The organism is Pleionea mediterranea (assembly GCF_003148745.1).
Classification (GTDB): Bacteria; Pseudomonadota; Gammaproteobacteria; order Enterobacterales; family Kangiellaceae; genus Pleionea; species Pleionea mediterranea.
Genome location: NZ_QGGU01000005.1, coordinates 1 through 57,671, shown reverse-complemented (window position 1 = coordinate 57,671; position 57,671 = coordinate 1). Strand labels below are relative to the sequence as shown.

Genomic DNA, 57,671 nt, shown 5'->3' with positions numbered 1-57,671 from the left:
TCATCAATGACCGCTTTATCAAACTTACCAAGTTCAGCTCGTCGATTATTTATGGCGGAGCCGAGCCAATCCTAACAAAGCGAACAGCAACCAAAGCGCTCCTCCGGACGAGTCAGCTAAATCATTAACTGAATCGCACACATCACCAATACCATCATTATCAGCGTCCGACTGATCCGGATTACTGTTGTTTTTGCAGTTGTCGCTAATGTCGGCAATGCCATCGTTATCGGAATCGAGAGTTTCGTTGAACACCGTTAACTTAGGTAAGATAACATCGTCAAAGCCATTTAATGACTGGTCTTCGACAACGGGGGCACGCCAAACTTCCAATGAGTCGCCGGGCTGCCAGGTTAATTGCAGCAATGCGATATTGTTGGGTAAGAAGGATGCAATATCAGTTAGTAAGCCGCCCACTTTTAGTTGCAACAAGGTTTCTTGAATTGCTGAGTTAACCACTACTGTTGAGTCGTTGATAAATCGATTATTTTTCAGGGTGAAAGTTGGCATAAACTCGACATGCTGTTCGGGTTGTTCGAATTCAAAATAACTGCCGGCAGGGATCGAAATTTCTCTGCGCTGTGAATACTCAAATTCGTCTTCGGTACGTACCGATACCGACTGGTTAAACTCGATATCAATGTACAGATTCGGATGAAAGGTAAGCGTTTGATCGAGGCTTAAAAAATTAGCCAAATCCAAATCAAGCAAATTACCTTCGAGCGTGATAACCGGTCCAAGATGACCGGTGTAAGAGGACAGCTTAGGGCCTTCAATAGTCACTCCAAGTGGCGCTCCGAGCGCAACGGATAGTACATCGGCGTCAACATCAAATCGGAAAAAATCATTATCTTGCATGCCGTCATCAACAAAGGGCGGGATCAGCTCATCGCCGTCGGTTAAGCCACCAATAATGGTGCGCTTGCCGACCGGTGAAGTGTTGGTGATGGAACCGTCGATGTCACTGATAAACTGGTTCAGTGGTTCGCAGTCGCCGCAATCAAAATCCTGATATTGCGAAACCGGAGTCGATAGCTTAGGTGGGATGATTGCCCATTCATTAATATTAAAACCGGCTGTTAGCGCTGGTGTTAACGGTATCACCGGAATATTCATACCACCGCTAAGAAAGCCAATACTATTGCCCAACAGTTCATAGGGGTTGTCGAAAATTCTCACTTCGATGCCGTTGGATGTAATGTCTGCGCCAAACCATTCGGTATCGTAGTAACGAAGTGTGCCATTTTCAGAAACGCTTGGCGTAAGCGCTGTGCTGCCCTGAGGATAGGTATCTGGGTCGAGCGGTGCCATTACATCGTAAAGCAGGTCAAAATTGTCGGCCGCGGTTATATCGTCCAGACCGGATTCGACGCTATCGATGTAATAAAGTTGTTCCACTTTACGGATCTGCTCGCCATCGTCGTAGTTGACCATGGCGAAATCGACCGAAATATCGATGAGGGCTCTGCTGTAGGTGCCAATGGAAAAGCCCATGCCAGGATAACGTGATGCGAGCGAGTAATCACCTTGCTGAGTGGCCGCTGTCGTCACCCGAACGATATCGCCGGTATTGGCCTGATCACGATCCGTGTTAACGGTGACATCCACATTGTATTCCACATCGACTGATCCACCATCGAGATAAAATTCACCTTCAATGCCAAAGTCGAGGTCGACTTCTGAGCGTACCACTGCTCCAATATCGTAGGGACGGGTAGAGCCCTGTGTGGGTTCTTCACCAATTCCGATCCCCAGATCTTTTTCGAATCGAAACAGGCAGTGGCCAAAAATTGGATCACGAACCAGACAGCGGTTTACATGGCCGGTAATGCATTCGGATTGGGTTGGGGTAATTCGGTAGGTGATCCCGTTGTAGTTTGTGGTGTAAACGTAGCTTGTGCAGGTGTCGAGCGCTTGTTGCCAAATGGCCTGTGCTGTTCTTAGTGGAATATCGGTATCGATGTTTCGTATTTCGCCTTCTTCTTTCGATTCCTGTTCCTTAAACAAAGGTACGGAGAAAGGTTCTACCAGACGAGAGGTTTCAGCTTCCCAAAACAGACTTTGTCCCTGGGTTTTAAACTCGATACTTTGTGTTACTTTATTTGCCGCCAGAGCGTTTGCGCCAATGAATGATGCGGTGATCACTAAGCTGATAAGTTTAGCCGTTATACGTGGCGCCTCGCGAGTTGCATTAAGATGGTGATTGTTCATGATGAATGTCCTTTGGTCGATAATCTTTGATCGATATTCGCTTCGTCGATAATAGTTTTGGTGATACTAGTTTCGGTGATATTAGTTTCATCGAAAATCTGTGGTTTACTTTTTGGGCTCAACTTGCGCAAGTACCCAGCCACTGCGGTTCATGCAGCGTTCGTAACGATTGTGCAAATAGCGCAGTTGTTTCTCGTGCGATCCAACCACTCTGGGGTAGATATGCATTCGGTTTATTCTGAATTCCCTATCGGCTTCATTGGCGCTTTCTCGCTCGTAGTAAGTGACTCCATCGATCCTTATGCCTTCTTTAAAAGCGTGATCGCCACAGGTTTGCTTATTTTGCTTTAACGCTTGCCAGTATTGGGCCGATTGATAACTGTGTTGATTGTTAAACCAGGCGTAATTTTTGGAACTGAACAAATCAGAAAAACAGCCTGAAATGGACAGGGTTAAGGCGGTGATGAATAATATTCTCATCACCACTAGATTGATTGAATGGGATTGCATGGACTTTCTCCTTGTTTAAACGACTGCCAGTGTGCTCACTGGGCAGATAGATTTAGCGGTTATTACTAGAAGCGTACAAACAGCCGAAAACATTCAATAAATTTCAAAAAAATGACTGCAGCGATAGTGAAAAGGCCGATAAGAGGCGAATATGACAATCAAAAGGTTATCGGTTATATTAAATTTTGGATTGGCTACCACCCTTTAAAGCACTGACAACCACTGGAACAAAGGAAAGGTCATGGTGTCTTCGACGGTATCTCAGGAAGAACTGGCAAAGCTCAATGCGGCGCTCTCGGAGTTGAGCTCTGAAGAGAAGCTGCGGGCAGAGTCTTTATTTATATCGCTTTACGATGAAATCCATGCCATGGCCCGTAATATTTTTAATCACGAATACAACAGCTCGACGCTGCAAGCCACGGCCCTACTCAACGAAGCTTTCCTCAAAGTCAAAGAGTTGAGGTTTGAGGGGAATGATCAAACCCATTTTTTGCGTCTTATTGCTCGAATCATGCGTCATCTGCTGGTTGATCACGCGCGCAAAAAGCTGTCGGCGAAACGCGGGGGTGATCAACATCGCACCACGTTTACTGAAAGCTTGAGTGATCGTCCTATGTCTTATGATTTATTGGCACTGGATGAAGCGATAGAACAACTTGCCAAAAAAGACCCGCTGAAATCCACCATGATTGATTTGTATTATTTTGGTGGGTTTACGTTAAAAGAAATTGCTGAACATCTGAAAATGTCGGAGTCGAGTATTCAGCGCGAAATCCGGTTTTCATCGGCTTGGTTACAACGGTTTTTGGCGCAATAATAAGCCACTAGGTAAACATAAAAGCAAACAATGATGGATGAATGTTTTTAACATGGCGAGTTTTTTAAGAAGGACAATAGCTTATGACAGATCACTTTAAAAATATCGAGGCCATCTTTAATCAAGTGATTGAGCTTCCTCAGGATCAACAGTACGAGAAGATTAAGTTGCTGGCTAACGATGATCAGGAGGTGATCAGCGATGTTATCGAGTTGATTAAAGCCGACAAAGAGCAGCGAATTGCTTCTGTTTTATCACAAAGTGCCGATGGCTTTGACACTGAGCAGGATCACTGGATAGGACAAACCATTGACTCTTACCTGATAAAAAAGCTTATAGCCAGCGGCGGCATGGGAAGTGTTTATCTTGGTGAACGTAATGAAGGTGACTTTACCCATTATGTCGCCATAAAATTTATTTCTAATGCACTTAATGCAAAATCACAGTCGCGCTTTCAGGTAGAGCGGCAAATACTGGCGAGTCTTAATCATCCGAATATCGGTAAATTACTCGATGGCGGTAAGACCAGCAACAATGTTCCTTACCTGATAATGGAATTTATTACGGGCTCTCCAATTGATGCCTACTGCCAGTCGAATCAGCTGACTCTGCACCAGCGGCTTGAGTTATTTATTAAAGTTTGTCGTGGCGTTCAATTTGCTCATGAAAACTTAATTATCCATCGTGATATAAAGGCCAGCAATGTATTGATCGATCATTTGGGCGAACCAAAAGTGGTCGACTTTGGTATTGCTAAAATTCTAAGTGCCGACCCGTCATCGGCAAACACGCAAACCCAACAGCGACTACTGACACCAGATTACGCCAGTCCTGAGCAAGTTACCGGAAAGACTCAGGGATTTGCCACTGATGTGTATGGGTTGGGCGTGCTGTTGTATAAATTACTCACGGATACTTACCCACTAAAAGTTAATACATCCAGCGGTTCTTCAATTGAGCAGGTGATCTGTCACGAAACCCCAAAAAAGGCAAGTGTTGCGCTCACTAGCCAGTCTAAGCAAGTTAACCAGTCTCAACAGGATAATCAGGCGTCTTTGCCATGGTCACCCAAACAACTGAAGGGAAGTTTGGATAATGTGTTAAATAAAGCGTTGCAAAAAAATCCGGAAGACAGGTACGCATCGGTTATGGAATTTGCCGAAGACATTAAACGATTTTTGGCGAATCGTCCGGTGCTTGCGAAACCACCATCATTGATTGAGCGCAGCAGCAAATTCATCATCCGTAACAAGATCCCGGTCGCTACGGCGGCGATGTTTCTACTCGCTATTTCAATAACCGTAGTGATTTACACCGTTAAGCTAACACATCAACGTGATATCGCGATTGAACAAAAACGCATTTCTGATCAGCGTGCTGACGAGCTTGAATCAACCACGCAATTTATTACCTCAATTTTTTCTACCGCCAACCCACGAGAAAAAGGTAAAGCCAACACAACCGCAAAAGACTTATTAGACACTGCGCTCATCACTGTTGATAAAAAGCTGCCTAAGCCAAGTGTCAGTAAAGCACGCCTGCTATTTAATATTGGACTGGCTTACAAAGGTTTGCAGCACTCTGATCTTGCGATTGATGCGTTTACTAAAAGCCATCAAACCTATCTTGATGCAGAAGGCTATGAATCGGTTGACGCGCTCAAGGCGTTGCATCGCCTGGGCGATTCTTTACGACAAAAATACGAAAACGAAAAGGCTCTGGAGCTGTTAAGTTATACCGTCAAACGATGGGAAGAAATCTACCAGGGCCCGCATAATGATATTGCCGATGGGCTGAATAATTTAGCCATATGCTTGCGCAATTTGGGGCGTATTGATGAAGCCATAGAGAAACAAAAGCGCTCAATTGCGATGCATCAATCGCTGTCGCCGAATTTACCTCTGCATACTTACTACAATAATTTGTCGTTGATGTACCGTGATAAAAGGGAAATGCTGCGTGCAAACGAGATTGTTGACATGGCCTTACAAGAGTTTTATTCCAAAGGTGATCAGTCGGACGTTGGCGGAATGATTAGTGTTTTGCAAAACAGTGGAATGTTTAAAAGTCGAATGGGATTGTTTGATCAGGCCATTGCTAAATTTTCTGAGGCTCTCGAGAGAAGCGAGGGATTATATGGCCCGGATTCAATTAAAGTAATGATTCTTAAAAGAGAGTTCGCACAGGCACTTCATGGCGCAAATCAGTATGAGAAAGCAAATACCGTATTTAGTGACGTTTATGCAACCTGCCAGGAGCACTGTAAAGGCAAGTATATGCTCGCCATGATCGAAAAGTATTATGCGCTGCTGTTGAGTGACAGGGGAGAGCACGAAAAGGCCATTCAGTTGATCGATAAATCCATCAAGTATTACATCGCTCAATTTTCAACGAAAAACAAGTCAACGGTTAGCGCGTTGCTTAATCAGGCAGAGATCTACCGAGCTTCAACAAAAGAAGATTTGTTTCTTGCGAAAATGAGCGAGCTCGATGCCATAATCAATGATAATACCGAACATCCTCAAATCTATAGAAATATATACCGGTTAATTATGGCGGAATACCACGTCAGTAAAGGTAATCATCAGCCGGTACAAACACTGGTTGCGGGATTGCCAGAGTTTTTTATCGCTGATTTTGGTGATAAAAATACAAACTATCTTCGCACCATGAAGTTGGTTCGCCAATTAAGTCAGGCTGGCACATGAAAATTTACAAGGTTATCTTTATATATTGAAAAAATTTCTCATTGTAATGATTTTTCAAAGTTTGGTAGGGTGCGCATTTTGCACACCGAAAGTGGTTGGTTTGATGTGGGTGCTGAATTAAATACAGGGTTAACTAAGTTGTAATGCAACCTATTATTTGAGATTCTTTGTGAGTCTGTGGATATCTCGAACGACTTCTAAAGGAGTTTAAGAATGTTTAAAATGATTAATTACTATTTGTTCGCTTTTATTGCGATAAATGGTGATGCTAATGATAGGTACAAAGGATATAAGTTTAAGCCAGATGATTCTAAGGTTGAAAGAGATGTCGACAAGCCTAATTGGTTAAGTGAATATATTCCAGAGTGGCAGGTTGTTATGCCTAAATCGTTCCTAGAGGTTAGTGGTAGTCAGTTTTTTTTGTTTGAAGTTAAAACGCCTAGAGATAAAAGAACAATTGAAAAGTTCAATAAGAAAAAGAAAGAGTATTTGGTTGGGAATAGAGAGGTTTACTTTAACTCCTCATGGAATTCCGCTGCAGTTATGCATGATAACAACGTTGAATTTTTGCATGGACCTGGTTTGGTTTTTTCGACTGGTCATAGAGGACATGATTATTTTGGCTGTATCGAATCAAGACCATTATTCGAAGTAAGTATGATTGAAGGTGTCAAAAACGCCATTTGGATTATTACCGGTAAAGGAGATGAATTGCATTATGATGGAGTCAATGAAAATATAAAAGTGACCGTATACGATGGTGAGACCACCCAAAAATACTTTGAGTATTATGCGATGATGACATCATATACAAATAAACCATGGAAAGACTTTGATTTTGTTTTGGGCGCTACTCGTGATCGCAGCTCTCCTTTATTTAATGATGAATTTCGTGGGAAAAAGTTATTTGCTAAAGCGTACATCAATGACTTTGATAACAATGATAAGCTGGATGTTGTAATTTGGCATAGACAGTATTACTCAACACGGGTTTCTGATAAAGACCGAAAAGGCTTTACCTTTGAAAAGGAATGGTTTACTCGTTATGAAGAAAATAAGAAACATTTTTTTGAGAAGGAATTAACTATTGACGATGGTAGGAAATTATTGGGTAACGCAGGTCTAACCTGGAAAGACGGCTTCCCAAGAGATAATCGACTATGTGAAGAAAAGAAAACATCGATTCCAATGATGCCTCGTGTAATTGATTCTGGTATTGCTTACTAAGTATTAATAACAGAGTATTAATAGGCTGATACCAAGTAAATTAAAGAGTTCGATGAATTCATCTTTTATCTTTGCGTCATACTACTGTGACTGTTTAAGCCATGAGTAATTACGCTTTTGTAGGATTTTATTCGTTGTACGATAAATTGAGTAGTGAGGCTGGTGAGTGTATTATGAACTCGTTATCTTGGTCGATAATTCTTATCGGTTGTTAATCTTGGATTAAATTAACTAAAAAGCTAAGTTGTAATGCAGCCTACAGCATGAGTTTCTTTGTAAAGTATGTGGGTGTCCCGCACGACTTTTTAGTTAGGAGTTAAATGGTGTATACCGAACTGTACACAGTGAGTTGGTATGGGTTGTTCCATGGTGCCACAATTGTCGGAAGTTGCTTCTTCTTTGGCGGCCTGTATCATCTAATCCACTTCAAAAAGAAAAAGTTTGGGTCACCGGCTGAAAAGAAATTTTTTCGAGCATTTATACTAACGCTTACAATATTGGGGTTTGTAGTTGGAATAATGACACCCATCAAAGTCACACAAAGCAAACTGAGATATTCTGATGGTGACTATAAAACCTTGGAAAGTCCCTTGGTCAAAATAAAGGCCACTGGAACGATAAGTGTATTACACTTTGAGGATGAAAAAATTGGTGTTGGTACCAGTGGTAATGCATGCTTTCCGGGTGATGATACAGTCGCTCAAACCTTTAAAGTAGAGGTTGGGGCAATCTATCGAGTGAAGTATTTCAAGTACGGTAGAGATGACGACTACGGGTGCATACTTCAACTACATAAAAAGATTAAATAGTGATTAGATAAATTTCTAACAGGTGTGTTTTGCATAGTTTAAAATTTTGTATGGTGTTACTTATTGCGCTTCTATTGATCGCATGTGAGGTGAGAACAAAAGACTCTGATGTTAAATCAGCGTGTAGAAACCAGTTTGAGCAAGCAAACTTCGACCAAGCATTTGAGACTTGCTTATCTGAGGCTGAAGATGGGGAAAGGGATGCCCTGTTTTTGTTGGGCTCGTTTTATGAGAAGAGTGGGACAGAAGACCATTTAAACCAAGCCTGTAACTTATATGAGCAAGCTGCGAATAAAGGAAGCGGTTATGGGATGCACGCATTAGCGTATTGTTATCTATTAGGTAAAGGCAGGGAAGTTAATGTTCAAAGTGGAGTAAGTTGGTTACGTCAAGCCGCAAAGCAAGACTTCCCGCTCTCCTTATCGACACTTGGTAAAGCACACTACCGTGGAGAGTATGTCGATAAAGACGAAAAACTGTCATGTAGCCTTCATGAGAAAGCAGCCAATTATGCAGAGCCATACTCAATGGCTGAGTATGGCTCTTGTTTATTAGCACAAGGAGAGCACTTGGGTGGTTTACTTTGGATGTATGCTGCACTAGAATTTGGCGAAGAACGCGAAGACACATCAAAGGAAGAACTGCTGTCATATATTAAAGACGATGGAGAGCAAGAGTTTTTGAACGAGGTCAAAATTCTAATAGAGTTTTCTTCTAAAAGACGTTCGGTTGTTCTTGCTGAAAATCGATAAGCTTAAAATAATTGGTTTCGGATAACGATGTAGTGGTTAGTTTTGATGTGCGTGCAATTGGTTCGCACGAAAAGACGTGCAAATCCTACATGGTTGGTTTTGAAGTTGGTTTTGTATGGCGCATCTTGCGCACAGAAATAGGTTGTTTTTGTTGTGAGTGCTATGGCAATTTTAAAAAATAAAATATGTATGAAAGGCGCTTGGTTTATATGCATAGGTGCTTTTATTGTAGTTGGTGGAAGTTTAGTAAACTACTTGGAATATAATTCTTTTGATATTTTAAAAAATGTACTTCTATTAAAAGAAATTAAGGCAGTAGGCACAGCAATACCTTTCGGTTATATTTTTATATGTATTGGAGTGTACTATTTTATAGATGGTTTCTTAAGTAGAGATCTAAAGTGACCACCTCTATAATTTTACATGCAAAGCAATATCGAGATTAATGCGATTGTTCAAATGGTGATGGGTGGGTAGTAGCCGAACACCCATACATTAATGGTTGAAAATAAAAGATCCTGCAGTGAATTCATCATTATCAAAGGCTCTGGTCTTGAAGACTCTTTTTGATACGCTTCCGAAAAATACTATCGACGGCGTTCGATTAAATCATCACCTTTATTGGCAGCAATCACTTCAACACGTTGATTCATTTGACGTACGGCTCGCGTTTCGTTTGTGGGTACCGGAAATTGCTCACCGTAGTGGTGAGTTTGAATTTGCGTGCTGTACATGCAATTGGTTCGCACGAGAAGACGTGCAAACCCTACAATATCTTAGTTTTCTCGATTAGAAAAATTTGATTTGAGTAAAGCACCTATGAAATTGAAAGTTGTTTTAACAGTATTTTACTTAATGGGTGGTCATATTTTTTATAATGCTCATTATTAAATGCGTCTATTAGTTCGAGTAATTCATCACTGGAATCTAGTTGAAATACTTTTTGATTGACCTCAAGATTTTTGATCATACTCAGCAAAATCTCATGATCGTGGAGGTGTGCTTTGGCTTGTCTATCGTACTGATGGATAAAAGGCTCTTGTGTACTAAAATGTGTTAACGCAATTTTTTCAAGTTCTACAATATAGCTACTTATTTTTTCTGGAGAGAGGCTTTTCCCATTACCCGCCATAACTCTATTTCTTAATGATAAAAAAGCACTGTATTCACGTCGAAATTCTTTTATGCCCTCATTTATAGACAGTGCTCTATCATTTGGTGAAGATATCGAGTCACTCATTTCCGAAGAATTATCTGGGCGTTGGTATGAAATATTGTCTAAATCAAGCTTCATGCCAATTACACCAATATTCACCGCTTCATAATATTACCGGCATTAAACGACGGCGAACCAAATCAACAACATCTCCAAGCAGTATTTTAAACGGTGGCTTTGACATCATATAATCTAAATCGAGTTCAACAGCACAACTGGTTACTTGATGTGATATTCGCGCCGTTAGCATCACAACTGCTTGATAAGGATCGCATCCATTAACGCCACAACGAATCGCTTTGAGAAGCTCTATACCAGAAACGGGCGCCATTTCTAAGTCGGTAAAAACAATATCAGGCTTAAATTCAGGAATGATTTTTAATGCGTTGAGTCCAGAGTGAACCGTTTTGATATGAGCAGTGCCAAGCATTCGAAACATTTTTACCATAACGTTACATAGCATTTTGTGGTCGTCAACCACCAATACCTTTTCAACGTGTTCGATAGGTGTACGAAAAATAGAGTGCGTGCTCATAAGTGCATGCTCATAAAAGAGGCCAAACTTTATTAGTAAAAGTTAAGCTTAAAAACTAGCAGTTAGTTCATTAAAAATCAATCATTCAAGAGAGGCTTTAAGACGGTTGATTTTAAGGCGTTAGTCGGGGGTATGGAAAGTGAACCTTCATTCCTGCGTAAACACATTCTGGCAGTTAGTTTGTTATTAAATGCTAAAAGAATATAATCCTACTTGGTACTTTATTTTAGGATAAACATAGTGTTTACTAAAAAAGAGCCGGCAGTGAATACTTCATCACCACCGGCTCTGGCCTTGCAGACTCTTTTTGATACGCTTCTGAAAAATACTATCGACGGCGTTCGATTAAATCATCACCTTTATTGGCAACAATCACTTCAACACGTCGATTCATTTGACGTCCGGCTCGCGTTTCGTTTGTGGCTACCGGAAATTGCTCACCGTAACCTTTAATTTCGATACGCTCTGGACTGACACCTTTCGCTATCAGTTCTGATTGAATGGCTTCTGCCCGGTCGCGTGAAAGCTGTTGGTTATAGCTTTCTTCACCAGTGCTATCGGTAAAACCTTCCACCAGAAGATTTCGATCCGGATAGGACTTTAGAAACTCCGCCAGTTTATCAACTGATCGTTCCGATCCACTTTTAAGCGTGGCCTTATTCAGCTCAAATAAAATACTGTCTAATGTCAGTACCAAACCACGTTCGGTTTCTTTGGCTTTTAACTCATTCAGCAATTGAGCCATCTGGTTATTTTTCGCTTTCATCTGTTCCAGTTGACTTTGTGCCTGCTGTTTTTCAGAAGCCAGTTGATCGGCGCGTTGTTTTGTTTGCTCCAGATCTTCACTTTTTAGTGCCAGCAATAAGTCTTTACGATTCACTTCTGCCTGCTGAATGCTTTTTTCAGCTTTCTTTAACTTGGCCTGTTGAAGTGCAATCTCGCTGTGCTTACGGCTCATATAAGCCAGATGTTCCAGTCGAGACTCGTCGGCATCGCTTTCTGCGGCTGACTTAAGTTTTTGCAGAGACTCTTTTGCCTGCTCGTATTTAAGTGGTGCATACTCGCGAACACTGTTTGGGCCTGCGGTTTGATTAAAGTGTTGCTCTGCACTGCTTACTAACTCATTGTTCACTGCTGTTGAAGAGCAACCCGAAAGAACGATCATTGCGGCGCTGGCCGATGGTATAAATAATTTTTTAGTAAAATAATTCATTATTAAACTCCTGTTTCCTTTTGTACACTTAGCCTTACTATTTAATGGTTCGATTTAATCGAGCAAAATATATAAATAATAATTGATCAAAATTAACGATTGCTAAGTTGCTGCTTCAAGGTTTGAATGCTTTTTTGTACTTCATCCAACGCCAGTTGTGTTTTTTTGTTTCTTGCGGTGACTTCGGCAAGATCAGCACTGGCTTCGGCTTCTAACGCAAATTCAAGCGAGGTTTTGTAATCCTCTTTATTAAACGCGTCTTGAGCTTTTTGTAATTTAGATTCGGCCTGTTTAAGTTCGACCGGGGCATGCTCAATGGCGCCAACTTCTTTTGCTTGCTTAATGGATGACTCAGAGCGAACCAGGCTATCTGAATTGGGTGCCATAGAGGTACAACCGGACACCATAGCAACGGCTATCGCTAGAGTGGAAAGTTTGCCTATGTTGTGTCTTATTGTATTCACTGAATGACTCCTTAATGCTTTACGCAAATGATTAGTTTGTAAAATGAGACGCTATGCGATTCATTTACTGAGTAGAGTTACAATTACTGTGCCAGCTTTAAATTTGTGATGTCGGTCACAAGAGTTTGCTTAATAACGCATGGTGAATGTTGATATCGGCAACGAAAACCTTATTACCGTGTAACTTTTATAATGGTTTTGAAAGAACTACAGTGCAAAAAACACCCAAATAAAATTAATGGGTTAAATTTAATCGGTTATAAGCTCTGCCAGGTTATCGTGCGTCATTTGAATGGATGCCACACGGGAGGCGAGCAGTTGTGCTAATGCAGGGTGTTTTAATGACTGGGTGGCTTTTTTCAACCGCTCCAGTACCTGTTGTTCCAGATGCGTCATTTGATGGATTGCCTCCGACTGACTTTCTGTATTTAACGCCAAACTCAGTTCGTGATAACAATTTCTGGCGACTGAAATAAACGTCCACTGGTTGGTATCCCCATTTAACTCGGATAATTGCTCCATTGAACATTCGTAAGTCAGTTCTTCAACCAAATGTTGTTTGGCATTGGCCATGCTGCGATAAAAGTTTTTTATAATTTGATCGTCGGCCTGTGTAATGGCAAAGCGATAAAAGCTGTAGCCTTCGTTACACAATTGAATGGCATTACTGATAATAATAAGATCTTCCAGAGCGATCTTGGGTCGCTCTGGAAGATAGTCAGAATAAAACATAGTGACTCCTGCTATCGAAAGGGTTGCTATTGAACACTGACTTTGTTTTTAACGGATTTTACATTTGATGTGTTTTCAGCAATTTTTTCGATTAAGTCACGCTGTAACTTTGATGGTACTGTTCCATTTAAGGTGACCACCTGATTACTGGTGTCCACGTCTATATCACCGCTTTCTACATCGGTATTCAGTAACAGTTTGGTGGTGATAGTGGTCGATATGGCCGCGTCTTTTATGTCAGAAAAACGCTGTTCTTTTGGTTCATCGGACTCTTTCACCTGAAGGCGATTGTCCACTTCATTAATGCCATCAATGCTTTTAGCCAGTTCGGTTGTCAGGTCTTTGGCAATTTCCGAATCAACTTCACCAGAAATAATCGCCACCCGATTAGTGACATCGGTTTCAATGTCAAAAGGACTTAAGTGCTCGTTAAATAAAATAACCGTATCGAGTTTGCCGTCTAGCCAGGCATCATTTAATTTGCTGTTATCCTGATTGGCATTAGCGGCAAACGGTACGGTTATAATAGCGAAAACAAAAGGGATTAAAATTTTATTAAGTGATTTCATAGTGACATCTCCTAGAGTGATTAAACATTAAGCGTTCTTATTTCCTGACTTATGTCCAACAATCTATGTATAAAAACCGCTGTACAACAACGAGACTTGAGTAACAAATAAACACGCTCTAGGATTTATAATTCAATCTCTGTGCCAGCATCAATGAACCTAGATATTCATCCGTTATGGCGCTGGTTTAATCTACTTACTGATGAATAGGTCATTATTTTTACAGGAAATGTGACATGGCGTAGGTAATAATTACAGGTAACATTGTTAAAATTACCGACCTGACGTACATTGATGATCCTTTTATATATAGAGACGGTTAAACCGAGACGTTTATGACACAACCTAATTTACTGGTTTATCTATTGGACAAAACTTTGGAGCCACAGCTTATTCACTCCGAAGCCGCTCGACTGTTTAACGTAATCCAGCTTAGCGCTCAGGAGTCCTGGACCGATTATTTGTTGGAATCTCGGGTCGACGTGGCGATTGTTCAAGCCGATAACTTTAGCCACGAACAACTAATGGCCTTAACCGCCAATAAAGTTATGTCAAAAGTGGATGTGATTTTTATCAGTAATGGTGAGCCCAATAAATATATTGACGAAGCCATGCACCATGGAGTGACCTATCATTTAAGACTGCCGGTGGACATTACCTTTATCAATGAGTTGTTAACCGATTCTCATCAGGAGTTTGTCAGTTCAAAGAATTTATCGGAACAGGTAACCACCAGTGAGCTGGATCAATTTGGCTTATTGGTAGGATCATCGTCACCAATGCGCACCTTATACCGCATGATTAAAAAGGCTTCCGATGCCGAAATGAATGTGTTTGTGGCGGGTGAAAGCGGTGCTGGAAAAGAGTTGGTTGCTCGCTCGGTGCATTTAATGAGTCCATTGTCGCAACAACCTTTTGTCGCCATAAACTGTGGTGCCTTAAGCCCCGAGTTAATTGAAAGCGAATTATTCGGCCATATCAAAGGCGCATTTACCGGCGCAAATAAATCCAGAGCCGGTGTGTTTGAACAGGCGGAAGGTGGCACTTTGTTTCTGGACGAAGTGACGGAAATGCCACTGGATCAACAAGTAAAACTGTTAAGAGTGTTGGAGTCGGGCGAATTTCGTCCGGTGGGTTCCGAGCAGGTGAAAAAAGCCAATGTTCGAATTATCTCGGCAACCAACCGCGATCCGCAAGACGCCATTAAGCAGGAGCTGTTTCGTGAAGACCTTTTTTTCCGTTTGGCGCACTTTCCCCTTAATGTGCCACCGCTGCGTGAACGTGGTGATGATATTGTTGGCCTGGCAAAACATTTTCTGGCCTATCGTAATGCGCAAGATAAAAGCAATAAAGAAATCAGCTCCGATGCATTACAAAAAATATCTCAGCACAGCTGGCCCGGTAACGTTCGCGAATTAAAACACGCCATTGAACGCGCTTATATTTTGGCGAATGATGTGATCACTGCGGATCTGATAATTTTGGATAATGACACACAATTACGCACCCAGCGACATGAGACAGTGCCCGCGGGTATTTCTCTTGAAGAAGTGGAGCGACGGGCCATTTTAAAAACTCTCGATAAAAACGAAGGTAATAAGTCGGCAACGGCGGATGAATTGGGTGTAAGTATTAAAACGCTTTATAACAAGTTGGAGCGATACAGTAAGAACGAGTAGCTGTTCGATTGCTCGTAATAAAAAAAAGCGCAAGGGTTAAGTTATTAACAATAAACCCATTGCGCTTTTTTATTTTCTTTACCCGTTAACCGAAGGGTTAATCGAGAAAATTAAGCCGATTAGCAATCTTGATCTTTTGCATCGGCCTTTTCTTTCAGTTCTTCACAGGCATCTTCCACTTTGTTTTCAACGTCTGTGGCGACTTCGTCAATTTTTTCACCAGCTTCTTCTGCTGGGCCATCGTCTTGATCACAACCGGCTAATGCAAAGGTCGCGGCGATTAATAACGCTGTTAAGTATTTCATAGTGTTCTCCTGTTTATGTTTTTTTGGTTTAAAGTAATAAATGACATTTTAATAATAGATAACTTTTATACTCTTTAATTTATAAACATATGAGCCAGTTGCTCATATGAACAGGTTGCTTATAGCAGGGTTTGGTTATTATCAACCGATTGCTAATGCCAATACGCCTGTTCATACTAATTTATTTCTACATATCTATACGCAGTTATTAAACGGGTGGTTTTTTCCCTCGTACTACATGGGCGACCAACGCGATAACAAATAATACGGCAAATATGAAAAATAATATCTTTGCAATGTCGATTGCCGCACCCGCAATACCGCCAAATCCGAGTAAACCTGCAACTAAAGCAATAATAAAGAAGGCTATAGACCAGCGTAACATAGGTTTGTCTCCTGTGGTTATGATTAAAAGCATATGATTAAAAGGTTATGGTTTAAATGTTTGGTTCAAGCTTGTGAACCAAGTTATATAATTCGAAACTACAAAGTGAACGAATTAATAACGCAACGAGTTAATAACGTAATCTCTTGGTTTTACCAACTTTGTTCTCATAAACTAATTCAAAACTTTCATTTTGTGTTTGTTTTACTTGATAAGCTTTATGCGATCTTTGTGCCAACATTCACTGTTAAAGATCATTGGTCTTTGTTTATTGAGTGATTTTATTGATGAGTAAATTGTTTGAAACAGATATTTGGGAAAGGTTTTTAAAAGAACTCTGTTTATGAGTCCTGCCTCACATTTGTGACAAATAAAAGTCAAAGCCATGACATTTTTGCGGTAGTTCAATGAATTAAATATGACATCTCCAATTGTCATATAGTTGAAACCTTATGTCTCTACTCTGCGAAGCTGCTTATTTAAAGACAGTTCAGTTCCACGCGGAGAAAACAATGACTTTTAAAAAATTACTAACCGCCAGTGCCGTAGCAAGTGCATTAATACTTGCCGGCTGTTCTGGTGATATTGAAATAGTTGAGGGTGATGAAGTTGTTACCGATCCTGGTAATGGCAATGGTGGCGATAACGGTGGCACGCAACAGTGTCCTGATTTTGCAACCGACATTGCGGCAATTGGTTCATTTAATAAAGTTTGTGAAATTGATCAGGATTACACTTTCACCAGCAATCAAACATTAACCAACGATACACTTTGGGTACTTCAAGGACGTACCGCGGTTGGAAACGATAACGCTGATGCCAGTGTTTTAACCATTCAACAGGGAACGACGGTTATTGGTCGAACCGGTGATGACTTTTTGGTAGTGCGTCGCGGTTCGCAAATTAATGCCGACGGCACACAAGGCCAGCCGATTACTTTTACATCGTTTGAAGATATTAACGGTGATGAAACCGGTATTGGCCAATGGGGCGGTCTGGTTCTATTAGGCAACGCACCATCAAACCTGTGTGATGGCAATGGCGACGATGTTGCCGATGCAACCGAGCTGGCGAATTGTGGTATTGCCGCAGAAGGCGACGCCGGTTTATACGGCGGTGATGATCCTAACGATAACTCCGGTGTTTTAAATTACGTTTTAGTCAAACACGCCGGTAACGCACTGGCCGCTGGTGATGAATTAAACGGCATTACCTTTGCCGGTGTTGGTGATGCAACCGAAGTTGACTACATACAGGTGCATGAAAATCTTGATGACGGCATCGAGTTTTTTGGTGGCACGGTTAACGTTAAACACGTTGTGCTAACCGCCAATGGCGACGACAGTCTTGACTGGGCATTTGGTTGGGAAGGTCGTGCGCAACACGTTTACATTCAACACAACGATACGGCGGGTAATCGTGGTTTTGAATCCGATAACAGTGAGTCGGCACCTTTGGCGTCTCCGGTTTCTAATCCAATGGTGTCTAATGTAACCATCGTTGGGGGTAATGTTCCTGAAAGTGATTCCGAAGGTATTTTATTGCGTCACGGCACCGCCGGACGTTTGCATAACATTGTGGTAACTGGCCCATCCGGTATGGGTGAGTGTCTGGAAGTGGACAGTTTCGAAGAAACTCGCGACAACGCAGAAGCGGGTGATTTAATTTTAACCCACTCGGCGGTTGCCTGTGACAACAGCGAAAACTTTAAAGGCACCGCAACCACTTCTGGTTTATCCACCGAAGACTGGTTCTTGGATCAAACCGGCAACATGGCGTTTAATGGTTCGGCATCGCTTAATCTTGATTTAAACGGTTATGAGCCACTGCCGGGTTCGCCATTAATTGGTGCCGGTGTGGATGCATCGGCTATTGATGGTTGGTTTGATTCAACCGATTACATTGGTGCATTTGATGGCGAAAACGACTGGACCGAAGGTTGGGCTGTTGGCGTTAAAGGCGGATTTCCAGCCAATATTCAAAACGCTTTTCAGAAAGGCCTGGCGACCGATGCTTCGTCGGAATTTCCTGAGTTATCGGATAAGCCGGTGTATCGGTTAACGCCCGATGTGGTCTTTACCGAAGACACCACCTTAACCAATAACGCTTACTGGATTTTAAATGGTCGCACCGCAGTCGGAAACGATAACGCGAATGCCAGCACTTTATACATTCAGCAGGGCACAACCGTTATTGGCGAAACCGGCGATGACTTTTTAGTGGTACGTCGTGGTTCAAAAATTGAAGCGGTGGGCACTGTTGCTGCGCCAATCATCATGACATCGATTCAAGATGTGACCGGTGAAGAAACTGGCATTGGTCAGTGGGGCGGTCTGGTTCTGTTAGGTAATGCTCCGTCAAATCTGTGTGATGGCAACGGTGATGATGTTGCCGATGCAACAGAGCTTGCGAACTGCGGAATAGCCGCAGAAGGCGATGCTGGTCTTTACGGTGGCGATAACCCGGAAGATAACTCGGGTACTTTGAAATTTGTTGTTGTGAAGCAAGCCGGTAAAGCATTGGCAGCAGGCGATGAACTGAACGGTATTTCGTTTGCCGGTGTGGGCAGCGGTACCACGGTTGACTACATTCAGGTTCATGAAAATCTTGACGATGGCGTTGAGTTCTTTGGTGGTTCGGTGAATGTTCGGCACATTGTATTAACCGGTAACGGTGACGACAGTTTTGACTGGGCATTTGGTTGGACCGGTCGTGCGCAATACGTTTACGTGCAACACAACGATACGTTGGCGAATCGCGGTTTTGAGTCGGATAACAGTGAGTCCGCTCCGGCTGCTACGCCACTCACTTCTCCCAAAGTGGCCAATGTAACCATTATTGGAAACAACGCTCCGGGTGGTGATTCCGAAGGCGTGTTATTGCGTCATGGAACCGCCGGTATTCTGAAAAACTTCCTGATCACCGGACCTGCCGGTATGGGTGAGTGTCTTGAGGTGGACAGCTTTGCTGAAACGCGAGCCAATGCCGAAAACCAGTCATTAACCATGACTCATTCGGTTGTGGCCTGTGAAAACGGCGAAAACTTCAAAGGCACCGCAACCACTTCTGGTTTATCCACCGAAGACTGGTTCCTGGGTCAAACCGGTAACGCCGCCTACAACAACACCGAAGCGCTTGATTTACTGGCAGACGGATTTACGCCTCGCTCGGGTTCTCCGTTGTTGGGTGCTGGTTACGACATGTCAGCCGATGACAGCTGGTTCCAACCAACAGACTTTATTGGTGCTTTTAACGGTTCCGACAACTGGATGGACGGTTGGACGGTTGGCGTTAACTCTGGCATTCCTGCCAATGTTGCTTCGGCATCGCAGCAGGGACTGGCGGTTAATGCGTCCTCGGATTATCCGGCGATTACCGACAAGCCGGTGTACCGCTTTAGCGCCGACACCACCATCACCAATGACGTGGTCTTTACCAACGACAAGCACTGGGTGATTAAAGGCCGTACGGCGGTGGGCAACGATAACGCCGACAGCGCGACCTTATACATCGAGCCGGGTACAACCCTTGTTGGTGAAGTGGGCGATGATTTTCTGGTGGTACGTCGCGGATCAAAAATTGAAGCACTGGGTAATGCCTCGGCGCCAGTCATCATGACCTCGATTCAGGACATGACCGGTCAGGCGACGGATATTGGTCAATGGGGTGGTCTGGTATTGCTGGGCAACGCACCGGTCAATCTTTGTGACGGCAACGGTGATGACGTTGCCGATGCGGGTGAACTGGCCAACTGTGGTATTGCTGCAGAAGGCAATGCCGGTGTGTACGGCGGTGACAACCCGCAAGATAACTCGGGCACGCTACGTTACGTGGTCGTTAAATACGCCGGTAAAGCACTGGCAGCGGGCGATGAACTGAACGGTATTTCGTTTGCCGGTGTGGGCAGTGAAACCACCGTGGATTACATTCAGGTTCACAAAAACCTCGACGATGGCGTTGAATTTTTTGGCGGCAGCGTAGATGTGAAGCATCTGGTATTAACCGCAAACGGTGATGACAGTTTTGACTGGGCATTCGGCTGGAATGGACGCGCACAGTACGTGTTAATCAAACATGATGCGTCCTTTGCCAATCGTGGTATCGAAGGTGACAACAGTGAGTCGGCTCCGGCAACTGCTCCGGTTACCGATCCTCTGGTGGCGAACTTCACCATTATTGGTGCGGCAAACGCCGATTCAGAAGGCGTATTACTGCGTCACGGTACAAACGGCGCTTTGTATAACTTCCTGATCACCGGGCCTGCCGGTATGGGCGAATGTCTTGAAATTGACAGCTTCCCGGAAACACGGGCAAACGCCGAAGCCGGAACTTTAATCATGCAAAGTTCGGTTGTGGCTTGTGAAAACGGTGAAAACTTTAAAGGGACTGCTACCACCTCCGGCCAATCGACCGAAGACTGGTTCCTGGCGCAAACAGGAAATGCGGTAGAAGCCACCATGGCTGATGTGGTTAACAATTACGTCACCATTACTCCGGCAGCCGCGCAGGATATGAATGCGATTGATCCCTGGTTCGACAGCGTTGATTTTGTTGGCGCGGTTGGTTCTGACAACGATTGGACTGCAGGTTGGGTCACGGTAGGTCTGTAATCCGCCGAGCCATTAACGGATTACTCGATTGTTGATCCGTTGCAAACAAAAGATAAGGCGCATCGTCGCCTTATCTTTATCGATTTTAGTTATCCAGTCAGAGTTCCGCCGATGCTTATTAAAGCTCATTCCCTTAAGTAACCTGACTGTTTGGAGTTTTAAATGTTAGTGAATAAAACAAATGCAATTTATCGAGCTGTCTGCCTTGCATTGTTAGGCGGCAGTGTTTCAGCGTCAGTTAATGCCGCTGAACAAGAGCAGGCGAAAAACGAAGCACTTGAAGAGGTTGTTGTAGAAGGATCAAGGCTTCAGGGAACCGCACAAGCCGTGTTGGAAGAACGAAAAGCACAAGCTTTTGTTGCCGATATTATGGGCTCGGAACAAATTTCCCGTACCGGTGACAGTGACGCTGCATCGGCCCTGCGTCGGGTAACCGGGTTAACATTGGTTGATGGAAAGTTTATTTATGTGCGCGGACTGGGTGAGCGTTATTCCAGCACGCAGCTAAACGGTATGAATGTACCCAGCCCGGATCCCACACGATCCGTTATGCCGCTGGATTTATTTCCTGCATCCATTATTGAGAGTCTGAATGTACAAAAATCGTTTTCGCCGGATATGCCTGCGCATTTTGGTGGCGGTAATGTCAATATTCGAACCAAGTCGATCCCGCAGGAAAGCGTATTTAAACTGAAACTGGAGGGCGGTTTAAATTCCAATAAATCATCTTCGCCCTGGTACGAGGGGGGCAGCAGTTCTCGTGATGCATTTGGTACCGATGATGGTACACGTGCATTACCGGCAGCATTGCGCAGTCGTTTAAATGGTGAAGGTATCGATGGACTGGCAGCCGATGAAGCCAGCGAATTGTTTGGCCGTTTTAATCGAAACATCAATGCCGATTACCAGTCGGTGGATCCCAATTACGGATTGGGTTTAACACTGGGCAACAGTTTTGATGTTGGTAATGAATCGCGTTTTGGATTTTTGGCAACAACCGCCTATAAAAACAAATGGTACGTGACTAACGAACGCAATGTTAATAATTTGGCAAAGTCCGGTGGTGATATTCGAATTAATGAATTTGCAGATGGTCATTCTACGGAACATAAAGTCAGTGTCAGCTCCATGATTAACTTTGGTTTTGAGTACGGATACAACCATAAACTTGAGTTTAATAATATTTATTTGCGGGATACCAAAGATCGCATCCGTGATCGTCAGTTTGAATCCACCAACACCATCAATGAACCTGAAGAAGAGCGCCGTAAAGTTGATATTCTTTATGAAGAACGTGAGTTGTATTCGCAGCAACTAAAAGGTATGCACACCTTTAACGAGTTCAATAATTTAGGCGTTGACTGGTATTACAGTGATAATCGTTCCATGCGCGAAGCGCCGGGTGGGTTTGAGGCAACTTATCGAGTTGATTTAATTGACACAGGTTCGGGCATTCGACGTGAAGAACAAATCGCTCGTGATACCAATGTGGTTTATGGCTGGCAAACATTACGCGACGATGGCGAAAGTTATGGCTTTAATCTGTCACTGCCTTTTTCTGGTAGCAATTATGCAATGACGTTAAAAGCCGGTGGTGACTTCTACTCAAAAGAACGTCGTGCTGAAGCCATTACAGTGGAACTGGAAACGTTTTCAATACCCAATCAGTTTTTACAAGGTTCGAATTACGGTCAAATTTTTTCTGACGCAACCCTTAATGACGCAGCCTTTGATATCGACTTTGAAGACGCCACTGCAAACGGAGATAAATATGCGGCAGCAACCTTGCTGGATGCGGCTTATGTTATGGCGGATTATGAGATGGGGCGTCACTGGCGTTTTACTGGCGGTTTCCGCTGGGAAGACTTTAGGCAGCTTTCAATTCCGTTTCAAAAGCACAGTAATTTCTTTGCTGTAGAAAACGAAGAAATTGCCGATCTGGTTTTTGAAGAGGATGATTTATTCGCATCACTTGCCGCAACTTATGTGGTAGACGATGAAACCCAATGGCGTTTTAATTATTCTCAAACTGCCATTCGTCCTGATCTTCGTGATATTTCAACGACATTCTATATCGATCCGTTAACCGAATTTCTGGTAAGGGGATCAACGTCATTGGAGTCATCTTCAATCGATAATTTTGATGTTCGTTGGGAATGGTATATGCCAACAGGTGAAAATTTATCGGTGGCATTTTTCCTGAAAGATATTGATAAGCCGATTGAGCAAATTGAATTGCCCAGTGCAACCGAAGGCGCACCACAACTATTAACCGCCAATGCAAAGTCTGGTGAACTTATCGGAGTGGAGGTTGAGTTCTTAAAAGACTTATCGTTCCTTGGGGACGATTACGCTAACTTTTTTGTTAACGGTAACTTTACTTTCTCCGATTCCGAGGTGGATATTGGCCTTGATGATGCCGGTGACAGTTTGTTTGAGCAGCAGCTAGCAGAAGCGCTTAATACCCAACAAAGTGTGACAGAAGTTATCACCAACAATAAACGTCGATTAATTGGTCACTCCGAATGGGTGGTGAACTTACAACTGGGTTGGGATTCGTTGGATAACAATCACTCGGCGACTCTGGTGTATAACGTATTTGGTCCACGTATTATTATTCCTGGTGTTAATGGTTTTTCCGATGGCGAGGAGAAGTCATTTAACTCACTGGATATGGTGTATACCTGGTACGCTACTTACGACAGTACGGTAAAAGTTCGTTTGAAAAATATTCTGGATGAAGAAAAGGAAATCGAGCAGGAGGGTGTAACCATCCTTCGAGAAAATCCCGGAACGGAGTTTAATATCAGTTTTACCACCAACTTCTAAATGAAATTGAATGGAGTCGTAATTGTTTACATGGAAGTCATGTTGTTCGACATTAAATCATTCAACAAGGCTGCTTGATAGCAGCCTTGTTGATGTTTGTGGCAACGCTTAAGCAATATCTTAATGTGTGTGAGGTATTGTTTAAATGTGTTAGTAATATGACAGTTATATGTCATTCATAATGCATTATTTTTAATCGAGATGTCATGTTAGCTTCACATATCCGTCATATTTCAGCTCTACCATATTGCTCATATTAAAAAGCATTTCTTTTTAATTATTGGGTTTGTCTGGAGTGGGTTTGAATTACATCTGTCGAAGTTTGGTTGAGAAGCAAAATATACTTTCCCAGTTATAATGTTTCGAAAAAGCAGCCATTCATTCTGACAGATGTAATTCAAACTCATTCTGATAAATCACTTTTGGGAAGTCGTCTATTAAGACGCATGACATGTTTGTCATTTATTGTGTGATTTTTATGGGAGTGGATCATGACAAAATTATCCGCATTGTCGATGTGGGTGCTTTTTGCATCTGTAATATTAGTGAAACCATCAGCGGCTCAAAATCTTGAGCCGGTTATTGAGAAAAGTTCTAAAATCAATCAGTCTGCCGCCAAGTCGCAGCAAAAGATTGACCAAATCAGTGAGCAAATTGACAGTAAGCTTCAGCAGTTTAAATCGGTAAATAAAGAAACGGAAGGTTTAAAGGTTTATAACCTTCAGTTGAAGAAGCAAATTGCCAATCAGCTTATGGAAATGGAACAGCTTAATCTTTCCATTGACAAAGTCAGCGTAATTGAGCGTCAAATAACACCACTAATGCTTCGAATGATCGACGGGCTGGAAGAGTTCGTTAATCTCGATGTGCCGTTTCAGAAACAAACGCGTCTGGATCGTGTTGAGCGACTTAAGGTAACCATGGATCGCGCCGATGTATCTGTTTCTGAAAAATTCCGACAAATTTTAGAAGCCTATCAAATTGAATTAGATTATGGTCGCACGCTCAACGCTTATGAAGGCCTTTACCCAGTTAACAATGTTGAACAACCGGTTAATTTTCTTCGCGTTGGTCGAGTCGCGCTTATTTATCAGTCAAAAGATAAAAAGCATCAGGGAATATGGAATAAAGAACAGGGGCAGTGGCAAGCGCTTGATAGCAGCTATTCTACAAAAATTCATAATGGAATTAAGATGGCGCGAGAACAAATGGCGCCCAATATGTTAACCGTTCCATTGTTTTCGGCTGAGTGATATTAGAAGCAACCTGAAAAATTCTGCACTTGATGATACGGCGTTAAATTTCGAATCAAAATGCTCAATTACTGCATGTGAATTGTGCTTCTTGTCAAAATTAGCTTTGTCTCACCTTCGTTCGCAATTTTTTAGATGGCTTCTAGTAACAAGCTGAACTGAATAACCGGCAAGAGAATTTATTATGAAAACATTGATACACATTTTATTACTCAGTATAACGGCCTCGACAACACTGGCTGCTGAAAACATAAACCTTGATTCGTTATTAAAAAAACTTGAGCAAGGTAATTATAAACAATCGCAACAAAACAAAGCCCGTGAACAGGCGTTTATTAATAAACGTTCACAGCAGGATCAATTGTTACAACAATCCATTGAACAACGAAATGCAGCGCTTCAGGTTTCCGAGCAACTGGAAACCCGCTACGAAGAAAATGAAGCCAAACTGGCCGATCTGAATTCTGCATTAACCAGCCGTATGGGATCACTAAAGGAACTGTTCGGTGTATTGCAGCAGGTGGCGGGTGATACCCAAAGTAAACTCGAATCGTCTTTGGTGTCTATTCAGTATCCGGGTCGGGCAGAGTTTTTAAGCAATCTGGCACAACAGATGGGATCATCATCGAAACTTGCATCGATTGAAGATATTGAACGTGTCTGGTTTGAAATGCAGCGTGAAATAATCGAGTCCGGTAAAGTTGCCAGGTTCCAGACTGATGTGATTCCAGTGGAAGGTCCAAAGCAAACGCGTGAGGTTGTTCGGGTCGGTACTTTTAATATTGTTAGTGATGGCAGCTATCTGGCGTATAAACCCGAGTCGGATTCTGTGGTGACATTGCCAACCCAACCTTCCGGTCGATTCACTGCTACCGCAGAAGATTTACAGCAGGCTCAGGGTGAGTTAGTGGGTTTTGCTCTGGATCCCACTCGCGGATCAATTCTTGAGTTGTTGATACAGTCGGCTACTACGGAAGAGCAAGTTCATCAGGGCGGTATTCCTGGCTACATTATTTTAGCTCTGGGTTTAATCGCACTGCTGATTGCCATTGAGCGTTTTATTGCTCTGTTTATTGTCGAGAAAAAAGTAAAGCAGCAATTAAAAAATAACACCATCAACGACAATAACCCTTTGGGACGCATTCTTAAAGTAAAAGAAAAGTACCCTCATGTCGCGGTGGATACACTAGAGCTAAAACTCAGTGAAGCCATCTTGAAAGAGCTGCCAAAAATTACACGCAGCATAACCTTTATAAAAATCATTTCAGTGGTAGCGCCTTTGTTGGGTCTGCTAGGAACCGTAACCGGTATGATCAATACCTTCCAGATGATCACTCTGTTTGGTGCCGGTGATCCTACCATTATGGCTGGCGGAATTTCTCAGGCACTGGTGACTACCGTACTGGGTTTGGTGGTGGCTATACCAACGGTTCTACTTTACACCTGGCTAAACACGCGCAGCAAAAATATTGTTCATATATTGCAGGAGCAAAGTGCGGGCATCATTGCTGAGCGAGCAGAGCAAGGAGCGTAACGGTGGTTTTTATTACTGAGTCATTTGATGGTCTGCAAGCGTTTTTAGAAACCGGCGGTCCGGTACTCAGTTACATTGGTGTACTGATCTTTGTGATGTGGGTTTTGATACTTGAACGCCTGTCGTTTATGTGGCTTGGCTATCGTCAATATCGTAAATCACTGATCAATCGCTGGATGTCCCGATCCGATCGAGACTCCTGGAATGCGGAACAAATTCGTATTGCCATGGTGTCTAGAGCCAAGCTTCGCCTGAATAAATCATTACCCATGATTCAGGCCATGGTGGCGTTATGCCCATTACTTGGTTTACTGGGTACCGTCACCGGCATGATAGAAGTATTCAATGTAATGACAATTTCGGGTACCGGCAACGCGCGCTCAATGGCATCGGGTGTATCGAAAGCCACCATACCAACCATGGCAGGCATGGTCGGCGCGTTACCCGGTGTATTTGCTGCCAGCTATTTAAAGCGAACTGCAAAACGTGAAACTGAATTACTCGAGGACAAACTGATCCTTGATCATTAAATGCCGTTAAACAATATTTAAACGGCATTGGAGAAATTGAAATGAGACAACCATTTGCAAAAGTTTTTGAGGAAGATGAAGACTCCGAAATTAATATGACACCCATGTTGGATGTTGTATTTATTATGTTGATCTTTTTTATCGTGACCGCGTCTTTTGTTAAAGAATCGGGTATTGAAGTTAATCGCCCCGAAGCCGCCACAGCGGTTAAAAAAGATCGCGCGAATATTCTGGTGGCCATCAGTCCGACAAATGAAATATGGATTGATAAACGTCGTATTGATCCGGAACGGGTGCAAGCCAACATTGAGCGACTGCACGCAGAAAATCCACAAGGTTCGGTTGTTATTCAGGCGGATCGAAAAGCAACTACCGAAGTATTGGTAAAAGTGATGGATGCTGCCCGAGCCGCTGGTGTATTTGATGTGTCTTTAGCAGCGGAGAACTAGTCACCATGAGGTATGTAAACGCTGTCATTATTGCAGTAGTGGTGACCGCGGCTTTGTTTTTCACCATGCGGGCTCTTATTGAAAGTGGTGATGCCACTATTGAAGACTCGCCCGAACGACGTGTTCTTGAGTTTGTCGAGGTTGAGCGCGATCAATCGGTGGAAAAAAAGCAGCGCAAGCCGAAGAAGCCACCAAAACCTGAGCAGCCACCGCCAGAAATGGAGCAACCGCAAATGGAGCAAACGGATATGATCAATGCTGATGCATCCATGTCGTTTGCGGCCAATATTGCTGCCGATAATGGTTTAAAAAACGGTATGTCACTGGACGCCAGCGATGGCGAATATTTGCCAATTGTAAAAGTTGCACCTATTTATCCTCGGCGGGCTTTGTCTCGAGGTATAGAAGGTTATGTGATTGTTGAGTTTACGGTGACACCGCAAGGAACGGTTGTTTCACCAGAAGTGGTTGAAGCGGAACCCGAAGGTATTTTTGAACGAGCAGCGATGGATGCAGCAAAAAAGTTTAAATACAAACCTCGAATGGTTGATGGTAAAGCGGTTTCTGTACCCGGAGTACAAAACCAGATTACCTTCAAAATGAAGCGATAAAGGGGAATGACTATGTTTAATCAAAGAACTATGTCTAATCTAAGAGCCATGTTTAATCTAAGAACTATTTCTAACCTAACAATCATGCTTAACCAAAAAAACATGATAAATCAAATCACAAATATCGTGCTGGTACTGTCGTCTAAAACGGGACGATTGTTATTGCGACTGACAGCTGTGGCAATGGTGGTTTATGCATTACCTGTTATCACCCAAATGACCGGGTTAACGGAACAGAGTGGGCAGGTTTTTGCAAAAACAAAGCGCCGTACACCTGCATTGCGCCAACGGGTTTATGCTCAGTTGTCAGAAGCACAACGGTTGGCGGATGAAAAAAAGGTAAGCGAAGGTTTGGCCATTTTAACGCGCATGGAACAAAGCGTTGATCAGTTAAATTCTTATGAAGCAGCCATGATGTATAACTTTATGGCGTTTATTCATTATGGTGAAAATCAGGTGAATCAAGCGGTGCTGGCATTTAATCAGGTTTTAAAGCAACAACCGATACCCGAATCGCTTGAGCAGTCAACCTTGTTTAGTCTTGCTCAGTTGCAGATGCAAATGGAAAACTACGATGAAACCATTGCGTTAATTAATCGCTGGAAAAAAATAAATACAAAAGGCGCCAGCAGCAGTAGTGAACGTCTATTGGCTAACGCATATTACGCAAAAAAACAGTACACCAAAGCACTAAAACATATTAATCAATCTCTGGCGTTTGACGCTGATAATGGCAATGTGCCGAATGAAAACATGTTGGTGTTAAAGCGTGCGACTCATTATGAATTAAAGCAACCAAAACAGGTGACGGAAGTGTCAGAAGATTTGGTGCGTTATCACAGCAAACCAAAGTATTGGGTTGAGTTGGCCAATATGTACGGTGAAATTGGCGAAACTAAAAAACAGCTTGCGGTTATGGAAGCGGCTTATCAACAAGGTTTTGTGACTAAGGCGAGTGATCTTAAAACATTGGCGCAAATTTATTATTTAAATGGCGCGCCTTTCAAAGCCGCTAATTTATTAAAGCAGGCTATGGATGATGATATTTTGAATGCATCATTAAAAAACCTTGAGTTTCTTGCTCAGGCCTGGACCTCGGCAAAAGAGTTTGACAAAGCGATCCCGGTATTAAAGCAAGCTGCTCAAGTGTCTAACGATGGTAATGCCTATGCTCGGCTCGCGGAAGTGTATGTGAATACGGAAAGCTGGTCGCAAGTTATTGCAAATGGAAAAAAAGCGCTGGATAAAGGTGAGCTGAAAAATCCCGGTAACGTCAATATTGCATTGGGCATGGCTTACTTTAATTTGAAAAAATTTGACCAATCAAAAGCAGAATTTGCAAAAGCCGCCGAACACCAGAAGTTGAATAAAATGGCGTCTCAGTGGATGAGTTATGTTGCCAAAGAAGAAAATAAATGGACGCAACTGGCGGCCGAGTACAAGCAGTTGGAAGTATTATAATAATAACTAGCAACCACTCCCTTTTTATCCCACGGCCAATATTTGGCCGTTTTTTTATTCAGAAGTACATAAAGAATCATCAGAATCTTCTGGCCAATGAATCTGGTCGATTGTTAGGCTCTTAATTAAACAATTTGACTGGTTGGTCATTCTTGAGGGGGGATAAATTCTAGCGCTAGCAGTTGCACGTAAAATTAAATTCTTTATGCTATCAGGTCTTACACCTTTACAAAGACTTGAAGCAATCAGCTATGGCTTTTATTAAACATTTAAAATGCACCGCCTGTCAGGCTATTTATCCGGCCGATCAATTAATGAACTTATGCCCGGAGGATGGTCGTCCCGTTGAAGTCATCATGGATACCGATGCAATAAAACAGCAGTATCCAACGCATCAATGGTATCAACCGGATCATAAATCCATGTGGCGTTTTGGTGGTTTATTGCCTCTGGACAATCAGAACCGTGACGACGCGCAATCCATACTTTCTTTAGGAGAAGGCTGTACGCCAGAAATATCGTTACAAAATAGCGCGCTGGCAAAACGATTCAATATTGATCTCTGGTTAAAAGATGAGGGCCAGCCACATCCCGGCTATGGAGCTAATCCCACTGGTAGCTTTAAAGATCGTGGTATGAGCATGGCCGCGTCCATGGCTAATTCGTTTGGTGTAAAAAAGTTGGTGGTGCCGACTCAGGGCAATGCGGGAGATTCCTTAACGGAATACGCACTTAAAGGTGGTATGGAGGTAGTGGTGATTATGCCGGATGATACACCTATGCCGATTATGGGGCGGGTATCGGCACTGGCGAATATGCACGCTTCGGTATCCATTGAGTTGGTTAAAGGTACCATTAAAGAAGCTGGCGCTCTAATGAAGCAAAAGTATCTGCCGCAAGGCTATTTTAATATGGCAACGTTTCAGGAGCCGGGCTGGCGCATCGACGGTAAAAAAACATTAGGGCTTGAGCTGGCCGAACCGAAAGCAAGTAATAAGAACCGATGGTCATTGCCTGATGTGGTGATTTATCCCACCGGTGGCGGTACTGGTGTTCTCGGCATGTGGAAAGCATTTGATGAACTGGAAGCACTCGGCGTGATCGATGATCATCGCCCTAAAGTTATATGCGTTCAGTCGTCTAAAACATCGCCGGTGGTCAATGCGTTTAATAATGGCGATAACGATACCGTTGCCGTTGAAGCAGGCGCAACCATTGCCACCGGATTGAATGTTCCCGGTGGGGTTGGGCATTTTAAAGTGCTCGATATTATACGTAAAAGTGGCGGCGTGGCACTGGCCGTTGAAGAAGCTTTAATCGGTGAACAACTTAAATCCGTTTATCAGCAGTTTGGTTTATGGATTGCACCCGAAGGTGCTGCAACACTGGCGGCAATAGAGCAGGCTGTTGACCACGGTTTGATAAAACCGAATGACCGTGTGGTGGCGTTTAATACCGGCAGTTTTGAAAAATACTTGCCGAACGTTCGATCACTGATCTTTTCATAAGTAGTTCTTTTCATAAGTCATTCTTTTTACAAGCGGCTCTTTTCATAAATGATTTAAGTCTAAGGAAGCATAATGGCGCATCAATACTCTGGCGAATGTTCCTGTGGACAGGTTTCTCTGGTGGTTACACTGGAACATGAATTAACGGAATATTCGCCACGAGCCTGCGACTGTAGTTTTTGCATGAGTCGTCACATCGAATATTTATCCGAACCAACCGCACTATTGCAAATTACTCACACCCAGCCACTGCAATCGTTACAGCAAGGATCGAATCAGGCGGAGTTTCTTGCCTGTTCCGGTTGTCATGATGTGGTTGCGGTGGTCTATCAATCTGATACACAGTTAATTGGTGCTGTTAATGCCTGTTTATTAAAAGATAAACGGCAATTAAAGCCATCCGTGGTGGTATCACCCAAAAAATTATCGGCCGATGAAAAGTCAGGTCGATGGGCTTCCCTGTGGGGCAGTGTCACTATTACGGCATCGATTAACTGATTTTTTTTCACCACATTGTTGCCATAACGACTCAACTAACGGCTCCAGAGAGTGTTTCAGTTCAGAAACATTGAATGAGTTAGTGTGTGATTTAGGTAATGTCGTTAACCAGTCAACTACGGCTTTGGCGGTGTTGGGATAAACGCGGTAATTGCTGTCGCCGGCTCCATTGTTCGATAGCCATTGACTTAGCACTTCATGATTAAAGCTATCGCAGGCGGTGGCCAAGTTTAACTGCTGCAATGCCAATGCATTGGAGGTTTGTTCCATTTGCCCTGCGACGGGTTGAACCAATAGTTTTTTACCCAACTGCAATGCTTCACTGGGTAATTCAAAACCGGCACCACAAATAACGCCTGCGGTGGCTTGTAGATCTTTATGAAATCCTGTTCGGGAGAAAGGTCTGATGTGGATATGACCATCATCAATTGGCTCTTTGACATCATGGTAAATATAAAACTGATAATTCGAAAATGGTTTTACTAATGTGATCAAGTTTTCAAGTGATTGAAAAGGAAAGTAAACCAGAATGTGATTCGGATCTTTGTCAACGCTTGGAGAGGTTTCTATGATGGGTGGCATAATGAGACTGTTAAAATGGTGCCAGTGAACGCCAATAGGCAAACTAACGGGTGCAAACCATTTCATCACCAGATCGGTTATTAGATTATTATTTTTCTTTGGAATATTGTAATGAAAGGCATTTTGATGCGATAACCCAATGGCGGTTACTTTTTGTTTCTTTGCTGCCCAGGCGGTAACCGGGTCGAAGTCGTTTAACACCAGATCATACTGTGACAAGTCGAGCGAGTTAATATCTTTCCATAATTGTCTAAAGTGCAACTGGCTCGCTGTTTTTAAATGATTGATTTTGCCGTTATTGATTACAAAGGTAAGGCCGCGATAAGTGCGATAGTTTCCAAAGCAGTCCATATCAAAATAATTATTTTCAGGACGGCCACTGAATACCCAGTCAACTTGAATGCCGGAACGACTCAACTCTTTTTGCATGACCCTTGCGCGAGTAATATGGCCATTGCCAGTGCCTTGAACACCGTACAATATTTTCATAAAAATATTTCCTGATTTATGGGTGTGAATAACTGATAAACTGAATTGCGAAAGGTTATTGAAAGAGCAGTAAGTATTTTCAAAATAAACATGGCAGGTAAATTAAGTAGCCACATGTTATGGCGAGACTGTCGTTGCGCTTGAGTCAAATGGTTACCACTAATGGCATAAGCAAATACGACAATTGAATACCGGCCCAGGCACTGGCAGTGCCTAACACGGCTCCAGCGAAAATATCGCCAGGGTAATGCACGCCCAGTAGCACCCTTGATAGTCCAACCAGTGATGCCCAGATATAAATGGCCAAAGCAAACCCTGGATAAAACTGAAAAACCAGCGTTGCAAATACAAATGCAGCGGCGGTGTGGCCGGAAGGAAAACTAAATTTATCGGACGGTGTGATGATGGCGTGAAAACCCGTTTTACCGGATTGAGGTCGATCACGTTTTATCGTATTTTTTAACAGTAAATATAAAGAGACATCGAACAGGTAAGAAAATAGTGCGGCTGCTAAAAAAGCGGCGCCGAATTTCGTTTCAAATAAAAATAAAACCAATCCAATTGCTACGTATAAAGGCCCATCCCCGGTGCGGGAGATTTGCCTCACAAGTTTTCGATAGTGACACCCCTGCTTTAGATTTACCCATATAAACGCCTGAGTATCAATATGGTGAATTCTTTCTAACCATGTGTTCATAACGTTACATTCTCATTATGTGAAAATATTACCCTGATGACTTTGCCTAACTTTTTCATAGCTAACACTTTGTGCGTTTTTTATTGCAGTTAAGTGACAAGCCGTTGAACAATTAATGACAACAGAAAAAATACAAGCCGATAGACAATGACACTGTTATGATCAGCTTTAATTTTCGGGACTAGAACGAAAGATAAACACGCTCTAATAACAACAGGATTCAGAAATGGCAAAACCGGGTAAAACAGGCATTATCAGAATTATTGACGCATTTTTTTATTCCATGAAAGGATTGAAAGCTGCGTGGGTTAATGAAGCTGCATTTCGACAGGAGGTGCTGTTAGCGATCGTTTTGATCCCCACTTCATTTTGGTTGGCTGAAACACATATTGAACTCATTTTGCTGATCGCCAGCGTGTTGTGGGTGTTGATTTCGGAGCTGACCAATTCTTCTATCGAAGCGGTGGTGGATCGTACCGGAGTGGAACATCATGAGCTTTCCGGAAGAGCGAAAGATATAGGTTCAGCTCTGGTGTTTATCAGTCTGCTATTACTGGCGACAGTATGGGGAATAATTGCCTATTACCGGTTTTTCGGTTAAATCGCTTATTGGCTAGCACTGAGCAAGGTGATTTACAGGGTGATATTTACAAGGTGGTATTTACAAAGTGATATTAAAATTTAAAAAAGTTTAACTTTTTTCTAAACATTGCCTATTTACCGCCGATAACTTAATAGATGAACCCAAATTGCCATTAAAATTCATGGTGTTGGTTCAAACTAATACTTGATTTTTCAATAAGTTAGAGGTGTTTATGCAAATTGACGGTCTTTCTGCAGCATTGGGTGGCTTTCAGAGCGCTGTAACCCGTGCCGCTGATGCAAGTCAACAGATTGCCTCTGCTAGTGTTAATAAGCAGGGCACTCAAGATTTAATCGAGCCACTGGTTGAGCTAAAAGTTGCTGAGCGTGATGCTCAGGCTAACGCACGTGTTATTGAGACAGAAAGCAAGCTCCTTGGCAGCATAATTGATATTAAAGCCTGAGACATTAAAGCTTGATATTAACGCCTGACAACAACAGATAAATGTAAATGTCAGGCAGAATTGTTCTGCCTGTATCCGGTCTTGCCAGTGCTCTCCGTCATTTGATCGTATTGAACGCTAATTTACGAATCAAATTTATTCGGTTTAATAACAGATATGGTTATAAATCCTTCTCCTATTGCTTTACCCGTACAAAACGCCAACTTGACCACCGAGTCGGCGCGTAATGATGTGCGCCTGCAGGAACGGATCCCGGAGACCAAAGCCACTTCTGAATCAGTCAATTTAAAACCCTCCAATGAAGACTCCTCTTCCACTGCACGCGCAGAAACCCGTAATGGTGAAGCATTAACTGAACGTGCTGTTCAGGACCGTTCGGAACAACAGTCCGGACGGGATGGCAGTGGACGTGAACAGCCTGGCCAGGAGTCGTCGGGTCAAAAACAGTCCGCTGGCGATAAGCAACAAAACCCTCAGCAGCAAGCGCAAGAACGGCAAGAAATCCAGCAATTACAAACAACGGATCGTGAGGTAAGGGCGCACGAAGCTGCCCATACCAATGTAGGTGGCCAGTATGCGGGCGCCGCATCCTTCAGTTTCGAACGGGGTCCCGATGGCAAACGCTACGCAGTAAGTGGGGAAGTACCCATAGACCTGTCGCGAGTTAACGGCGATCCGGCGGCCACTATTGATAAAATGAAGCAGGTTCGGCAGGCGGCACTGGCACCGGTGGATCCTTCTACCCAAGACGTTCAAATTGCCACCAAAGCAGCCGCCATTGAAGCAGAGGCTCGCGCTGAGTTGCAGGCAATGCGGCGAGAGCAGGCCTCTGGCGACTCATCGGGCGCTAATACAGAGTCTGACAAACCTGGCAGGCCTAACCAAAACGACTCTCCATCAGCGGATGTCGACCCTAGAGCACAATTCGAACTTCGGCTTAAAGGCCTTGGGGTCATTGACTCGCCCGATCAGGGAACTCTGCTCAGCGTATCTGCCTGATCTTTTATATTAACGCTTTATACCGCTCTCTCCATTTGCGTACTCTTCCAATTTAATTTCTCTTAAACTTAAAACTTAAATTTTATCAATGGCTTATTGATTGAATCTTTCACCATCTAACGTCAAGTTAACCATTCCAATGCCAACAAGTGTGCATATTCACAATTCCAGCTTAACTTGTAATATATTGCTCACTGAGAAGACTGCACAGTCACGTATCACTTATTAAAAGTAACTCAAGGTTAGGAGAGACTATTTTGAAACATTGGAAATTACTGGCGTTGACGGCCTTATTGGCCGGTTGTCAGCAGGATGATAAGGCATCAGGTAATGATGCTGCTAAAGCTGAGCAACCTTCCGCTCAAGAAACTCCAGACGCTAAATCTGCGTCAATTAACTTACCCGATGGCATTCAGCTGATTGAGACGGTTGAGCGTAAAGGAAATGAAACGGTTATTCCGTATCAGAAGTATCAACTGGATAATGGTTTAACGGTTGTTTTGCATCAGGATGATTCGGATCCTCTGGCTCATGTGGATGTTACCTACCATGTGGGATCGGCGCGCGAAGAACTGGGCAAATCCGGCTTTGCGCACTTTTTTGAGCACATGATGTTTCAGGGCTCCGAGCATGTGGCCGACGAAGAACATTTTAAAATTGTTTCTGAAGCGGGCGGAACCTTAAACGGCACCACCAACAGTGACCGAACCAATTATTTTCAAACAGTACCAGTAAATCAGCTGGAAAAAATCCTCTGGTTAGAAGCCGATCGCATGGGCTTTCTACTTAAAGCGGTTACTCAGGAAAAATTTGAAGTACAGCGTGAGACAGTTAAAAACGAGCGTGGTCAGCGAGTAGACAATCGTCCATACGGCCGGTTGGGTGAAACGGTTGCTGAAGCTTTATACCCGCACGGGCATCCATATTCGTGGCCAGTTATTGGTTATATGGATGACTTGAACCGCGTGAATGTGAACGATCTTAAAAAATTCTTCCTGCGTTGGTACGGACCTAATAATGCCACATTAACCATTGGTGGCGCCGTAGATGCAGAAGAAACATTAGCGCTGGTGAATAAGTATTTTGGTTCTATACCACGTGGGCCAGAAGTAACTATGCCAGAAAAAGCGCCGGTCACTCTGGACGCTGATCGTTATGTTTCATTTGAAGATAATGTTCACTTACCACTTATTTATATGACATTCCCAACCACCTATGCACGCAGTGCGGATGAAGCCCCACTTGATCTTCTGGCGGAAATTTTAGGCGGTGGCCGTACGTCATTGTTCTACAAAAATCTGGTGAAGAATCAATTTGCGGTTCAGGCAACCGTGTCTCATCCTTGTCAGGAGTTGGCCTGTCAGTTCACCATGTACGCATTACCTAATCCGGCATCGGGTAAATCACTGGCTGATTTAGAAAAAATCATGCGTGATACTTTTGCGGAGTTTGAAAAGCGTGGCGTTACCGAAGATGATTTACTAAAAGCAAAAGCCAAGCATGAGTCCAATACCATTTTTGGATTGCAGTCCGTAGCAGGTAAAGTAAGTCAGTTAGCGGCTTACGAAACTTTTACTGGTAACCCGGATTACATCAGTCAGGACATTGAGCGATATAACTCGGTAACCAAAGAAGATGTGATGCGTGTGTATAACCAGTACATCAAAGGAAAGAATGCAGTTGTACTAAGTGTTGTTCCGAATGGCAAAGAGAATATGGTGGCGAAAAAAGACACCTACACGCCAGCGCCAAGAGATTTCGTTGCGACTTCATCTCCCAAGTCAGATGATCTGGATTTACGAATTGCCAAAGATGACTTTGATCGCAGTGTGACACCAAAAGCAGGCGCAAATCCTCTGGTTTCTGTTCCAGACTTTTGGCGTGCAACTACGGATAACAAGTTAACCGTGCTGGGTGCTAAAAATCTTGAAACGCCAACTACCTCATTGTTAATTAAAATTCCGGGCGGGCATTATCATACTTCAAAAGATAAAGCCGGCTTAGCTGCTTTAACCGCTGGCCTGATGAATGAGTCAACGGAAAAACGCAGCACCGAAGAAATGAGTTTGGCATTACAAAAGTTAGGCGCCAACATTAATATTCGTGCAACCGATACAACGGTTAATATTTTTGTCAGCTCGCTGACCAAAAATTTATCGGAAACTATGGCATTAGTGAACGAAAAAATTCTGATGCCTGCTTTTGATGAAAGTGACTTTAATCGTTTAAAAGCACAAACTATTCAAGGGATTGAAAACAGCAAGAAGCAACCAGAAAGTCTGGCGATGCAAGGCTGGTTGAAATTATTGTACGGCAACACCATTGCTGGCATTGATAATTCAGGAACCGTCAGTACGGTTAATTCGATCACTCTGGACGATGTAAAAGGATTTTATCAATCCTTTGTAAAACCTGAATCAGCACAGCTGATTGTGGTGAGTGATATGGAAAAGCCCGCGTTGTTAAAAGAGTTTGAAGTGCTTAACCAGTGGCAGGGCAAATCAAATGCATCAACAAAGAGTTTTGACAAGGTCGCGTTTGATCCTAAAACCGTTTATATGGTGAATAAAGATAAAGCGGCTCAATCGGTTATTCGAATTGGTAAGCGCAGCATACCTCGTGACTTTACCGGTGAGTACTTTAAATCTGGCCTGATGAACTTTAATCTGGGTGGGGCATTTAATTCGCGTATCAATTTGAATTTACGTGAAGACAAAGGCTACACCTATGGAGCCCGAGCCTACTTCTGGGGTGATAAAGAAATGGGCGGATACGTTGCCAGCGCAAGTGTTCGAGCCGACGTTACTGACAAGTCCTTTATTGAGTTTGTTAATGAAATTACCGAGTACCAGAAAAGCGGTATGACAGAAGATGAAGTGGCCTTTATGCGTAAAGCGGTTGGTCAGCGCGATGCTCTTAAATATGAAACACCTAATAAGAAGCTTGGCTTTATGGCCAATATTTTGTCATACGACTTAAGTGAAAACTTTGTTGAAAAACAGGCAAATATTATTAAGACGGTTTCTTTGGATGAGTTGAACGCATTAGCGAAAAAGCATCTTGAAATTGACTCCATGGCCAAGTTGGTGGTGGGCGATATGGAAACTTTAAAGCCACAGTTTGAAGCCCTGGGTTATAAAGTAGAAGCGTTAAAACTGCCCGAGTAAAGTTGCTGGCATCCTCTTTAGTATTACCAAAATGTAATGCTAAAGATTTGCCAAGCAAGAGTAACCATTAAGCCAGTGATTAATAATTAGAGATAAACACGCTCTAGTCACTGGCTTTTTTATTGGTGCTTTATACTCTCTATCACAATATTGATGCTCTGATCCGCCGGATAAATAACGGAATCTCCATGCATTCTCAGGTGAAATCTCGTATAGTGCATGCAAAATCATAAATCGGGTTATCAGGCTTTGCGTTCGGGGGAATTGGTTCGTCCTTTTTTAAAATGGGCGGGCGGAAAATATCGTTTAATTGATCGAATATCAGACAATTTGCCGTCAGGTAAACGATTGATAGAGCCTTTTATTGGCTCAGGATCGGTGTTCCTGAATACTCGATACGACAATTATTTATTGGCGGACATTAACCCTGATCTGATTTTTCTGTATCAAACACTCAAGGATGAGGGCCGATCTTTTATTGATTACTGCGAATCTTTTTTTCAGCCTGAACTGAATAATGCCGCTCGATATTATCAGTTTCGGGAAGAGTTTAATGAATTGATGCCCGGTACACGAAAGGCAGCCCTGTTTTTATATTTTAATCGACATGGCTATAACGGATTATGCCGCTATAATTTAAAAGGCGGGTTTAATGTGCCTTTCGGGAAGTATAAAAAGCCATATTTTCCCCGCTTAGAAATGGAACATTTTTGGAAAAAAGCACAGCGAGCAACTTTTGTTTGCCAGGATTTTGAAAAAGTGATGCAGCGAGCCCGAAAAGATCATGTGGTGTATTGTGATCCGCCTTATGTGCCTATTTCACCAACGGCCTATTTTACCAGTTACGCAAAGCATGGATTTTCTCTGCATGATCAGGAGCGGTTAGCGTTTCAGGCAAAAAAGCTGTCACAACGTCAGGTAACGGTGGTGATCTCGAACCATGAGAACGAAGTCACCCGAGCCATGTATCAGGGAGCCAAAATTGTCAGCTTTCCGGTAAGACGCTTTATAAGTTGCAATGGAAGTCGTCGTAATAATGCCGATGAATTATTGGCAATATTCACAAAAAGCCTGTAACAACAAATACTTGCTTCATATTTTATATATAGTCTTAGTTATATAATGAAACAAGTCACATTTATAACAAAATGTCATTAATCTAGCTCCATAAGGCTAAAATCGTGTCTTATAATAGCTATCAAACGCGAACATCTTCTCAACGGGAGATGCGTATTAAGCAAGGAGAACTTAATAGTGAAAGTCGTAGCAACTCACCGACTCGCTGAAGCTAAAGAGAAGTTTCCGGCATCGAAAACAGCCTTGGATGGTTGGTTTCGCATAATGAATTTTACCGACTTTCCATCAGAGTTGGCGTTGCGTCAAAGCTTTGCTGAGATGAGAAATTCAGGTAATGAGTATTGGTTTCTGGTTCCTGGCACGACCTTATTACTCAAAGCGATGATTAACTTTAAAGCTCAAGTCGCTATGGTAAAAGATATTCGTCCAGGTGTTTTGTAAATTGTAGCTGAGGGATAAGTGATATGAATGAAAAACTGCAACATGCTATCAACCATTGGGACGCTATTGCACCGCTCATACAGCGCCCCGGAACGGAAAATGACTACGAAACATTGATTACTCAGATGGAAGAAGCGATGGAAATGACCGCTGACGATCATAATAGTCCGTTAAACGGCTTGATCGAGGGCATGGCCAGTGCGGCTCAACAGTATGAAGAAAAGTTTCTGGTTAATGAAGTGGGCAGTGGTGTTTCGGCGCTTAAGTATCTGATGAAAGTTCATAAGATCAAGCAGTCGGATTTAAAAGAAGTAGGCAGCCAGGGCGTGGTTTCCGAAATCTTAAACGGTAAGCGCTCACTTACTGTTCGCCATATACGCGCTCTATCAAGACGCTTTTCTGTAAGCCCGAATGCGTTTCTTGAGCCATAGCTCTATCGTGTGTTTAAAGCCTTGATATAAAACCGCCGTCTGTTAAATACGGCGGTTTTTTTATGGCTGTTCGGTTGAATGAGCGGTTAACATTTTTTCTTAACGTATTCACCGGGCGCGGGCTCTAAAGCCGGTAGCTTTCCATCGTTAATCGCACGGGCGGCAACTGAGTCACCCGAGTGCTGTTTTAACCAGTCGCGCCAATGTTCCCACCAGGAGCCTTCTGTTTCCTGTGCTGCGGATAACCAGTTGTCGGCACTGCTGCTGATCTCCGGGTGAGTAAAATAACTGTATTTTTGATTCTCTGGTGGATTAATAACGCCAGCCACATGTCCGGAGCCTGATAATACAAACTCGACATTGCCGGATAATTGTTGTGCGCCCAGATAAGTGCTTTTCCAGAGGGCTATGTGATCTTTTTGAGCCGATAAAAAATAGCTGGGGATATCAATTTTGCTGATGTCGATGGCCGTGCCGTCCAGCGTAATGCCGCTCGGATCTTTTAACCGGTTTTCTTGATACATATTGCGCAGATAAAAACGATGCATATTCGCTGGCAGGTTGGTGGCGTCGGAATTCCAGTAGAGTAAATCAAACACTGGCGGTTCTTTCCCAAGCAGGTAGTTATTCACATGATAGGACCAATGCAGCTCATTTTCACGTAGCATGTTGTAAGCAAGCGCTAACGAACGACCGTCAAGCACACCTTCATGCGCCATTTGTTGTTCCAATATATCCAGCTGCTGCTCCGATATAAAACAACCCAGTTCACCCGGATCGCTAAAATCCAGCAAGGTGGTAAAGAAAGTTGCCGACTGAATACGTTGATCGCCTTTGGCTTTCATATAGGCCAGCGTGCAGCCGAGCAGTGTACCGCCGAGACAATACCCAACTGCGTTGATCGCTTGCTCACCGGTATGTTGTTCAATAGCGTTGGTCGCCTCAACAACGCCCTGTTTCATATAGTCGTCAAATGCCAGATGTTTATGCTGCTTATCCGGGTTTACCCAGGAAATCATAAAAACGGTAAAGCCCTGATCAACCACCCATTTCACCCAGGAGTTATGCGCCTGCAAATCAAGAATGTAGTATTTATTGATCCAGGGTGGCACCACCAGCAAAGGCTTTTGCGCAACCTTTTGAGTTGTGGGTGTGTATTGAATGAGCTGGAACAAATCGTTTTGGAAAATCACACTGCCTGGCGTGCAGGCGATATTTTTACCCAGTTCAAATGCAGACAGATCGGTCATGCGGATATTCTGCATGCCTTTATTGCGTTTCATATCATCCAGATAATTTTGAATGCCTTGCAACACACTGAGGCCATTGGTGTTTTGTGCCTGTTGCAGGGCTTCGGGGTTGGTCATCAGGTAGTTGCTGGGTGAAATGGCTGATAACCATTGCCGAATGTAAAACTGCTGGCGCTGCTTTTTGGCGGCGTCTTGCTCTGGCAGATCATTGAACAACTGTTGAGTTAACTGCGAAAAACTTAAGTAAAGTTGCTTTAACTCGGCAAAACCGGGTTGCTGCCAGGCCTCGTGTTGAAATCGACGGTCTTTTTTTTCTACTTGAGAATCACTGGGTTCTGAAAGTGCCTGAAAAATCTGTTGTTGATACTGCTGTAATAATTGGGGATTTTTGCTGAGCTCGGTGATGGCATCACTGATTTCCTGCATCATCAATGACTGACGCTGCGCATTAAACCAAAACCTTTCGGCGTTATCCTGCATAAGCTGGCCAGCATCAACCATCTGTTGACCGAGTTGCTTGATCATTTGGGTAAAGGCTTGCTGAGACTCATTTTCTGACACGTCAGACTCCTCTGGCATTTAATTTAACAGCTAAAGATAACGGCACTTAGCGTTATGTTGCATCGCGAAAATGTCATTTTTACGTCATTTTGGTGATAAATAATAGTAGGGAAGCAGTCTTTTTGTTGACAGACGAGAAGAGGATTGGAAATCAGTATTTTTATCAGGGATTGCTGAACTGTCACAAAATGTTCATTAAATAATCAATTTTGTATATTGCAGTGCAGCATTAAACCGACTATGCTGTATTGCAACATTTGATTCGTTTCGATCATCTCAAGGAGATAAGACCATGTTTGCACAGATGTTTAATGCGGCAGTAGAGCAAAGCAAGACCTTATTTGAACCAGCGCTACAGGCCAATCAGATAGCGACCAGTCAGATGCAGAAACTTGGGCAGAAGCAACTCAGCCTGATTAATGACTATTCCACAATGGGCCTGCAGCAGTTAGAAAAAGCGTCAAAAGTAACATCATTGGATGATTTACAGGGCATGGCAGATGAACAACTAAAAGCCAGCCAGACAGCGTCTGAAAAGTTGCTTAAAGATTCAATGCAGATGGTTGAGCTGGGGGTAGCGTTTTCAAGTGAGTGGCAGCAGCTTTTCGCCGAAAAAGCTCAATCATTTAATGCGCAACAAGTAGCGGAGCCGAAAAGCGGAAAAGCGAAATAACGAAATAACGAACAATTAGCTTTCTATGAATACGTATTACGCCAGCCTTTAGTGCTGGCGTTTTTATTTGTGCCAGTGTTTCGATTCGTGCCACAATGCTTTTCAACTGGTCGGAGCTTTGGTTGGAATGTCAAAGTTATGCCAATCATTTTTAATCTAAATCAAAAATCGTGAAAATCAAAAGTAGCCATGTCGAACTCCGAACAAACTGCCTCTCAAACCAATATCAGCATTACTGCAAAAGATGATCAGGTTCTAGCCGCCACTCTGTTTACTCCAAAATTGGCCAATGGTATTTGCATTCAAATCAATTCTGCCATGGCTGTCACCCGGGGTTTTTATCGAACTTTTGCACAATATCTGGCTGAACAGGGCTTTACCGTGGTGACTTACGATTACCGAGGTATTGGCGACAGTTATTGTAAAAACTGGCGCAACATTACCTTGTGGCAATGGGGAGAGCTGGATTACCCAGCGATTACTGATTGGCTGTCAGCCAATTATCCCGATCACAGAATGATTGCCCTTGGGCATTCGCTTGGTGGTCAGTTACAGGGATTGTCATCGAACAACCATCAATTTATGGCATCGTTAAATGTGGCTTCAGGCGTAGGCTTCTGGAAACATTTTCCGAGACGGTTTCAACCGAAAATGTTATTTGCCTGGTATTGTCTGGTACCTATATTAACCCGTGTACTGGGTTATATGCCGGGTATTTTATTGGGCGGAAAAAGCCATATTCCCGGACAAGTTGCCAGACAATGGGGTAAATGGTGTACCTACCCTGATTATTTTTGTGATGAAAAGGGACGGCCATTAAAAGGCCATTTTCATCAGCAGAAAAAAATACGCTTTATCATTATGAGTGATGATCACGATTTAGCTCCTGAAACTGCCGTTGAAGGGCTGATTAAGCATTATCAAAATGGTCAAACGGAAATTGAACGCTGTGTTTATCAACCGGAAGATTTTAACGTAAATAAAATAGGCCACTTTGGATTTTTTTCATCGAAAGCACCCAAAGCATTGTGGCAAAAAACGGTGGACTGGATGAAAGCGCTGTAGCTGGAATGGTTATGATTGTTTTTGATGATTAACGAGGACCATTAGCCACATATCGAGCAAGTAAAACAACCAGCAGTAAACACAATAAAAAACAAACAATGAGTCCGGTTAAGGTGGCTAACTTAAGTGCGGCAAGAGCAAAAGGAACACCTAACACGAAAATTGCCGTCGCAATGATTGCGAGCAATACATAGGGATGTCCAAAATTCCAGGTCCAACCGATTGAGAATTTATTTTTAACCAATAATCGAGGGTCTTGTGGGCATTTATAGATGACTCCGAAATACCAGTGACGGTTATTTTTTCTTAACTTTTCCGCATCATCGTGTGTCAATTTATCGCCTTATAATCATCTATAGCGCTATTGACCACCCACATAATGGTTAAGATAAATACGACAACCATAATTATACCCACCACGATGTATTCGGCGGCGTTGCCTTTTTCAAAATCCTGCTGACGTTTGGAATCACTTTGTACGCCGAACATGGCGGCGATCACGCTTTGTAACACCGAAAAAAAGCCCGGTTTATTGTCTGAGTTATCGTTATTGTCAGATTGGTTATTTAATTGATCATCTTGCTGATTATCGGCCATATATTGTGTTTATCGATTGGAAGGGTGTTGGCCTGCAGTATAGCGAAAAATGCTTAACAGAAAAATCATCGAGCCAAAGACTAATGAAAAATTTGAAAACTATCATGTAAAACTATATCCAGAAATAGAATGGGTTAGCGTGGAGGCGTTTAATGTCGTGGGGCTTTTAAAGAGAGCTATTTATTAAATAGAGAGGTTTTTATAGAGAGTCGTGAGATTGCCTATTGGTAAACTAATCCGTAAAGACCCTGCTAGTGAAACAATTCAATAATATCCTGAAAGTGCAGCGAGCCCAGTTTGTGTTGTTTAACAACTTTCTCAAACCAGCTGAGCTTTTTCTTTTCCAGTAACTCGGCTTTCTGTTCTTCCGTTAGCACCAGTTCATCGGTACCGTCACTGGCATGGGCTTTGTCTTTTTTGAGCTCATTGAGGCATTGCTTGGGATCTTTTTCTTCGAGTGGTTGCTTGGCAGCATCCAGCGCCGAATCTGCATAAATTGATGCTGATAGCGAAAGGGTCGCAATCAGGAAAGTGGCTTTCAGTGCGGATTTTAAGCTTTTCATGCGCTGCCTACTTTTTAATCAATTTAACGTGATTTAAGTGTAACCAATAATGAATAAAAAATCGACCTAATTTACATAATATTCTAGTAATTTTTAACGCTTGGAAAACCTTGGGTAACTCCTTGATTTTCAAAGGCTTTCATTAGGTTTAGAGAGAGTTCAATGGCCTGTGCTGGGTTCAATCTGGGATCCACCAGCGAGGTATAACCGGTCTTCAGGTCTTTTTCCTGTATGGCGCAATGGCCACCAACACACTCGGTAACCATCTCTCCGGTTAGCTCAAGATGGACGCCTCCCAACACCGATGCGTGTTGTTGATGCAGTGACACCGTTTGTTGCAGCTCGGACGATATGTGACTGAAATGGCGGGTTTTTATGCCATTTTGAGCAATTTGAGTATTGCCATGCATGGGATCACAACACCAGGTTACCGCGTAATCCTGTCGTTGCATTAATTTAATCAATTCGGGCAGTTTTTTGGCCACCTGTTGATGACCGAGACGGGTGATCAGAGTGATTTTGCCGGGTGCATTGATTGGGTTGAGCTGTTCGATAATGCCGCAAAGCCAGCGCTCGGTCATGCGCGGGCCTATTTTTATCGCAATGGGGTTTTCAATGCCGCGTAAATACTCGATATGGGCCGAGTCGGGTTTGGCAGTACGCATACCAACCCAGGGCATATGGGTGGAAAGATTAAACCATTGTTGATCTATGTTGCGGGTAAGCGCCTGTTCGTAGTGCAGATGTAATGCTTCATGGCAGGTATAAAATTCCTGCAACGGTTGCCAATGAGATGGCGACAACTGATGCATCAATTGAAACGATTTTTGCACCTTATTCAGTGTTTCTGCAAAGGCTGAAGGCTGTTCGCCCAGAATTTGACGGCTGTCCCACTGCTGCGCCTGACACAGCTTTTGAAACACCTCCGGACTGGTGGTGCGAATAAAATTAAGGGTTAAAGACGCCAAACTGTAGCCTTTGAGCAAACGTGAAGGATCGGGTTGACGTTTTACCGCACAAAATTCGGCGCTGTTGATTAGATCGCCCCGATAACTGGGCAGGCTGGTGCCATCTATGGTTTCGGTATGCGCTGATCGAGGCTTGGCGTATTGTCCGGCCATTCGACCTACTCTAACCACCGGCCGGCCGAGTCCGTACATCAGCAGTAAGCTCATTTGTTGCATCAGTTGCAGTTTTCGGCTGATTGATGCCTGGTGGCAGTCAGCAAAGGATTCGGCACAGTCGCCGCCCTGCAATAAGAACACCTCTCCTTTGGCAGCCTGAGCCGTGAGCTGCCGGAGTTTTTGTACTTCCTGAGCACTTACCAGTGGCGGTAGCTCGCTGAGCTCGGAAATAACATCGTCCAGCTCGGCCTGATTGGAATACTCGGCCTGCTGTTCAATGGTTTTAGTTTGCCAGGATGTTGGAGTCCACATGGGTATAGGTGCAATAAGTAACCTTGATCATTAGTGAGCCGATCTTAACGCTGAGGCCGGTAAAAGCACAGCATTTCTCGATTTATTCGCATGTTTATAAGATTAAACGCGATAAAAATCAGAAATATCTTCAATTTCGACAATGGCCACCAGTTGCTGGATCTTTTGTTCAAAGTCTTTCGCTCGCATAGAGGAGTTATGCCGTATTTCTCTTAACTCTTCGCTAAATTCTTCCAGTTTTATGTAAGGCGGTGGCAAAAAGTGTGCGTGCAAAATGCGGTAGTTAGGATTTTTACGACTCAGTAAAATAAATCGGGCAACTTCGCGCGTGTCTTTCATGGCACTTTCTTGGGTTACTTCAAGACTAAGGCCTTCGTTTTCATCGCCGGAAAACTTAGCAAACAGTCGAGTGGTGTAGGCTTCTGATAACTGGCTTCGCCGATTCAGTTTGCCGCGCAAAACTTCGGCAAAAAACTCGTTTAAATTAAGCGGCTCAAAATCAAACCCCTGTTCCTGCTTAAAGCGCCATAATAGCGGGTTGGCATTTTCTGTGGCCGCAGCACTGTCAATGGCGTAAAGACCACCGGGGAAACGGGTTAAAAATAACGGGATCCCATGCAAATATGAGCTGATCATATTTTCCAGCATGGAGGCCATGGTGGTGGACTCCAGTTCTTCGGCGCACTCTTTGAGTTTTGATTGGTTGGTTTTAATCAGTTTAGTGAAGAAGAGTTCGCCATGATGGTTTTTAATATTAAAGTCGCGTTTCAAACTGATGGATTGTTGATGCGAATGGCGTTGTGTAATGCGATAGGATAAGTTTTTTAAGCTTGCGGTTTTTTTTGCCAGCTTTTGCATTTCCGGAAGTGTCACGGTTATTAACTTATTCAGTTCTAATGTGGTTGGAATGTAAGACGTTTGTTGCAGTTGAATGCGCATACCCGAGGGTGAAAAGTCGAGCGTTTTGCCTTTGAAACTTTGGTTGTCAACATTGATCACCGCTTCGGTGGAATAAAGATAACGTGGTTCTTTACGCGCTGGTCGATACCCTAACTGCCAAACCTTTTGACGCGAATCGTCGAGTTTAAATTCCGACAGGGCTTCAAGTTGCTTATCGTCACTGGTTAACCGGCTTTCTGGATTGAGCTTTTGTTCCACGATAGAAAAGTAAGCGATGTGCGTCATGCTTTGCCAATGTTGATTGATTTTATCCACTCGTACCGGCGCAATTTCATTCAATGGTTCAAGGTAACTGGACATCTGGTTTAAATCGTAAGCGCTCACTGGTTGCAGTGTTATCTGAATGCGCGCAATCATATGACTCTGGCTGCCAGCTTTTAAAAATTGATCGATCAGTTCCTGTTTGATCAATTGCTCACGTTCCGCACAATAAATGCTGTGGCGTTTGTTATCTTTAATCACCATGGTTTCCAGCAATAGATGCGTTTGTTGTTTTGTCTTACCGATAAGTTCTGGCAGAGCTGCCGCCATTGAAGAGATCAGCGGACTTTTTAAGGCATTTTTTTCTTCGGCACGGGTAACGGTATATAAACATTGAGTATCGCCATTATTAATGTGCAATAAGCAGGCGGTGATGGGTGCTGCCGCTGTGTATATTCGCTCGAATGCGCGGGCATAGAGTGACAATAGCTTGTCTTCCATTTCTATTTTATAACGCGAGCGATAACTCTTGATAAATTCAACAATAAACTGATTAAAGGATTCATTTTCTGATTGATCAACACGCAACAAACGCAGTTGAACCCGATCATGATGATCTTTCTCCTGGGCAATTAACTGGTATTCTATTTTGCCGAAGGATTTATTGTGTTGCTCTTCGAGTGCGGTAAACACTATTTGAATGGGTGACTTTTTAGCTAAGGGTTCGATGTTTGAGAATAGGCTGACTTTAATTCCGGTTAAGGACACATCGGTGGTTTTGCCGGTGACTTCACGGCCATCGTTTAAAAAAGCGCGAATGCTGCTGGTGTAATTAAGCCGATTTTCTTTGCGTTGACTGCGATAACCAAAAGGGATCAGTTGAATTTCGTGCTTTTCTTCATCTTCGTCAGTCGTATCTGATTTCCGATCCTGTGTTGTATCACTCGCTTTTGTATTGTCTGTTTGCTCCGCCTGTTGTTCTTTACTCATAAACAGCGGATCTTTAACGTCATTGGCGTGTTGCTGTTGTTTTAATGCCGCAATTTGTTGTTGTCGGCGTTGCTCGGCCCGACGCTGTTGCTGTTCTTTCTCGTGCTGGGCTTTGTGGGTATGTTCCGCCGACATAACTTTTTCGAACACACCAACGGTGTATTTGCCATCATACCGGGCCGCTTCTGTTTCAAAAATCTCAATGCACTTTTCATCCAGATGATGAACGATGGACTGAAATTCATAGGCTTCGCATTCATCGTCGACCTTGCCACGCATATCGATGGCGATATTACAGGGGGTGGCGAGCCGACGTTGCTCCATGCGTTCCAAAAACTTGGCGGTATCGGAACCTGCCTGAACATCTTCTTCAATAAGCTGTTTGCCATGACGGCCGACACTCTTATAATGCGCTATGACCAATTTGTCGTTTTCTTCAGACAAGGTTGTGTCCTGTGTAATTGGAATCCGGATTCTATCAACAATTGTAGTGCAAATTTCAGATAATTCAGTACCTTATCGTATTTATTAAGTAGAGATTGATGGCTAAAAGTAAAATTCAGTTCGTTTGCAATGCTTGTGGCGCAGCTCAGCCAAAGTGGGCCGGGCAGTGTAATGACTGTGGTGAATGGAACACCCTCGTGGAGCAGGCACAGGTTGCCAAGTCATCCCGTTCAGAGCGATTTTCTGGCTACGCCGGTGAGCAGACGCGAGTGCATACCATGGCCGAAGTGGACTTGCAGGAAGTACCCAGAGTGGGTACCCAACTGACCGAGCTTGACAGGGTATTGGGCGGCGGGCTGGTGCCCGGCTCGGTGATTTTAATTGGTGGTGATCCGGGCATTGGTAAATCCACCATCTTACTGCAGGCCATGTGCCTGTTAAGTCAGCAGCAGAAAACTCTTTATGTAACAGGGGAAGAGTCGTTGCAACAGGTCACCATGCGGGCCCAGAGACTAGGGTTGAATGGCGATGCTTTAAAACTGTTGACGGAAACACAGGTGGAGTCGATTTTAGCGCAGGCAAAAATCGAACAGCCGAAAATAATGGTGGTGGATTCGATTCAAACCATTTACACCGAGCAGTTGCAGTCGGCACCGGGTGGTGTGGCGCAGGTTCGAGAAAGCGCGGCGGTACTGGTGCGTTACGCCAAACAGCACAATGTGGCGCTGTTTATGGTGGGGCATGTGACCAAAGATGGCGCACTTGCCGGCCCGCGGGTACTTGAGCATATGGTGGATGCGGTGTTGTATTTTGAAGGCGAGCGCGACGGTCGTTACCGAATACTTCGAGCGGTAAAAAACCGCTTTGGTGCGGTGAACGAGCTGGGTGTGTTTGCCATGACCGAAGCCGGATTAAAAGAAGTTAAAAACCCATCGGCTATCTTTTTATCCCGCTTTGAACAGCGTGTTTCTGGCAGTGTGGTAATGGTGACCTGGGAAGGTTCCCGGCCAATTCTGGTGGAAGTGCAGGCGCTGGTGGATGAAACCCACCTTGGTAATCCGCGGCGAGTGACCGTTGGTCTGGATCAAAACCGGTTGGCAATGTTATTGGCAGTATTAAGCCGCCATGGCGGCATTGCCACTTATGATCAGGATGTATTTGTTAATGTGGTGGGCGGCGTTCGGGTGATGGAAACCAGTGCCGATCTTGCACTGGTCAGTGCGGTGATTTCAAGCCTGAAAAACCGTCCTTTGGAGCAGGATTTAATCGTATTTGGCGAAGTGGGCCTGGCCGGCGAAATTCGCCCGGTACCGAATGGGCAGGAACGACTCAAGGAAGCAGAAAAGCACGGATTCAAACGAGCGATAATCCCTCATGGTAACTTACCGAAAACACCCGTAGATGGCATGGAGTTGATAGGGGTTAAGCGTCTCGAAGAAGCCCTGCAATACCTGAGTTAATCATGTGATTGTTGGGGGCTTGGTTAATCGAATCTATAAGTAAATCCAGTCATAACGCGTTTTAACGTGTTCGATTTATAAGGCAATATAAGCGTAAAAATTTTGGTTTGATCTTACAGTGCCAATTTAAATAGCACTAGGTAAACAGGTGGTATAGTTTTTTCATAGATGTTTTTTTTGGTTTTAGAGTGACTCAATTAAGCTCAAAATCATTCATACCGCACACATCCACTGGCATGGACGCCAGTGGAAGTTATTGTCAGCCATGGAAGGCTGTCAATAACGGTGTGTTGACAGGTATGAGTGATTTTGAGGAACCCGCAGGGCTTAATTGTTGGAGCGTAGGGCCTTTTGCCTTCTTTTCGGCTCTTGGAAAAGAAGGTCGCCGAAAAAGGCGAAACAGAGACAATGATAGAAACGTAGATGTTAATCTGTTTTTGAATTCATGGTTTTAAAATATCGACTGACCTCTTAAGTTGTGTTCTTTTCATATTGCTGCCAGATCGAATAATACTTCATGCATATAAGGAATAAATAATTTATAAAAGTACCTCAGGGATTGAGTAAGGCGGCAAATTCGCGTTTTAAAAGCTGGCTGTCGCCGGTATTCAATTCGATCATGCGCCGTAAATGACTGATGCTGTCGAGATCAATGTCGGTGCATTCCAGCCCGACATTTTGTTGCTCATGGTGGCTAACGGTGACCGTCATATTGATGCTGTGATCTTTATCACCCAGGTGAAACGTGAGCTGTCCGGTCTGATTTATTAAACTGCTTTCAGCCATTTTTGAGTCGGATAAATTCACCAGCGCGCCATGCAGCGACAGATCAATGATTTCACACACTAACGATTGATCAGCCAGTGTTAAGTGAGCCTGCCTGTCAAAATTAATGCGTTGAAACTGCCGTCGATCACTTGTTAAGTCCATGGGCTGTATTCCGGTTGGTAGGCCTGTCATAACTGTAGCAAAAGTTAATCCATTCTGCATACTAAACTCAGGGTGTGAAACTGACTGAAAAACCGTTAGGCTATAATCAGAGCCTGCAGGCAAACATTGTCTGTTTCAAAAACTTGTCTTGTCTGGGGCAGTGCTTCGCTCGACGGATGATAGTTAAGAGTTTGGCTTTAATAAAGCTTGGCTAAATACAAAACCTATTGTTTACTGCATCATCTGGGTATTGGCTTAAAACAAAAAAGAGGACGGTTAATGGGACTGGAAATTGATCAGGAAAATTTTACCGAGCATGACTTTGCCGAGTTTTCCGAGCGACTCTATCAATCACTGGATGTGTTAAAAACACAAATTAAATCACCGGGTTTTGGTCAGGGTGCAAAAAAAATTGGCGCCGAGCTGGAAAACTACATCATAGATGCAAAGGGTCACGTTTTACCAATTAACACCCAGCTAATCGATCATACCAAGGTCGAAAACTATACGGTGGAGCTGAACAAATTTAATTTAGAAATTAATTACGATCCGGTTCCGTTAGCGGCCAATGCTTTCAGTCAACTTCAAGCGCAGATGGATGGTTATATGTCGCGGCTGCGTCAAAGTGCCGAAGCCTTTGATGCACGAATTATCCCCATTGGTATTCTGCCGACCTTAATGCATCAGGATTTATCGCATCAATCAATGACCGATCTACCCCGTTACCGATCCTTATCCGAACAGTTATTTAAAATGCGCGGTGAACATTTTAAAGTGCATATTCGGGGAGACGAAGAGCTGTTTCTTACCAGTGAACATGTTGCTTTGGAGGGTGCCAATACTTCGTTTCAATTTCACTTGATGGTTGAGCACGAGGACTTTGCCGACGTATTTAATGCGATTCAGCTGACCTCCTGTTTAGCCGTTGCGGTGTCGGCCAACTCACCTATTTTATTGCAAAAAAAATTATGGGACGAAACACGCATTGCGTTATTTAAACAGTCGATTGACAGTCGTTCACGCAATACCGTCGACTGGCGAGAGCCATCTCGGGTGACCTTTGGCCATGGCTGGGTACGCGACGACGCCTGGGAGTTGTTTGCGGAAACCGTAGCGTTATTTCCACCTATTTTTCCCATTTTATCGGACGAAAATCCGGAATCGATTTTCGCCGCCGGAAAAACACCAAAACATGAAGAACTGGCGTTGCATCTGGGAACAACCTGGCCATGGAACCGACCTGTGTATTGCGACAGCCAGGGCGGGCATGTACGAATTGAAATGCGTGCGTTAGCAGCAGGGCCTACCCATATTGATATGTGCGCGAATGCGGCCTTTGCCACAGGACTTGCCATAGGTTTAAAAGATTCCATTCGGGACTTTATGGCCGTAATGCCGTTTCGATTTGCGGAATATAATTTTTATCGCGCAGCACAACATGGGCTGGATGCTTCCATTGTCTGGACCGATCCTAAAAAACATCAGGCAAAAGAAATGGCAATCATGGATGTGTTATGGGCCATGATGCCGGTGGCGGAACGCGGTTTGCTGCAGTTGGGTATTGCACCTGACGAAGTCAAAAAATATTTGTCGATAATCACGGAGCGACTCGAAAATAAAATGACAGGCGCGCGTTGGCAAAAGCAGATGGTGGATGTTTTTTCTGAACACAACGATCGCGAACAAGCCTGCCGTTCGATGCTGGAGCATTACATACGACAACAAGCAACGGAAGTTCCGGTGGGAAGCTGGTCCGTTAAAAAATAATGTTTGAATAAAACCGTTCTGGTCAATGAATACAGTGCTGGTCAATAAATAAAAGTAACCGTTTAATAACGAACGAGGTGTCATGTTAAATATCATTCAAGCCGATGATCTGGATTTACCCGAAACCTTGCACAGTTGGCTGTTTGAGATGCCCAGAGCCACCGTGGTTGAAGTTAAGGGTAAGGATTCTTCCCGTTGTCGGGTGGTGAGTGCGTTGGTTCATGGTAACGAGCCTTCGGGTTTGATCGCCGCTTATGAATATTTAAAAAATGCATTAACAGAACAGGCTCCGGCGACCAATGTCGCTTTGATTATTTCGTCGGTTCGGGCAGCACGACAGGAACCTATGTTTACTCATAGGTTTATGCCCGGTGAATTTGATTTGAACCGTCGTTTTGGATTAACCAATACCCACGACAGGGTCAGTGAGCTGGCGCAAAATATTACCGGTTACATTCGTGATCGAAAACCTGAAGCGGTGATTGATTTGCACAATACGTCAGGCAGTAGTCCTTCGTTTGCTGTGGCGGTGAGTGATCAATCGTCGATTAAAAAAATTGCCGGCTTGTTTACATCAAAACTGATCATCACACACCTGAGTGTGGGCGCACTGATGGAACAAAATTTTAATTGCCCGGTGGTAACCATTGAGTGCGGCGGTGCCAAAGAATCAGAATCACATCAATTGGCCATCCATGGACTGAAAGCCTTTGTCGAGTGTCCGGATTTAACGGCTCTGGCGGATGATAAATTGCAGGTTTTTGTTCAGCCGATTCGGGTAACCGCGCGAGAAGGAGTGTCACTCTGTTACGGTGACAGTGCCGAGCCGGATGTGGGCATTACATTGCTGACGCGTATTGAACAATTAAACCAGCACCCCATTGAACCCGGCACCTGCCTTGGTTGGCTGCACCCTAAAATGACCGACAGTTTACAGGCGATGAATGATAAGGGCATTAATGTGATTAACGATATGTTTGAGCGCGACGACAACAATCGTCTGTTGGCAAAAAGCCGGTTGCAACTGTTTATGGCCACATCGCGGGCGGATATTGCTTTAAGCGATTGTCTGTTTTACGCCGTCCCCGTTACTTGAGCCGGTGTTTTTCTAGATTTTCCTATCTGAGCCTTCTACCAAAATTTCATTCCTAAACTCGCCTATTTTTGACTGCCGTTTGGCTGATGGTTTCTCATTGCTGCAATATTCGATAAAATAGATAGCCATAATATAAATTATCGAATATAAAAATGAATCTACCCAGTATCAAACAGTTGCAATACCTGTTGGCGGTGCATAAAGAGCAAAACTTCAATCGCGCAGCCGAGGCCTGTCATATCAGTCAGTCGACCCTGTCGGTGGCCATCAATAATCTGGAAGAGTTGGTGGGGCAGCAATTGATCGAACGTGATAACCGCAAGCTGATGTTTACTGCCATGGGCGAGTTGGTGGTTGAGCAGGCGCGAATGATCATCGATCAATCCATCAACATGATTAAGTTGATTGAAGCAGACGGTGATGTCATGGCGGGCGATGTTCGACTGGGCTGTATTCCCACCATTGCACCTTTCTTACTGCCGCGTCTGGCAAAAGCCAGCCGACAGGAATACCCCCGTTTACGACTTCGTCTCGTTGAAGATACTACAGCCCAATTAATGTCACAGCTGGAAAAAGGCGAGATAGATGTGGCGATTTTGGCATTACCAATTGATACCGGCTCCTTCCATGTGATGAACGTGGGCAAAGATCGCTTTAAGCTGGTGGCCCACAACAAGCTGAAAAAAGATCTGGAAAAGTTAAAAGATTTTACACAGGTGCCCGACGGCAGCCTGATGCTGCTGGAAAAAGAGCATTGTTTAAGAGGCCATGCGCTGGAGGCCTGTCGCTTATCGAAAACAGAAAAAATTCACCCGTTTGAAGCCACCAGTCTGACGACACTGGTAACCATGCTGGAAGACGGTGAAGGTTTAAGTTTTTTACCGGATATGGCAATAGAAGCCGGCTTGCTTAAAAACACCCATTTGATTGCGCTGGATATGCCGTTTGAAAACGCTGAGCGTCAAATAGGCTTTATCTGGCGCAAAACCAGTTTCCGTGCACAGTGTTATCGTAATATCGGGTTACTGGCTGAAAAGCTGTTAACGCTAAAATGAATGTTCAGTCGACAGCATTCGGTAATCGATACAACATTCGATAAAACGCATAAATAGAAATCTTAAATAGAAATCTTAAATAGAAATCGTGTATAGAAACTGTAAGTAAAAATTATAATTAGACAGTTAATTTAAAAGTTAAAAATGCTTTAAGTTAACCACTGGAGAGAATATGAGAGTAATAGTGGCGCTGTTAGGTGGTGCAATTGCGGTGGTGTTAATCACCATGATTGCCCTTGGAATATACGCAATGTTCCCCAACAGTGATGATTTGATACCAGTCACTCCAATTGTACTGGACGATGTGATTTTAGAAGGCGACTACAAACTGGAAGGATTGCAGTGTGAATGCAAGTCCGAGAAATTGGAGTATGAACGACAAATTACCGAAAGCGGCCTTGGTTGCAAAGCTTCTGTTCTGTCACTAAAACAACGTCAAGAATTGCCCGTTTGCCAGTTTAAACAAACCACCGCTCAATAAGTTGAGTGGTGGATAAAAAATTCAGTTATTCGTTATTAAGGAGTGAGTAATGGAAGTGGGTATCGTTTTAATTTTTCTTATCGCACTGATCTGGTTATTGCCTTTTTTAATTGTGATTACCTCCAGCAAAGTATCTGGCACCGAAAAGCTGGCCTGGTTACTGGCGATGATTTTTATATCCTGGTTTGCATGGATTTTTTATGCACTACTGGCACCGATAAAAGAGAATCGTTACGAGCCTTAAACTGAAAATAAAGACAGCCGGATTGTAAAACCTGGCCGAGTCGAATGTTGTTATCGTCGGAAAGTTGTTAAGTCAGTATGAAAGTATATATCAAGATTTGGTCACTTAAGTTCCTGTAAATCTGAATCAACACATTGGTGACTTAAGTCTCAAAGAGATTTTTCAGGAGTTTGACTTATCTGAAGCTGGCGTTTCTTATGTTGTGGCGGCAATGAAGAAGCTGTTTAAGCAAGACTGGGAGTGGTATAAGTTAATGGCTCAAGCTTTGCGAGCTTTAAACTATGTATAACCGACCCTCTGCTTCTTATGAATTCAAAGCCAAATCAATTACTTAATGGTGTTACAGTTTTACCAATTCATTGTCCGAAAGGAGAGTTAACTGTTGGTCAAAAAACTTGTAACATGCTGGGGAAACTATGTTAGTTACTATTTTGCTTTTTGTTAGCTTATTAAATATGCCTATTGAAAAAAGTATGTATACGGGAAAATGGTTTTCTGAAAGTGAGTATGTAAAAATCATTGAGTATTGCGAAAATAATTTATGTGAGACTTCTGACTCAAAGTTTGATTATGGATTTTCATTGATTGTAACTAAGGTAGATATACAAAAAGGTTGGGGTCTGATTGATGAGAGTGCATTGAGTAACTTTCTACCTGCTGTGTATTTTAATGTAGAGAGGCATGTTAAGGGCTTGGATGGAAAAAAGAATAATAAAAAAGCTAGTTTCTTTGCCAAAATTGCAATTGAAATATTAGAGAAGAAAGAAATAGGTAACTATACACAAGCCGACTATCAAAATCTCGGCGTTTTTTATAGGTATGGACTTTCAGTTGATGTGGATAAAAAGAAAGCATATCAATATTTTAGTAAAAGTGCAGAAAAAGGAAGTGACACTGCAAAGTATTTTATGGTTGAAATGTTGAAGGTTGGAGAGGGGGTTGATAAAAATGAAGTGTTGGCAAGAAAGTTGTTTGATGAACTAGTGAAAAGTGATTATTTTTCTTATTAGCTATGTGAATAAATATATAAAGCGAATATACGGACTAACGCATATACGGAGTCATTGAAATATAAGGGATGGCTTTATACTATGTAGAATAATCCCGACCCACTTTTTTTCTGGTCGAAGAAAAAAAGTAAGATAAGGGGTCAGGATTATAAAGTAAGATAAGGGGTCAAGTAAGATAAGGGGTCAGAAAGTAAGATAAGGGGTCAGGATTATTGTTTTGTATTAACTCTCTGCTAAACTGTCTTTATGCCAAGGTCAGAGTAATAAGAGTAAGATAAGGGGTCAGGATTATTGTTTTGTATTAACTCTCTGCTAAACTGTCTTTATAGAGTAATAAGGGGTCAGGATTATTGTTTTATATTAACTCTCTGCTAAACTGTCTTTATGCCAAGAGCCGAACGACTAGAATATGAAGGCGCTTTCTACCACGTAATGAATCGTGGTCGGGGTCGTCAAACAATATTTCATGATGAACGTTACTTTAAAGCCTTTGTTCAAGTTTTGGAGGAGGCCAATAAGCGTTTTGACGCCGTTGTACATTGTT

At 43.2% G+C, this 57,671-nt stretch carries 54 protein-coding genes; 34 read left to right on the top strand and 20 right to left on the bottom strand.

The features are described from left to right. Nucleotides 1-45: 45 nt before the first annotated feature. The gene (locus C8D97_RS07425; protein WP_109763136.1) at nt 46-2,211 is read right to left on the bottom strand and encodes a thrombospondin type 3 repeat-containing protein; all 2,166 of its coding nucleotides are present in this window, start codon (nt 2,209-2,211) and stop codon (nt 46-48) included. A 105-nt stretch (nt 2,212-2,316) separates the two neighbouring features. Further along, nucleotides 2,317-2,721 (bottom strand): hypothetical protein, encoded by a 405-nt coding sequence (locus tag C8D97_RS07420; RefSeq protein ID WP_109763135.1) that lies wholly within the window; start codon nt 2,719-2,721, stop codon nt 2,317-2,319. Between the two features lie 241 nt (nt 2,722-2,962). Here C8D97_RS07420 and C8D97_RS07415 point away from each other — a divergent pair, with 241 nt between their 5' ends. The 6 genes from C8D97_RS07415 (at nt 2,963) to C8D97_RS07390 (ending at nt 9,439) form a co-directional block, all read left to right on the top strand. Beyond that, nucleotides 2,963-3,538, top strand: coding sequence for an ECF-type sigma factor (locus tag C8D97_RS07415; RefSeq protein ID WP_109763134.1), 576 nt, complete (start codon nt 2,963-2,965; stop codon nt 3,536-3,538). Between the two features lie 83 nt (nt 3,539-3,621). Then, on the top strand, nt 3,622-6,246 hold the full coding sequence (locus C8D97_RS07410; RefSeq protein ID WP_109763133.1) for a serine/threonine-protein kinase: 2,625 nt from the start codon (nt 3,622-3,624) through the stop codon (nt 6,244-6,246). Nucleotides 6,247-6,459: 213 nt separating this feature from the next. After that, the gene (locus C8D97_RS07405) at nt 6,460-7,473 is read left to right on the top strand and encodes a hypothetical protein (protein ID WP_109763132.1); all 1,014 of its coding nucleotides are present in this window, start codon (nt 6,460-6,462) and stop codon (nt 7,471-7,473) included. A gap of 320 nt (nt 7,474-7,793) precedes the next feature. Then, nucleotides 7,794-8,282 (top strand): hypothetical protein, encoded by a 489-nt coding sequence (locus tag C8D97_RS07400; RefSeq protein WP_109763131.1) that lies wholly within the window; start codon nt 7,794-7,796, stop codon nt 8,280-8,282. Between the two features lie 29 nt (nt 8,283-8,311). Continuing rightward, nucleotides 8,312-9,034 carry a tetratricopeptide repeat protein gene (locus C8D97_RS07395; RefSeq protein ID WP_146196112.1) on the top strand — a complete coding sequence of 241 codons (723 nt, stop codon included), beginning with the start codon at nt 8,312-8,314 and terminating at the stop codon, nt 9,032-9,034. 153 nt (nt 9,035-9,187) lie between these two features. Beyond that, complete coding sequence (locus C8D97_RS07390) at nt 9,188-9,439, top strand: hypothetical protein (protein WP_109763129.1); 252 nt, start codon at nt 9,188-9,190, stop codon at nt 9,437-9,439. 182 nt (nt 9,440-9,621) lie between these two features. Here the strand turns inward: C8D97_RS07390 and C8D97_RS18130 are convergent, their stop codons facing one another. From C8D97_RS18130 to C8D97_RS07360, 7 genes are all read right to left on the bottom strand, one after another. Continuing rightward, nucleotides 9,622-9,768 (bottom strand): OmpA family protein, encoded by a 147-nt coding sequence (locus C8D97_RS18130; protein WP_170115175.1) that lies wholly within the window; start codon nt 9,766-9,768, stop codon nt 9,622-9,624. A gap of 83 nt (nt 9,769-9,851) precedes the next feature. Next, nucleotides 9,852-10,328: a hypothetical protein gene (locus C8D97_RS07385; RefSeq protein WP_109763128.1), complete on the bottom strand. Its 477-nt coding sequence runs from the start codon at nt 10,326-10,328 to the stop codon at nt 9,852-9,854. 25 nt (nt 10,329-10,353) lie between these two features. Next, the gene (locus C8D97_RS07380) at nt 10,354-10,785 is read right to left on the bottom strand and encodes a response regulator (RefSeq protein ID WP_109763127.1); all 432 of its coding nucleotides are present in this window, start codon (nt 10,783-10,785) and stop codon (nt 10,354-10,356) included. Between the two features lie 328 nt (nt 10,786-11,113). Continuing rightward, nucleotides 11,114-11,998 carry an OmpA family protein gene (locus C8D97_RS07375; protein WP_109763126.1) on the bottom strand — a complete coding sequence of 295 codons (885 nt, stop codon included), beginning with the start codon at nt 11,996-11,998 and terminating at the stop codon, nt 11,114-11,116. Nucleotides 11,999-12,090: 92 nt separating this feature from the next. After that, nucleotides 12,091-12,462, bottom strand: coding sequence for a DUF4398 domain-containing protein (locus C8D97_RS07370; RefSeq protein WP_146196111.1), 372 nt, complete (start codon nt 12,460-12,462; stop codon nt 12,091-12,093). 249 nt (nt 12,463-12,711) lie between these two features. Beyond that, nucleotides 12,712-13,194, bottom strand: a complete 483-nt coding sequence (locus C8D97_RS07365) for a DUF2383 domain-containing protein (RefSeq protein WP_109763124.1) — start codon at nt 13,192-13,194, stop codon at nt 12,712-12,714. A gap of 26 nt (nt 13,195-13,220) precedes the next feature. Continuing rightward, a complete protein-coding gene (locus C8D97_RS07360) occupies nt 13,221-13,763 on the bottom strand; it encodes a BON domain-containing protein (protein ID WP_109763123.1) in 543 nt (180 codons plus the stop codon). Between the two features lie 335 nt (nt 13,764-14,098). Between C8D97_RS07360 and C8D97_RS07355 the strand changes: the two genes are divergently transcribed. Continuing rightward, a complete protein-coding gene (locus C8D97_RS07355) occupies nt 14,099-15,442 on the top strand; it encodes a sigma-54 interaction domain-containing protein (protein WP_109763122.1) in 1,344 nt (447 codons plus the stop codon). Between the two features lie 119 nt (nt 15,443-15,561). Here the strand turns inward: C8D97_RS07355 and C8D97_RS07350 are convergent, their stop codons facing one another. After that, a complete protein-coding gene (locus C8D97_RS07350; protein ID WP_109763121.1) occupies nt 15,562-15,747 on the bottom strand; it encodes a hypothetical protein in 186 nt (61 codons plus the stop codon). 208 nt (nt 15,748-15,955) lie between these two features. After that, nucleotides 15,956-16,132: a DUF1328 domain-containing protein gene (locus C8D97_RS07345; protein WP_109763120.1), complete on the bottom strand. Its 177-nt coding sequence runs from the start codon at nt 16,130-16,132 to the stop codon at nt 15,956-15,958. 512 nt (nt 16,133-16,644) lie between these two features. On the opposite strand from C8D97_RS07345, the gene C8D97_RS07335 reads away from it, so the two are divergent. The 10 genes from C8D97_RS07335 to C8D97_RS07290 all read left to right on the top strand — a co-directional run bounded on the left by C8D97_RS07335 (nt 16,645) and on the right by C8D97_RS07290 (nt 31,415). Then, a complete protein-coding gene (locus tag C8D97_RS07335) occupies nt 16,645-20,742 on the top strand; it encodes a hypothetical protein (protein WP_109763118.1) in 4,098 nt (1,365 codons plus the stop codon). Nucleotides 20,743-20,904: 162 nt separating this feature from the next. Beyond that, nucleotides 20,905-23,571 (top strand): TonB-dependent receptor plug domain-containing protein, encoded by a 2,667-nt coding sequence (locus C8D97_RS07330; protein ID WP_109763117.1) that lies wholly within the window; start codon nt 20,905-20,907, stop codon nt 23,569-23,571. Nucleotides 23,572-24,062: 491 nt separating this feature from the next. Further along, nucleotides 24,063-24,824, top strand: a complete 762-nt coding sequence (locus tag C8D97_RS07325; RefSeq protein WP_109763116.1) for a DUF3450 domain-containing protein — start codon at nt 24,063-24,065, stop codon at nt 24,822-24,824. Between the two features lie 184 nt (nt 24,825-25,008). Continuing rightward, a complete protein-coding gene (locus C8D97_RS07320) occupies nt 25,009-26,358 on the top strand; it encodes a MotA/TolQ/ExbB proton channel family protein (protein WP_109763115.1) in 1,350 nt (449 codons plus the stop codon). Between the two features lie 2 nt (nt 26,359-26,360). Continuing rightward, nucleotides 26,361-26,888: a MotA/TolQ/ExbB proton channel family protein gene (locus tag C8D97_RS07315; RefSeq protein ID WP_109763114.1), complete on the top strand. Its 528-nt coding sequence runs from the start codon at nt 26,361-26,363 to the stop codon at nt 26,886-26,888. Between the two features lie 41 nt (nt 26,889-26,929). Beyond that, complete coding sequence (locus C8D97_RS07310; RefSeq protein WP_109763113.1) at nt 26,930-27,337, top strand: ExbD/TolR family protein; 408 nt, start codon at nt 26,930-26,932, stop codon at nt 27,335-27,337. 5 nt (nt 27,338-27,342) lie between these two features. Beyond that, nucleotides 27,343-27,948, top strand: a complete 606-nt coding sequence (locus C8D97_RS07305; RefSeq protein ID WP_109763112.1) for an energy transducer TonB — start codon at nt 27,343-27,345, stop codon at nt 27,946-27,948. A 102-nt stretch (nt 27,949-28,050) separates the two neighbouring features. Next, nucleotides 28,051-29,409, top strand: a complete 1,359-nt coding sequence (locus tag C8D97_RS07300; RefSeq protein WP_170115174.1) for a tetratricopeptide repeat protein — start codon at nt 28,051-28,053, stop codon at nt 29,407-29,409. A gap of 251 nt (nt 29,410-29,660) precedes the next feature. Further along, a complete protein-coding gene (locus C8D97_RS07295) occupies nt 29,661-30,917 on the top strand; it encodes a threonine synthase (RefSeq protein ID WP_109763110.1) in 1,257 nt (418 codons plus the stop codon). A gap of 72 nt (nt 30,918-30,989) precedes the next feature. After that, nucleotides 30,990-31,415 carry a GFA family protein gene (locus tag C8D97_RS07290; RefSeq protein ID WP_109763109.1) on the top strand — a complete coding sequence of 142 codons (426 nt, stop codon included), beginning with the start codon at nt 30,990-30,992 and terminating at the stop codon, nt 31,413-31,415. Here C8D97_RS07290 and C8D97_RS07285 read toward each other — a convergent pair. Together C8D97_RS07285 and C8D97_RS07280 are read right to left on the bottom strand one after the other, a co-directional pair. Next, nucleotides 31,359-32,486: an MJ1255/VC2487 family glycosyltransferase gene (locus C8D97_RS07285; RefSeq protein ID WP_109763108.1), complete on the bottom strand. Its 1,128-nt coding sequence runs from the start codon at nt 32,484-32,486 to the stop codon at nt 31,359-31,361. The genes C8D97_RS07290 and C8D97_RS07285 overlap by 57 nt on opposite strands. Nucleotides 32,487-32,631: 145 nt before the next feature. Next, complete coding sequence (locus tag C8D97_RS07280) at nt 32,632-33,183, bottom strand: phosphatase PAP2 family protein (protein ID WP_109763107.1); 552 nt, start codon at nt 33,181-33,183, stop codon at nt 32,632-32,634. 226 nt (nt 33,184-33,409) lie between these two features. Here C8D97_RS07280 and C8D97_RS07275 point away from each other — a divergent pair, with 226 nt between their 5' ends. The 7 genes from C8D97_RS07275 (at nt 33,410) to C8D97_RS07245 (ending at nt 40,344) form a co-directional block, all read left to right on the top strand. Then, nucleotides 33,410-33,784 (top strand): diacylglycerol kinase, encoded by a 375-nt coding sequence (locus tag C8D97_RS07275; protein WP_109763106.1) that lies wholly within the window; start codon nt 33,410-33,412, stop codon nt 33,782-33,784. A gap of 214 nt (nt 33,785-33,998) precedes the next feature. After that, nucleotides 33,999-34,229: a hypothetical protein gene (locus C8D97_RS07270; RefSeq protein WP_109763105.1), complete on the top strand. Its 231-nt coding sequence runs from the start codon at nt 33,999-34,001 to the stop codon at nt 34,227-34,229. A 156-nt stretch (nt 34,230-34,385) separates the two neighbouring features. Then, the gene (locus C8D97_RS07265) at nt 34,386-35,228 is read left to right on the top strand and encodes a putative metalloprotease CJM1_0395 family protein (RefSeq protein ID WP_109763104.1); all 843 of its coding nucleotides are present in this window, start codon (nt 34,386-34,388) and stop codon (nt 35,226-35,228) included. A 257-nt stretch (nt 35,229-35,485) separates the two neighbouring features. Continuing rightward, complete coding sequence (locus tag C8D97_RS07260) at nt 35,486-38,395, top strand: M16 family metallopeptidase (RefSeq protein ID WP_210204885.1); 2,910 nt, start codon at nt 35,486-35,488, stop codon at nt 38,393-38,395. Nucleotides 38,396-38,614: 219 nt separating this feature from the next. Beyond that, entirely contained in the window at nt 38,615-39,472 is an 858-nt protein-coding gene (locus C8D97_RS07255) for a Dam family site-specific DNA-(adenine-N6)-methyltransferase (RefSeq protein ID WP_109763103.1), read from the top strand. Between the two features lie 177 nt (nt 39,473-39,649). Further along, complete coding sequence (locus C8D97_RS07250) at nt 39,650-39,913, top strand: type II toxin-antitoxin system HigB family toxin (RefSeq protein WP_109763102.1); 264 nt, start codon at nt 39,650-39,652, stop codon at nt 39,911-39,913. 23 nt (nt 39,914-39,936) lie between these two features. Next, a complete protein-coding gene (locus C8D97_RS07245; RefSeq protein WP_109763101.1) occupies nt 39,937-40,344 on the top strand; it encodes a helix-turn-helix domain-containing protein in 408 nt (135 codons plus the stop codon). A gap of 86 nt (nt 40,345-40,430) precedes the next feature. Here C8D97_RS07245 and C8D97_RS07240 read toward each other — a convergent pair whose 3' ends face one another. Further along, entirely contained in the window at nt 40,431-42,155 is a 1,725-nt protein-coding gene (locus C8D97_RS07240; RefSeq protein WP_170115173.1) for a PHA/PHB synthase family protein, read from the bottom strand. Nucleotides 42,156-42,447: 292 nt separating this feature from the next. Here C8D97_RS07240 and C8D97_RS07235 point away from each other — a divergent pair, with 292 nt between their 5' ends. Next, nucleotides 42,448-42,828 (top strand): phasin family protein, encoded by a 381-nt coding sequence (locus C8D97_RS07235; RefSeq protein WP_109763099.1) that lies wholly within the window; start codon nt 42,448-42,450, stop codon nt 42,826-42,828. A gap of 189 nt (nt 42,829-43,017) precedes the next feature. Further along, nucleotides 43,018-43,893, top strand: a complete 876-nt coding sequence (locus tag C8D97_RS07230; protein ID WP_109763098.1) for an alpha/beta hydrolase family protein — start codon at nt 43,018-43,020, stop codon at nt 43,891-43,893. A gap of 28 nt (nt 43,894-43,921) precedes the next feature. On the opposite strand, the gene C8D97_RS07225 is transcribed toward C8D97_RS07230, so the two are convergent. From C8D97_RS07225 to C8D97_RS07205, 5 genes are all read right to left on the bottom strand, one after another. Next, nucleotides 43,922-44,227 (bottom strand): DUF5808 domain-containing protein, encoded by a 306-nt coding sequence (locus C8D97_RS07225; RefSeq protein WP_109763097.1) that lies wholly within the window; start codon nt 44,225-44,227, stop codon nt 43,922-43,924. Next, nucleotides 44,224-44,490 (bottom strand): DUF2970 domain-containing protein, encoded by a 267-nt coding sequence (locus C8D97_RS07220; protein ID WP_109763096.1) that lies wholly within the window; start codon nt 44,488-44,490, stop codon nt 44,224-44,226. The genes C8D97_RS07225 and C8D97_RS07220 overlap by 4 nt, the downstream gene beginning before the upstream one ends. A gap of 251 nt (nt 44,491-44,741) precedes the next feature. Continuing rightward, nucleotides 44,742-45,053, bottom strand: a complete 312-nt coding sequence (locus C8D97_RS07215; RefSeq protein WP_109763095.1) for a hypothetical protein — start codon at nt 45,051-45,053, stop codon at nt 44,742-44,744. A gap of 83 nt (nt 45,054-45,136) precedes the next feature. Continuing rightward, the gene (locus tag C8D97_RS07210; RefSeq protein ID WP_210204884.1) at nt 45,137-46,489 is read right to left on the bottom strand and encodes a 3-deoxy-7-phosphoheptulonate synthase class II; all 1,353 of its coding nucleotides are present in this window, start codon (nt 46,487-46,489) and stop codon (nt 45,137-45,139) included. A gap of 102 nt (nt 46,490-46,591) precedes the next feature. Then, nucleotides 46,592-49,084 carry a PilZ domain-containing protein gene (locus C8D97_RS07205; protein WP_109763093.1) on the bottom strand — a complete coding sequence of 831 codons (2,493 nt, stop codon included), beginning with the start codon at nt 49,082-49,084 and terminating at the stop codon, nt 46,592-46,594. Nucleotides 49,085-49,182: 98 nt separating this feature from the next. Between C8D97_RS07205 and radA the strand changes: the two genes are divergently transcribed. Together radA and C8D97_RS18025 are read left to right on the top strand one after the other, a co-directional pair. Beyond that, nucleotides 49,183-50,544 carry a DNA repair protein RadA gene (gene radA / locus C8D97_RS07200; RefSeq protein ID WP_109763092.1) on the top strand — a complete coding sequence of 454 codons (1,362 nt, stop codon included), beginning with the start codon at nt 49,183-49,185 and terminating at the stop codon, nt 50,542-50,544. 188 nt (nt 50,545-50,732) lie between these two features. Then, a complete protein-coding gene (locus C8D97_RS18025; protein ID WP_146196110.1) occupies nt 50,733-50,999 on the top strand; it encodes a hypothetical protein in 267 nt (88 codons plus the stop codon). 97 nt (nt 51,000-51,096) lie between these two features. Here the strand turns inward: C8D97_RS18025 and C8D97_RS07195 are convergent, their stop codons facing one another. Beyond that, nucleotides 51,097-51,474: a PilZ domain-containing protein gene (locus C8D97_RS07195; protein ID WP_170115172.1), complete on the bottom strand. Its 378-nt coding sequence runs from the start codon at nt 51,472-51,474 to the stop codon at nt 51,097-51,099. Nucleotides 51,475-51,681: 207 nt separating this feature from the next. Between C8D97_RS07195 and C8D97_RS07190 the strand changes: the two genes are divergently transcribed. From C8D97_RS07190 to C8D97_RS07165, 6 genes are all read left to right on the top strand, one after another. Next, the gene (locus tag C8D97_RS07190; RefSeq protein WP_146196108.1) at nt 51,682-53,241 is read left to right on the top strand and encodes a glutamate-cysteine ligase family protein; all 1,560 of its coding nucleotides are present in this window, start codon (nt 51,682-51,684) and stop codon (nt 53,239-53,241) included. 82 nt (nt 53,242-53,323) lie between these two features. After that, the gene (locus C8D97_RS07185; protein ID WP_109763089.1) at nt 53,324-54,337 is read left to right on the top strand and encodes a M14 family metallopeptidase; all 1,014 of its coding nucleotides are present in this window, start codon (nt 53,324-53,326) and stop codon (nt 54,335-54,337) included. Nucleotides 54,338-54,489: 152 nt separating this feature from the next. Continuing rightward, nucleotides 54,490-55,392: a hydrogen peroxide-inducible genes activator gene (locus C8D97_RS07180; RefSeq protein ID WP_109763088.1), complete on the top strand. Its 903-nt coding sequence runs from the start codon at nt 54,490-54,492 to the stop codon at nt 55,390-55,392. Between the two features lie 172 nt (nt 55,393-55,564). Continuing rightward, nucleotides 55,565-55,873 carry a hypothetical protein gene (locus C8D97_RS07175; RefSeq protein WP_109763087.1) on the top strand — a complete coding sequence of 103 codons (309 nt, stop codon included), beginning with the start codon at nt 55,565-55,567 and terminating at the stop codon, nt 55,871-55,873. A gap of 49 nt (nt 55,874-55,922) precedes the next feature. Next, entirely contained in the window at nt 55,923-56,117 is a 195-nt protein-coding gene (locus C8D97_RS07170; RefSeq protein WP_109763086.1) for a hypothetical protein, read from the top strand. Nucleotides 56,118-56,533: 416 nt separating this feature from the next. Then, a complete protein-coding gene (locus tag C8D97_RS07165; RefSeq protein ID WP_109763365.1) occupies nt 56,534-57,127 on the top strand; it encodes a tetratricopeptide repeat protein in 594 nt (197 codons plus the stop codon). Nucleotides 57,128-57,671 lie beyond the last annotated feature (544 nt).

Excerpts from the sequence above, each read along its gene's own strand:
- C8D97_RS07425 (WP_109763136.1), bottom strand. The coding sequence starts at position 2,211 with ATGAACAATCACCATCTTAATGCAACTCGCGAGGCGCCACGTATAACG.
- C8D97_RS07420 (WP_109763135.1), bottom strand. The coding sequence starts at position 2,721 with ATGCAATCCCATTCAATCAATCTAGTGGTGATGAGAATATTATTCATC.
- C8D97_RS07415 (WP_109763134.1), top strand. The coding sequence starts at position 2,963 with ATGGTGTCTTCGACGGTATCTCAGGAAGAACTGGCAAAGCTCAATGCG.
- C8D97_RS07410 (WP_109763133.1), top strand. The coding sequence starts at position 3,622 with ATGACAGATCACTTTAAAAATATCGAGGCCATCTTTAATCAAGTGATT.
- C8D97_RS07405 (WP_109763132.1), top strand. The coding sequence starts at position 6,460 with ATGTTTAAAATGATTAATTACTATTTGTTCGCTTTTATTGCGATAAAT.
- C8D97_RS07400 (WP_109763131.1), top strand. The coding sequence starts at position 7,794 with ATGGTGTATACCGAACTGTACACAGTGAGTTGGTATGGGTTGTTCCAT.
- C8D97_RS18130 (WP_170115175.1), bottom strand. The coding sequence starts at position 9,768 with ATGTACAGCACGCAAATTCAAACTCACCACTACGGTGAGCAATTTCCG.
- C8D97_RS07385 (WP_109763128.1), bottom strand. The coding sequence starts at position 10,328 with ATGAAGCTTGATTTAGACAATATTTCATACCAACGCCCAGATAATTCT.
- C8D97_RS07380 (WP_109763127.1), bottom strand. The coding sequence starts at position 10,785 with ATGAGCACGCACTCTATTTTTCGTACACCTATCGAACACGTTGAAAAG.
- C8D97_RS07375 (WP_109763126.1), bottom strand. The coding sequence starts at position 11,998 with ATGAATTATTTTACTAAAAAATTATTTATACCATCGGCCAGCGCCGCA.
- C8D97_RS07365 (WP_109763124.1), bottom strand. The coding sequence starts at position 13,194 with ATGTTTTATTCTGACTATCTTCCAGAGCGACCCAAGATCGCTCTGGAA.
- C8D97_RS07360 (WP_109763123.1), bottom strand. The coding sequence starts at position 13,763 with ATGAAATCACTTAATAAAATTTTAATCCCTTTTGTTTTCGCTATTATA.
- C8D97_RS07355 (WP_109763122.1), top strand. The coding sequence starts at position 14,099 with ATGACACAACCTAATTTACTGGTTTATCTATTGGACAAAACTTTGGAG.
- C8D97_RS07350 (WP_109763121.1), bottom strand. The coding sequence starts at position 15,747 with ATGAAATACTTAACAGCGTTATTAATCGCCGCGACCTTTGCATTAGCC.
- C8D97_RS07345 (WP_109763120.1), bottom strand. The coding sequence starts at position 16,132 with ATGTTACGCTGGTCTATAGCCTTCTTTATTATTGCTTTAGTTGCAGGT.
- C8D97_RS07335 (WP_109763118.1), top strand. The coding sequence starts at position 16,645 with ATGACTTTTAAAAAATTACTAACCGCCAGTGCCGTAGCAAGTGCATTA.
- C8D97_RS07330 (WP_109763117.1), top strand. The coding sequence starts at position 20,905 with ATGTTAGTGAATAAAACAAATGCAATTTATCGAGCTGTCTGCCTTGCA.
- C8D97_RS07325 (WP_109763116.1), top strand. The coding sequence starts at position 24,063 with ATGACAAAATTATCCGCATTGTCGATGTGGGTGCTTTTTGCATCTGTA.
- C8D97_RS07320 (WP_109763115.1), top strand. The coding sequence starts at position 25,009 with ATGAAAACATTGATACACATTTTATTACTCAGTATAACGGCCTCGACA.
- C8D97_RS07310 (WP_109763113.1), top strand. The coding sequence starts at position 26,930 with ATGAGACAACCATTTGCAAAAGTTTTTGAGGAAGATGAAGACTCCGAA.
- C8D97_RS07305 (WP_109763112.1), top strand. The coding sequence starts at position 27,343 with ATGAGGTATGTAAACGCTGTCATTATTGCAGTAGTGGTGACCGCGGCT.
- C8D97_RS07300 (WP_170115174.1), top strand. The coding sequence starts at position 28,051 with ATGATAAATCAAATCACAAATATCGTGCTGGTACTGTCGTCTAAAACG.
- C8D97_RS07295 (WP_109763110.1), top strand. The coding sequence starts at position 29,661 with ATGGCTTTTATTAAACATTTAAAATGCACCGCCTGTCAGGCTATTTAT.
- C8D97_RS07290 (WP_109763109.1), top strand. The coding sequence starts at position 30,990 with ATGGCGCATCAATACTCTGGCGAATGTTCCTGTGGACAGGTTTCTCTG.
- C8D97_RS07285 (WP_109763108.1), bottom strand. The coding sequence starts at position 32,486 with ATGAAAATATTGTACGGTGTTCAAGGCACTGGCAATGGCCATATTACT.
- C8D97_RS07280 (WP_109763107.1), bottom strand. The coding sequence starts at position 33,183 with ATGAACACATGGTTAGAAAGAATTCACCATATTGATACTCAGGCGTTT.
- C8D97_RS07275 (WP_109763106.1), top strand. The coding sequence starts at position 33,410 with ATGGCAAAACCGGGTAAAACAGGCATTATCAGAATTATTGACGCATTT.
- C8D97_RS07270 (WP_109763105.1), top strand. The coding sequence starts at position 33,999 with ATGCAAATTGACGGTCTTTCTGCAGCATTGGGTGGCTTTCAGAGCGCT.
- C8D97_RS07265 (WP_109763104.1), top strand. The coding sequence starts at position 34,386 with ATGGTTATAAATCCTTCTCCTATTGCTTTACCCGTACAAAACGCCAAC.
- C8D97_RS07255 (WP_109763103.1), top strand. The coding sequence starts at position 38,615 with ATGCAAAATCATAAATCGGGTTATCAGGCTTTGCGTTCGGGGGAATTG.
- C8D97_RS07245 (WP_109763101.1), top strand. The coding sequence starts at position 39,937 with ATGAATGAAAAACTGCAACATGCTATCAACCATTGGGACGCTATTGCA.
- C8D97_RS07235 (WP_109763099.1), top strand. The coding sequence starts at position 42,448 with ATGTTTGCACAGATGTTTAATGCGGCAGTAGAGCAAAGCAAGACCTTA.
- C8D97_RS07230 (WP_109763098.1), top strand. The coding sequence starts at position 43,018 with ATGTCGAACTCCGAACAAACTGCCTCTCAAACCAATATCAGCATTACT.
- C8D97_RS07220 (WP_109763096.1), bottom strand. The coding sequence starts at position 44,490 with ATGGCCGATAATCAGCAAGATGATCAATTAAATAACCAATCTGACAAT.
- C8D97_RS07215 (WP_109763095.1), bottom strand. The coding sequence starts at position 45,053 with ATGAAAAGCTTAAAATCCGCACTGAAAGCCACTTTCCTGATTGCGACC.
- C8D97_RS07210 (WP_210204884.1), bottom strand. The coding sequence starts at position 46,489 with ATGTGGACTCCAACATCCTGGCAAACTAAAACCATTGAACAGCAGGCC.
- radA (WP_109763092.1), top strand. The coding sequence starts at position 49,183 with ATGGCTAAAAGTAAAATTCAGTTCGTTTGCAATGCTTGTGGCGCAGCT.
- C8D97_RS07195 (WP_170115172.1), bottom strand. The coding sequence starts at position 51,474 with ATGGACTTAACAAGTGATCGACGGCAGTTTCAACGCATTAATTTTGAC.
- C8D97_RS07185 (WP_109763089.1), top strand. The coding sequence starts at position 53,324 with ATGTTAAATATCATTCAAGCCGATGATCTGGATTTACCCGAAACCTTG.
- C8D97_RS07180 (WP_109763088.1), top strand. The coding sequence starts at position 54,490 with ATGAATCTACCCAGTATCAAACAGTTGCAATACCTGTTGGCGGTGCAT.
- C8D97_RS07175 (WP_109763087.1), top strand. The coding sequence starts at position 55,565 with ATGAGAGTAATAGTGGCGCTGTTAGGTGGTGCAATTGCGGTGGTGTTA.
- C8D97_RS07170 (WP_109763086.1), top strand. The coding sequence starts at position 55,923 with ATGGAAGTGGGTATCGTTTTAATTTTTCTTATCGCACTGATCTGGTTA.
- C8D97_RS07165 (WP_109763365.1), top strand. The coding sequence starts at position 56,534 with ATGTTAGTTACTATTTTGCTTTTTGTTAGCTTATTAAATATGCCTATT.